Genomic DNA, 54606 nt, shown 5'->3' with positions numbered 1-54606 from the left:
GACGGCGTATCCTCCTGGCTGATCGATAGGGGTTCATAAAACTTGTCCATCACCATAGCAGAGGGGTCTTGAATGTGTAAAGAAAAGATGTTGTATAGTTTGCATGTCCCTTTTGAAATTAAAGTTCTGACGAGGATGGCCGATGTAAGGTACAAGAGCGCGACACGGCAGAAACCCATGACAGGAGGCGGATCATGAAATACGGTGAAATCAAATGGAAAGTGGAAAAGGTCATTTTTCAGATCGATGGCGGCGTGATCACGAGAAAGTCCGAAGTGGACGAAGGCCGGACCCTCATCAGGAAAGCCTGCTCCGAGCCGGATTTGCTCCTCGAACACGCAAGCCCCTCAGCCTGCCCCTGCTGATCCCATGACCTCAACAGGGCCCTCCCCGACGGATGGCCCTGTTTGTCTCATGGTTCCCCGCACCCATTGTGGGCGATTCCAACGCATCCTCCGGTTCTTCTCAAAGAATAGGTATTGCTGTCGAAATGAAAACCCAGGCAGGTATACCGTTACCGTTTTCATCGGCAAGGCTTCGGTTTGTCGCCCTTCATGAAAATCCCCTGTTGTGACAACGGCGGTATCCTTGTATAGAAAGGGTCGGATCATGCGATGATTATCACCCCCTTTGAGGAGAAAAACACCGTGATGCACGGCGACCCCACGGACAACCCCCGGCAGGCGCTGGCCTGGAATTTCATCGAACACACCGGACACCATGTGTTTCTGACCGGCAAGGCCGGTACCGGGAAAACCACGTTTCTCAAGACGTTGAAAAAAAAATCATCCAAACGGATGATCGTGACGGCCCCCACCGGTGTGGCGGCCATCAACGCCGGCGGGGTGACCCTTCACTCTTTTTTTCAGATCCCCCTGGGCCCCCGGGTACCGGGCATGACCTCCTCGTCGGCACGGGAAAGCCTTTTCCGCATCAACCGGATGAAAAAACAGATCATCCGCTGCCTCGATCTTCTGGTCATCGATGAAATCAGCATGGTCCGGGCCGATGTGCTCGACGCCGTGGACGAAGCCCTCCGATACCATCGAAACAACCCGGCCCCCTTCGGCGGGGTTCAGCTTCTGATGATCGGCGATCTGTACCAGCTGCCTCCGGTGGTCCGTCCCGAAGACTGGGAAATCCTTCGGCCCCATTACGGGACCCTGTTTTTTTTCGGCAGCCTGGCGCTTCAGAACGCACAGCTGTTCACCATCGAGCTTGAAAAAATTTACCGGCAGAGCGATGAGGCTTTTATCAGGCTGCTCAACCGGGTCCGTGACAACCGGCTTGGTCCCTCCGATGCGGCGACGCTGAACCGGCGCGTCATCACGGGTTTTTCTCCGTCGGACGATCAGGGATTCATCACCCTCACCACCCACAACCGGAACGCCGAAGCCATCAACCAGGCGCGACTTGAGGCCCTGGACGGAGATCTCCGGGTACTCGATGCGGACATTCTGGGCGAATTCCCCCCGGCGAATTTTCCCACCATGGATCTTTTGCCGCTGAAAATCGGCGCCCAGGTGATGTTTCTCCGCAACGATCCCTCCCCGGACCGGCTTTATTTCAACGGAAAAATCGGCCGGGTCGCCGCCATCTCGGACCAGAGTGTCCGGGTTCGCTGTGAGGACATCGACGACGTGGAACTCGAGCGGGTTTCCTGGGAAAATATTCGTTACACACCCAACGAGGAAACCGGTGAAATCGAGGAAACGATCATCGGCAGCTTCACCCAGTTCCCGTTAAAACTGGCCTGGGCCATCACTATCCACAAAAGCCAGGGTCTGACCTTTGACAAGGCCGTCATCGATGCCGCGGCCGCCTTCACCCACGGACAGGTCTACGTCGCCCTCAGCCGATGCCGGACCTTCGAGGGCATGGTGTTCAGTTCACGGGTGCCCGAGCGGGGCATTGACACCGACGGGGCCGTGTCGACGTTCATGAATCGGGTCCGGAGCGATCCCCCCACCGAACAGCAGCTCCGGGACGCCCGTCGGGCCTATGAACAGAGTCTCCTGCTGGCCTGTTTCGACTTCACCCCCCTGTCCAGACATCTCCACACCCTGCTCCGGGCCGCCACAAACCGGAAGGACCGGGTTCTGATTTCAGGCATTCCCGATCCCGCGGCCCTGGCTGAACGGGCCTTCGGCGAGCTTGTCCGTGTGGGTGAGCGGTTTGGCCGGCAGCTGGCCGCCCGTTTTTCCACAGGCGATCTGCCCGGATCCGATGACTACATCCGAGAGCGGGTGGCCAAGGCCCGGGTCTGGTTTACGGAAACCATCGACACGATATTCCGTGACCTGATGCGGGGCGTCACGGTGGAAACGGATAACCAGGATCTCCGACGCACCCTGGGCCGGACGCTGGATCTGTTGAAAACCGAGGTGGCCCTCAAACGGGCGGGCATCCAGTCCTGCGAACCCGAATTTTCCCCGGCCCGCTACCTGAGGAGTCTTTCCCGGGCCGCCCTGACCTCCGAAACGCCGCGCTCCACGCCGCCCCCCGCCCAACCCCTTGAATCGGATATCGCCCATCCCGCCCTCTACCGGGCACTCAAGGACTGGCGTGAACGCAAGGCCGCCGAGATGAAGGTCCAGCCCCACCAGATCATCCCCTTAAGGGTCCTGATCCAGATCGCCATCGCACTGCCCGACACCCGTAAGGCCCTGTCGGCCCTCCGCGGCATGGGTAAAAAAACCTTGGGCCTTTATGCCCGGGATCTGCTCGATGAGGTGATTCGATACCGCAGGACCCAGGGCGTGGGTCCGGCAAGGGCCAGCGCGGCCCCAACGGCCGATGGGGATACCCGACAGCTCAGCCTCGCGATGTTTCAACAGGGCCAACCCGTCGAAGCCGTTGCCCGGGAACGGGGATTGACGGAAAACACCATCCTGGGCCATCTCAGCCATTTCATCGAACAGGGGCTTCTTTCCATCGATGCACTGATGCCTGAAGAAAAGCGATCCGCCATCGCCGCCGAACTGGCCCGGTCCGACGCCTCCCCCGGATCGCTCAAAACCGTCAGAGAACGGCTGGGGGACTCTGTTTCCTACGGTGAGATCCGTCTGGTCATGGCCCATCGAAATCGACTTGCCGGCGTGAATTCTACCACTTCAGGCTGATGATGGGCACACACATCAGGACGGTGGAGCCGGCGCCGATCCCCCCATGTTTTTCCCCATCCGCGCCGAGAACGGCCGTGATGATAAATCCCGCCGTGGCAGCCACTCCGGAGACGATATGAACATTATAGGCAGACCATCCCTCTTCGAGGTCAAAATAATCACTGTACTCCAAAAACCCCGACACACAGGTTGCGGTAGCCGCCGTGGCGGCGGCATAACCCAGCGGCTCATGGACATCCTCGTTTGAACTTGACACGGCGGCGGCCAGGGCCAGGGCCAGGGTGCCGTAACCCAGAACCATGTGAGCGGAACCCATATCCGGCTTCCGACGGCCGGACGTGTTCGCCGGAGCCGCGGCCGGGACCATGGACGCATCGAACTCAACGTCCGGCAAAACCCATTTTGAAAATAATCGCTCGGACGACAAATCCAAGCCCATCTCTCCGGCCTGGGCCGAAAACGAGGTTGCCCCGATCATGCAGGCCGTCATCAAAACCGAAATCGACGACAAAACGGCGGATCTTTTCATTTTATTCTCCTTACCATTGCGGTGACGGGATACACCTATCGAGCCCGATCAAAACCTTCATCGGAGTTCGTTCCGGCGTTTATTCTCTTGGGTGGTGAATAAGGGTCAATCATAGAATGGCATCATAAAGCCGATGGATGATTTTTACCATCGAATGATGAGAATCCGCAATGTTTTTCACGGGCTTTGTCTTGAAAATTCCCTTGTTTTATTTTATAGATAGGCCTGATTGAAATCGAGGTTGACCAAGAACATAAACCCCTCGCCGGGAGCCTTTGGATGGAAGAGCACAACCCTGAAGTTTTTGAAAAATACTTCAACGCCCTCATGGAAATCAGCCGGGCCATCACCTCGGATCGATATCTGGAAGACATCCTCAAGCTGATCGTAATGGTCACGGCCAAGGTCACCGAAGCTGAAGTCTGCTCTCTGTGGCTGATCGAGGAAACGAAAAACGGAAAGATTCTGCGCCTGAAAACCACCCAGGCCATCGAGCACGAGTACGTCAAGGATCGCAGCCTGAGCATGGATGAGGGGGTCGTGGGCTTTGTGGCCACCCACACCAAACCGCTGATCGTAAAAAACGTGCTGGAAGAACCCCGGTTCAAGGAAAAGGACATGGCCCGAAAGCTGGGCCTGGTGTCCATGGTCAGCGTGCCCATGCAGGTCCAGGACGACAATGTCATCGGCGTGATCAACTGCTTCACCACCCGGCCCCACGACTTCACCGAAGCCGAAATCAACCTGATCACCGCCGTGGCCAACCAGGCGGCGGTGGCGATCTTCAACACCAAGCTGATGTTTGACGCCCAGGTGATCCGTGAAGAACTGGAAACCCGAAAGCTCGTCGAAAAGGCCAAGGAGATCCTGATGACCCGAAAGAACATCACCGGAGAGGATGCCTTCAAATGGATGCGCAGGCGCAGCATGGACTCCCGGAAGTCCATGCGCAGCATCGCCGAGGCCCTGATTCTGTCCGAAGAGCTCAACGATCTGTCGTGAGCCCCGCACGCTCACTTTCCTGTTGAGTTTCACGGTCAATGTGGGTATCATCCCCGGACTTCATCACGATGATTGGATCAACAGGACAACCCATGACCATTGACGCGGACAGGCATCCCATTAAAACAGTCAAACTGCGGGGCAGCCGAGACGGATTCACGCTGCTGCTGGATTCGGATCAGCCCTACGACATCATCGAAAATCAGACGGAAGCGTTGTTTGTCAATCTCCGCCGTCTTGCCCGCGGGGCCAGTGTTGCCGTGGACGGGGGCACATCCGATACGCCTCAGGATCTGATCGAACGGCTTGGCTCGTTTTTGAAAGACCGTTTCGGCGTCCGGGACGTGTTCAGAAAAATCATAATCGAAAAACAGGCCGGGCCCGATGCCATGACGGAAAACGGGGTCGCGCCGGACGAGGAAGATATGGGAGACGTGAAAGTGATGGCCGGGCGCGTTCGATCCGGCCAGCGGGTGGACGCCGCCCACCACCTGATCATTCTGGGTGACGTCAACCCCGGCGGCGAGGTCACCGCCGGCGGAGACATCCTGATACTCGGCAGCCTTTGCGGCACGGCCATTGCCGGTCAGAGTACCGGGGAAAAGGCCATTATCCTGGCCCTGGATTTCCGCCCCACCCAGGTTCAGATCGCCGCACGGGTGGCCGCCGGCATGGCCGCATCCCCCGGAAAGAAAATCGAATACGCCTACGTGGAAAACGGCGCCATCGTGGTGGACAATTACCTGACGGCAAATCCTTTCGGAAAACTGCCGGTTCTGGAAGAACGATAACAAAGGGCCTGTTTCCTCGGCCCGACATCAAACGAGGTGCAATGTGGACGGAAAAGTCATAGTGATAACATCGGGAAAAGGCGGTGTGGGAAAAACCACGGCCACGGCGTCCATCGGAGCGGCCCTGGCCCGGGAAGGAAAGAAGGTTGCGGTGGTGGACATGGATATCGGCCTCCGGAACCTGGATGTGGTCATGGGCCTTGAAAACCGGGTGGTCTTCAACATCGTGGACGTGGTCCGCGGCAAATGCCGCGTCGGCCAGGCCGCCATCAAGGACCGTCGGATCGACAACCTGTTCCTGATTCCGGCCTCCCAGAGCGACAACAAAAACTCCCTGACCCCCGACCAGATGAAAGAGGTCTGCAAGGAACTGAAAAAAGAATTTGATTTTGTTCTGATGGACTGCCCGGCCGGGATCGAGCAGGGGTTCGAAAACGCCGTGGCGGGTGCCGACCAGGCCGTGGTCATCTGCACCCCCGAGGTGTCGTCGATTCGTGATGCGGACCGCATCATCGGCCTTCTGTACGCCAAAAACATCACCCCCAAACTGATTGTCAACCGCATCATCCCGGCCATGGTGGAAAAGGGCGACATGCTCAGCCACGAGGATGTGGTGGATGTGCTGTCGGTGGATCTGATCGGCCTGGTGGAAATGGACGACCAGGTCATCGTGTCCACCAACACCGGAGCCCCCCTGGTCATGAACAAGGAGTCCAAAGCCGGGACGGCCTTTTCACGCATCGCCAAACGGTTGAACGGTCAGCCCGACCTGCCCATCGAAATCCCGCGCACGCCCGGAGGCCTGTTCAAAAAATTCGGTCGCAGAATCGGTTTAAGCAGATAAGGGGGAGAGGATGTTCAACGATTTGATACAGAAATTACGCGGCACGAAAACGACCAGCAGCCAGGCGGCCAAAAAACGGCTGAAATTCGCCATCGTCTATGACAACCTGGAGGTCTCCGACGAGGTGCTGGATTCCCTGAAACACGACATCATCGAGGTGATTTCACGCTATTTCGAAATCGACACCAGGGGCATCAGCCTGGACATCGACCGGTCGGACGAGTCCTCGTCCCTGGTGCTCAACACCCCGATTCTCTCGGCCATCCGTCGATAAAAATAACGGGCACGCGTTGTTTCATCGTTCACATGAACAGCGCGTGCCCGTTTTGGTTTACTGCAGAAAGGGATTGAAGCGTTTCTCACTGCCGATGAGGGTGGCCGGACCGTGGCCGGTGTAGACCTTCATCGTATCCCCTAAGGGAAACAGCTTGGTCCTGATGCTGGTGATCAGGGTGTTGAAATCCCCGCCGGGGAGATCCGTCCGTCCAATGGACCCCTGGAACAGGGTATCGCCGGCAATGACGAAGTCCTCGGCCGCAAGGGCGATGCCTCCCGGTGAATGGCCGGGGGTATGGAGAACCTTAAGGCTCTGCTCGCCGAAGGTGATCACGTCGCCGTCGTTGAGCAGCCGGTCGGCCGGAGGCGAATTGTCCATGCGCATGCCGAAGGACATGGCCATTTCCCTGAGATGACCGAGCATGGGGGCGTCTTTGGCGTGAATGAGAATCTGGGCGCCGGTCGCTTCTTTCAGGCGACGGTTGGCCCCCACATGGTCGAAGTGACCATGGGTGTTGATGATATATTCCAGCGTCAGCTTGTCCCGGGTCAGGGCCGAAAGAATCCGGCCCCCCTCGTCTCCGGGATCGACCACCGCCGCCTTCCGGGTTTTTTCACAGCCGAGAATGATGCAGTTTGCGCCGATGGGGCCGACGACCAGTACGTTGACGATCACAGGAACCTCCCTTATGGTGCCTTGGTGGATTGTTGTTTGTCGATGTCGATGGAAATGGCGTCGAGCACCCCGTTGATAAAGGACCCGGAGTCCGCCGTGCCGTATTTTTTTCCGATATCGATGGCCTCGTTGATGGTGACCTTGGCCGGAATGTCCGGGCAGAACATCAGCTCGTACACGGCGATGCGGATCACGTTCCGATCCACCCCGGACATGCGGGACAGTTTCCAGTTGCTGGAAAAGGCCTCGATCTTCCGGTCAATGGCCGGAAGGTGGGCCAAGGTGCCCCGAACCAGGCTCTCAAAAAAGGGCTTGATGTCTTCCGACGGCTCGAAATTGATGCAGAACAGCTTATACGCCTGATCCTGCTCATTTTTGCCCATGTCGATATAATAAAGAGCCTGCATGGCAAGTTCCCGGGAACTGCGCCGATATCCCATATGATCTGAACTCCCCTATACCATCGGCATCAGGTTGGCCATTTCGATGGCGGCGACGGCCGCATCCCAGCCCTTGTTTCCGGCCTTGGTGCCGGCACGCTCGATAGCCTGCTCGATGGTGTCGGTGGTGACGACCCCATAGATCACGGGGATCGACGACTCCATGCTGACCATGGCCACCCCTTTGGTCACCTCGGCGCACACGTAGTCAAAATGCGGCGTGGCTCCCCGGATCACGGCGCCCAGACAGATCACGGCGTCGTAACGCCCCGTGGCCACGGCTTTTTTGGCCAGAAGGGGGATTTCAAAGGCCCCGGGGACCTTGATGATGTCGATGGCGCCGTCATCGGCACCGCTGCGGACCAGGGCATCCACGGCCCCGCCGGTCAGGCGCTCCGTGATGAAGTCGTTGAAACGGCTGACCACGATGGCGAATTTCTTTCCCTGGGCGTTCAGGGTGGATTCAATGATATTGGGCATACTATCGTCCTTATTGTTACGGGATTAAATCAGATCAGGCGCATCACTGTTTTTTTTCTACTTTCAGAATATGGCCCATTTTCAGTTTCTTGCATTCCAGATATCCGATGTTGTGCTTGTTGGTCGGTACCTCGATGGGGCACTGCTCGACCACGGACAGACCGTAGCCTTCCAGCCCGATCATCTTCTTGGGGTTGTTGGTCATCAGCCGCATTTTCCGTACGCCGAGGTCCACCAGCATCTGGGCGCCCACACCGTAGTCCCGCATGTCGGCGTCGAATCCCAGTTTTTCGTTGGCCTCCACGGTATCGTATCCCTGGCGCTGAAGTTCGTAGGCCTTGAGCTTGTTGACCAGGCCGATCCCCCGGCCTTCCTGGCGCAGATACAACAACACGCCGGCCCCTTCCTTGTCGATCATTTCAAGGGCCTTGTGCAGCTGATCCCGACAGTCGCATTTCATGGACCCGAAGATGTCCCCGGTCATGCACTCGGAATGGACCCGGACCAGAACGGGTTTTTCCGGATCGATCTCTCCCTTGACCAGGGCGATGTGGGTCAGGTTGTCCAGGTCGTTTTCATAGGCGATGATCCGTACCTCGCCGCCGAACTTGGTGGGGATCATGGTTTCGGCGGCCACCCGGACAAAGGATTCCTTTTTCATCCGGTATTCGACCAGGTCGGCCACGGTGCAGATGCCGATGCCGTGTTCTTCACTGAATTTTTCAAGAGACGGCATCCGGGCCATGGTGCCGTCGTCGTCCATGATTTCACAGATCACCGCCGCAGGCTTGAGACCGGCCAGCTTGGCCAGATCCGTGGAGCCTTCGGTCTGGCCCACGCGGACCATCACCCCGCCCTTGCGGGCCCGAAGGGGGAAAATATGACCGGGCCGGGCCAGATCCGAGGGTTTGGCTCCGTCGGCAATGGCGGTAAGGATGGTGGTGGCCCGATCGGCCGCCGAAATCCCGGTGGTCACCCCTTTTTTGGCTTCAATGGACACGGTGAAGCCGGTTCCGAACTGGGAGGTGTTGTCGGACACCATCAGGGGAAGGTCCAGGGCGTCGCACATCTCGCCGGACATGGGCAGGCAGATCAGGCCCCGCCCGTATTTGGCCATGAAATTAACGGCTTCGGGCGTGACGGCTTCGGCGGCCATGGTCAGATCGCCTTCGTTTTCCCTGTCTTCATCATCCACGAGGATGACCATGCGTCCCTCTTTGATGTCTTTGATCGCCTGTTCGATGCTAATGATTGGCATGACGTGCAAACTCCTATAGATACGTAACGGGCCGGCCCATGGCCGGCTGACGGACAGGTTTTTCCTTCTCCTTGGGCGGATCAGAGAAAGCCTGCTTTCAATAAAAACGCCTTATCAAGGCCTGACGCCGTCCCCTGCGGGGCGGCGGAACCGGACGCCTGCCCGGTCACAAACTTTTCCACATATTTGCCGATCAGATCGGTTTCGACGTTCACCCGGTCCCCGGGCTGTTTGAATCCGATGCTGGTAATCTTGGCCGTGTGCGGAATGATCGACAGTTCGACGGCATCCGCAGTGAGTTTATTAATAGTAAGACTGATTCCGTCGATGGCAACCGATCCCTTGACGATCATGTACCGCAAAAGCTCAGGGCTAAGGCCGACGGTCACGATGACGGCGTTGCTCAGCACCTGTTTGGACCGGATCACCCCGACCCCGTCGATATGGCCGGACACCAGGTGGCCGTCCAACCGGTCCGAGAGCCGCAGGGCCCTCTCCAGATTGACCCGGTCGCCGATGCGGGCCTCGCCGAAGGTGGTTTTCGACAGGGTTTCCGGTGCCACATCCACCTCGAAACGACGGTCGCTCAGACTCACCGCCGTCAGGCAGGCCCCGTTGACGGCGATGCTGTCCCCGATTTTCACGGCCGTCAGATCAAACGCGGCTTCGATGGTGAACCGGGAGCCCAGACCGGCGGGACGAATGGCCCGCAGGGTTCCGAATCCTTCGATGATGCCTGTAAACATGCTTGCCTTGCTCCCCTTCTATTGGCTTTCGGACCGGGCCGCATCGGCCTCGATCACCAGATCCTCGCCCCGCCTGTGGACGGTCATGTGGGTGAGGGCGATGGCGTCCTTCATCCATTCCGGTCCCGGCCCCCGGCAGACCGGGGCCCCGTCGTCGCCGCCGAGCAGTTTCGGGGCGTAAAAGGCGATGACCCGGTTCACGATTCCGGACCGCAGGGCCGAGGACAAGACCCGGCTGCCCCCTTCGATGAGCACGCTGGACAAACCCATGGCCCCCAGCCTGACCATCAGGGCGTTCAGGTCAATTTGTCCGTCTGCGAGCGGCGATTCGAGCACCGTGACACCCCGGGCCGTCAGGCGTTCTTTCTTCGCCTGAAGCGCTCCGGCCGCCCTGTCTATCGGACCGCAAACGACGATGGTATCAGAATCGGAGTCAAGGTGCAAGATCCCGGCCGTCTCGGGAATACTCAGCCGACTGTCCAAGACGATGCGGCGGGGATCCCGGCCCCGCATGCCCTCGATGCGGGTGGTCAGGCTGGGGTCATCGGCCAGGATCGTGCCGAGTCCCACCAGGATCCCGTCCACCAGGTGACGGATCTCATGGACGTAGGCCCGGGATTCGGGGCCGGACACCCATTTGGAATCCCCCGTGCGGGTGGCGATGCGGCCGTCCAGGGTGGCGGCGTACTTGACGATCACGAAGGGCCGCCGGGTGGTCACATGATGAATGAAAATTTCGTTCTGTTTGCGGGCTTTGTCTTCGCAGATCCCGCTGCGAACCGTGACGCCCGCGGCCCTCAAAACATCGGCGCCCCCGGATGCGACGGGGTTGGGATCGGCCAGGGCCATGACCACCTCGGCCATACCGGCTGCGAGAATCTTTTGCGTGCAGGGGGGGGTTTTCCCGGTGTGGTTGCAGGGTTCGAGGGTCACGTAGAGGGTGGCGCCCCGGGCCTTTTCACCGGCCTCGTCGATGGCGTAAACCTCCGCATGGGGTCCGCCGTAGGCCCTGTGATACCCCCGGCCCACCACCTCGCCGCCCCGGACCACCACGGCGCCGACCATGGGGTTGGGTGAGGTGTAGCCCCGTCCTTTTTCAGCCAGGGCAAGGGCCATTTCCATGTAATGTTCGTCGTTCATCCGATTTTCTTTTCGCCGCCGTCCGGGTTACTTGGTGGTCAGAAGGCTTTTGAGTTCCTGCACGAAATCGTTGACATCCTTGAACTCCCGGTACACCGAGGCAAAACGCACATAGGCGATATCGTTCAGGTTGTGCAGCTTTTTCATCACCCGCTCGCCGATGACCTGGGACGAAATCTCCTTTTCACCGGTTTCCCTCAGATCCCTTTCCAGATCGTCGAGAAAATCCTCGATGACATTCACGCTGATGTCGAGCTTTTCACAGGCCCGAAAGATGCCCGCCTTGACCTTCTCCCGGTTGAAATCCTCCCGCCGTCCGTCTTTCTTGACGATCATGACGGAGATTTTTTCCACGTGCTCGTAGGTGGTGAACCGCTGGCCGCAGACCAGGCATTCCCGGCGCCTGCGGATCACATGGCCGTCCTTGCTGAGCCTGGAATCGATCACCTTGTTGTCAAGTTCCGAACAAAATGGACATTTCATGACGCTCCCCCCTCACCGCCGTCGACCTTGATCACCGCCAGACCGGCCTCGGTCATCATCTCACCGGACAGGGCATCGGCATATCCCGATTTGTAGTAAATGGTTTCAATGCCTGCGTTGATCAGCATCTTGGCGCAGATAGAGCAGGGAAGATTGGTGCAGAACAGCGTGGATCCCTTGATCGACACCCCGTAGTATGCGGCCTGGATGATGGCGTTCTGCTCGGCGTGGATGCCCCGGCAGAGTTCGTGCCGTTCTCCGGAGGGGACATTCAGCTGCTCGCGCAGGCATCCGGTTTCGGCGCAGTGGCGCACCCCCGAGGGAGCGCCGTTGTAGCCGGTGGACAGAATCCGTTTATCCTTGACCAGAATCGCGCCCACAGCCCGCCTCAGACAGGTGGACCGCCGGGCCACAAGCTCGGCGATATCCATGAAATACGTGACAAAGGACGGGCGATCGGCGTTCCGGTGCATGGTTTATCCTTTCATGTCGGTGAACAGGGGAAAGGCCCGGCAGAGATCCCGGACTTTTTCCCGGATGGCGGCGAGGGTCTGGTCATTGTCCCTGAATTTGATGGTGTCGTGGATCAGGTCGGCCACCAGATGCATTTCCGCCTCACCCATGCCGCGGGTGGTCAGAACCGGCGTGCCCACGCGAACCCCGCTGGTGACAACCGGGCCCCGTTTGTCGTAAGGGATCACGTTCTTGTTGGCCGTGATGCCGGCCCGGTCAAGCACGAGTTCGGCTTCTTTGCCGGTGATGCGCCGGTTGGACAGGTCAATGAGCATCAGGTGGTTGTCCGTGCCGCCGGACACCAGTTCGAAGCCCCGGTCCTTGAGGGCCTGGGCCAGGGTTTTGGCGTTTTTCACGATACCTTCCTGGTAGGTCTTGAATTCGGGGGTCGACGCTTCCTTGAGGGCAATGGCCTTGGCGGCGATCACGTGCATCAGGGGCCCGCCCTGGATGCCGGGAAAAATCTGTTTGTTGATCACCGGCGTCAGATCCTTGCCGGAGACGATCAGCCCGCCCCGGGGCCCTCTCAATGTCTTGTGGGTGGTGGTGGTCACGATATCGGCATAGGGCACCGGATTGGGATGAACCCCGCCGGCGATCAGCCCGGCAATGTGGGCCATGTCCACCATCAGGTAGGCGCCCACCGACGTGGCAATGTCCGAAAAAGTTTTGAAGTCCAGGAAACGCGGATAGGAACTGGCCCCCACCACGATCATTTTCGGCCTGTGCTCCTCGGCCAGGGCCCGGACGTTGTCGAAATCGATCATGCCCGTATCCCGGCTGACGCCGTAGTGTTTGAAATTGTACAGCTTGCCCGAGAAGCTGGCCGGGCTGCCGTGGGTCAGATGGCCGCCGTGGGTCAGGTCCATGCCGAGCACGGTTTCCCCGGGATTGACCAGCCCGAACAGGGCCGCCATGTTGGCCTGGGAACCGGAATGGGCCTGGACGTTGGCGTAGATCGAACCAAAGACCTCATTGGCCCGCGTGATGGCGATGGATTCCACATCGTCGACAAAGTGACAGCCCCCGTAGTATCGCTTCCCCGGATACCCTTCGGCGTATTTGTTGGAAAGAACGGAACCCATGGCCGTCATGACCGCCGCGCTGATCACGTTTTCGGAGGCAATCAGCTCCAGGTTGTTCTGCTGCCGGTCAATTTCGTTTTCAATGGCCGCTGCGATGTCGGGATCAACTTTTCTGATATAATTCAAATTCACCATTTCACCATGTTCTTTTCGTTAGATTGTCCGGATCAACCCGAAAGGAAGAGCAAAAACGGTCACAGACGGTTTTTGGCCATTCCTTCGGGGATGATCGCCCACGGCGTCGACCCGGCGGATTCCCGTCGACGCCTCCATGTCGCCTGAATCACAGGATTTCGAACATCCGGATCCGCTCCAGGTGACGCCCTCCGTCGAAGGGCGTCTCCAGCCAGGTCTGAACCAGATCCAGGGCCAGGGCCTCTCCGATCACCCGGGCGCCCATGACCAGAATGTTGGCATCGTTGTGCTGCCGGCTCATCCGGGCGGAAAAGGATTCGCTGCACAGGGCCGCACGCACGTTGGGGTAGCGGTTGGCCACCATGGACATGCCCAGGCCCGTCCCGCAGATCAGGATGCCGCGTTCGTTTTTGCCCGCAGACACGGCCGAGGCCACCGCCTTGCCGAAATCGGTGTAGTTGACCGATTCGGGGCCATGGGTTCCCACATCGGTCACCTCAAGACCCCGGCCCTCGAGGTACGCGACCACCTTGTTTTTCAGGAGGTAGGCCGCATGGTCACATCCGATGATTACGGGACTGCTCAGTGACAGTGCCTTGTCCGTCATGACGAAACTCCCATCGCGCAGACAGAGCCTGTCTGCCGCAAAAATAACACAGGGCGGGAAGATCCCACCCTGAAAATCAAATCATGTGTCTTCGATGAAACAGGGTTGAATCAGACCCGGGTTTCGAGAAAATCCAGCACGTTCTTGACGGTCTGAAGTTTTTCGGCCTGGTCATCCTCGATTTCGATGTCGAACATGTCCTCCATGGACATGATCAGCTCCACGATATCCAGGGAATTGGCCCCCAGATCCTTGACAAAGTGTGCGTCGGGCACGACGTCTTCGATGCCGACCTTCAGTTTCTGGGCGATGATTTTCTTGACTTTGTCTTCAATCGACATGGTATGTCTCCTTCATTTATATATACATGCCGCCGCTGACATGGATCACCTGGCCGGTCATGTAAGCCGCCCGATCCGAGGCCAGAAATGCGACCACCCCGGCAACGTCGTCGGCTGTACCGGCCCGTCCCAGGGGAATCTGTGAGAGAATGCTGCTGCGTGCCGCCTCGTCTATGGCTCCGGTCATATCGGTGTCGATGAACCCCGGCGCCACGGCATTGACCGTGATGTGTCGCGGGGCCAGTTCCCGGGCCAGGGACTTGGTCAGTCCGATCAGTCCGGCCTTGGCGGCCGTGTAATTGGCCTGGCCCGCATTACCGGTGACCCCCACCAGGGAGGTGATGTTGATGATCCGGCCGGAATGCTGCCCTATCATGGTGCGGGCGGCCGTCTTGGCGCAGAGAAAGGCGCCTTTCAGGTTCACGTCCATCACCTGGTCCCAGTCCGCTTCCTTCATGCGTGCGATCAGGCCGTCCCGGGTGACCCCGGCGTTGTTGACCAGAACATCGATCCGTCCGTTTTCATCGACCACGGCTTTGAAAAACGCCTTGACCTGTTCTTCGGAACGGACATCGACCCTGACGCTTCGGACCTCACCGCCTTTGAGGCGAACGGCATCCTCCGTTTCCGCGGCGGCAGCCGAGGCGGATGCGTAGTTGAACCAGACGACGGTACCGGGTTCGGCGAATGCCAGGCATATCGCCCTGCCGATTCCGCGGGACCCTCCGGTGACGACCACCGTGCGTTTGACCTGATCCGGCATCGTGTTTCCTGTGACCTTGGTCATGAAAAGAACAGCGTGCGTCTCTTATGCGGGGCGGCGCTGCGGCCCACCGGCATCGAGAGCGCCCGGACTAATCTTCGTCCACGGACAGGACGTCGCGGCCCTTGTATTTCCCGCATGCCTTGCAGGCGTGGTGCATGAGTTTGGGTTCGCCGCATTCGGAGCAGGTGGACACGTTCGGTGCGGTGGTTTTCTGATGGGTACGTCTCTTTCGGCCCACGGATTTGGAGGTCCGTCTCTTTGGTACTGCCATGAAAAATCTCCTAACTATTTTAAATGTCTAATAATTTGAATAATTTCAAATAGTCGCGTTAACCGTCCTTATTTATTTTATTTCCTTGTGATTGTCAAGAATATTCACCGGGTTGGATTTTGACCTCTTGTGATTCACCAAGCGATATGCTATGTGAGACCCACAATCGCCGGGAATACCGGCGGGTTGCTTGGATAAAAACCCGGGTGACGCTTTCCCCTTTGTGTACAGAGCGGGAGCCCCCCGTTTCACTGTTTTTGACACCAAAAAGGGACAAGCCCATGGATCAGATCATCACACGATTTCCGCCGAGCCCCACGGGGTATCTCCATGTGGGAGGAGCGCGGACGGCCCTTTTCAACTGGCTGTATGCCCGAAACACCGGGGGAAAATTCATTCTGCGCATCGAAGATACCGATGCGGTCCGCTCGACCCGGGAATCGGTGGAGGCCATTTTCGATGCCCTGACATGGCTGGAAATCGACTGGGACGAGGGCCCCTTTTTTCAGACCCGCCGCTACGACCTGTACCGGGAATACATCCAAAAACTGGTGGATTCCGGTCATGCCTATTACTGCACCTGCACGCCCGAAGAAATCGATGCCATGCGGGAAAAAGCCATGGCCGTGGGCGCCAAGCCGCGCTACGACGGACGGTGCCGGGAGCGCGGGCTGCCCTGTTCTGAAAACGCCGTGGTCCGGATCAAGGCGCCCCTTGCCGGCACCACCGTCATCGAGGATGTGGTCAAGGGCCCCATCGTGTTCCAGAATTCCGAACTCGATGATTTTATCATCCAGCGCAGCGACGGCTCGCCGACCTACAACCTGGCCGTGGCCGTGGACGATATCACCATGGGCGTCAATCTTGTGCTCCGGGGCGACGATCATGTGAACAACACCCCCAAGCAGATGATGATTTACAAGGCCCTGGGCGTTCCCCTGCCGGTTTACGGCCATGTGCCCATGGTTCTGGGCAGCGACAAGACCCGCCTCAGCAAGCGCCACGGCGCCATGTCCGTCTCCGAATTCCGCGAGATGGGGATACTCCCCGATGCCATGATCAACTACCTGGTCCGCCTGGGCTGGTCCTACGGTGACCAGGAATTTTTCACCCGCAAGGAACTGATCGAAAAATTCACCCTGAAAAATATCGGCCGCTCGGCGGGCGTGTTCGACCAGACCAAGCTGCTGGCCCTCAACGCCGAGCATATCAAGGCGGCGGATCCGGCCGAACTGGCCCGGCTTCTGATGCCCTTTCTCGCCCGCATCGGCTGTGAACCCACGGACATGGGCCAGGTGGAAAAGGCCGTGAAAACCCTTGTCACCCGCAGCAAGACCCTGGTGGAAATGGCCGAAGGGGCCCGATTCTATTTCACGGACATCGACGCTTACGACGACAAGGCCGTTGAGAAATGTTTCAAGGAACCGGCCGCCGACATCCTTCGCCGGATCATCGCCGCCCTCGAGCCCCTTGCCGCCTTTGACGAAAAAAATCTGGAAGACGCGTTCAAGGCCGTGATGGAGGAGATGAATCTGGGGTTCGGCAAGATTGCCAATCCGGTCCGTGTGGCCCTGTCCGGCAAAAACGTCAGCCCGGGTATGTTCGAAATGATGGATGTTCTGGGCAGGGATCTGTGTCTTGACCGACTGAACAAGGCCCTATCCTTCGTGGATGCCCTGGCCTGACAGCCCTGTTCCGATGCGTCTGCCGGGGCTTGTTTGGGTCGCCCCCGGCAGACGCATCACCCTCGTTTCTCAGGCCCGACGACGCTTGAAAGCCATTGCTCCCATATTCTTCAAAATACGGAAAACGGTGAGATAGACGTTTTCACGGGGCCTGGGGTCACGGCCCTCGCCCAGATACCGCATCTGATTTTCGTACCACGTGATTTCCAGCATGGTCACCCGGTCCAAAAAGGCAAGGCCCGTGGTCAGGGGACGGACCGTGCTTTCCCAGGGCTCTCCGGCCAGCACCTTTTCGCTCAGCTCGGGATCGACCACCAGCGGCCGTCCGATGCCCACCATGGCGATGTTGGCATGGGTCATCGCGTCCGCCATGGTCGACGCGTTCCGGAACCCGCCGGTCAGAGCGATGGGGGTGTCGACCGCCGCCACGGCCTTTTCCGCAAAATCGATGAAAAAGGGTCGGGCGTCCTTGGCGCTTTTGGCTCCGCCCATCATCGCCGGGGCCTCGTAGGTCCCCCCGGAAATCTCGATCAGATCCACCCCTTCGGCGGACAGGGCCCGGATCACGACCAGAGCGTCGTCCTCCGAAAAGCCCCGGTTTCTGAAATCCGACGAGTTCAATTTGACGGATACGGGAAAATCCGCTCCCACCTCGATGCGCACGGCCCGGATGATTTCCAGGAGAAAGCGCATGCGGTTTTCGATGGATCCGCCCCAGTCGTCGGTCCGCCGGTTGAACCGGGGGGACAGGAACTGGCTGACCAGATAACCGTGTGCCCCGTGGATCTGGACCCCGGTAAACCCGGCCTGCCGGGAAAGGCCCGCCGCCCTTGCGAACCGGGCGATGATGTCCCGAATATCCCCATCACTCAATTCCCGCGGCGGGTTGAACACATGCCTCAGGTCCGAGGTGTAGGGAATGGCCGAGGGGGCCACGGGTTCGGGAGAGAGGAAGGCGGGAGACTGTCGTCCCGGATGATTCAATTGAACCCAGGCATGCGTGCCGCCGATCGTTGCACTTTCCGCCCAGCGACGGAGCCCATCCAGATGCCGGTCGTCTTCGAGTACCACGTTTCTCGGTTCGCCCAGGGCCCGCCGGTCCACCATCACGTTGCCGGTCAAAAGAAGCCCTGTTCCGCCCCGGGCCCATCGTTCGTAGAGGCGAAACAGCGCGGGCGTGGGCCCGTGGCCCTTGTCGCCCATGATTTCACTCATGGCCGATTTCATGATGCGGTTTTTGATGACGGCCCCGCAGGGCAGGGTCAGAGGCTGGTTGAGAATGGCTGTATCGGCGTTCATGTCCATGGCGGTTCCCCCACATGTGATTACCTGCGCGCGCCCGTCGTCTCGACATTTGACGCGACCCAGGGTTAAAAGATTGATTTTTTTAAAAAGGCGACCCTTTTTTTTGTCGGATGTCTATGCTAATACATCCCAGGCGATCGGCGCAAGCCCCTTTTATCCGGCCTCAATCCGATTTTTTTTTGCCCATGGCCAGAACGCCGTTCATCATCATGCATCCTGTTGATTGAACAAATACACATTCCAGCCGCAGCGAAACGTCGCACAGGCTGAAACGCATAGAGGAAAACCGATGAACTCACTCCGTCAATGGTGGTCCGGCCTGGACCGGCGTGCTCTGACCATCGTCGCGGCCACGGGCTTCACCGCCCTGACCATTTGTTTCGTTGCCCTTCTTTTCCTTTATCCCTACAGCCGGCTGGATCGCCCGGCCGACTTCATCGATCTGGCCGGATCATGGACCATGTCGGCGGACGACCGGCCCGAATACAAAGACCCGGATTTTGATGATTCGTCCTGGGAAACCGTGACCCTTCCCGGCTCCTTCATCGAACGGCAAATCGCCCTCACCGGTCGCCATGAAGGCGTATGCTGGTTCCGCAAACGGATTCGAATCCATGACTCCCTCACCTTCATGGATCTGGGTCTGATTCTCGGACGCATCGCCAATGCCGACCAGACGTTTTTCAACGGCGAGCGCATCGGAGAGACGGGCCTGTTTCCCCCCGATGAATTTTCCATGTGGAACCATCCGCGGAGCTACCGCATCCCAGAGAGGATCATCCGACCGTCCTCGGACAATCTGCTGGCGATAAGGGTCAGCTATGACAACATCGGAGACATTCGGGGCAAGCTGTTCATCACCGATCCGGCCGGCTGGAACAGCTACCGGGCGAGCGACACCTACACCCAGGTCATCATGGGGTATGTGACCATCGCCATGGGCGCGGCCCTGCTTCTGATTTTCCTGTTTTTCTTTGTCCGCCGTCCCGAATACGGGGAATACCTGTTTTATTGCCTTCAACTGATTTTCGGGCTTCCGGTGGTGCTGGAAGTCTGCAACCTCTGGCCGGTCTATCCGTCCAACGATTTCCGTTTCCTTCTGCTGGGGTTCGCCTGGGTGGCCCTCAACGTGGCCCATCCGATCTTTCTCCACCGGATCTACGGTTTCAAACGCGTCACGGTTGAACGGGCGCTCTGGGCCTACCTGGCTCTGATCCTGTTTATCGGCGTGGTGCTGACCACGCCGGATAAAATCCGGTTTCACGGCCTGCTGCTGATCGTCTCCGCCCTTTGCGTGGGCTTCTACAACTTTTCCTGCCACATCACCGCCCTGATCCGCAAAAGTCCCTATGCCCGTCTGTTCAGTTTTTTCGGCGTCACGGTGGTGCTTTGCGCCATCCATGACGGGTTCGCGTATCTTGAAAAATTCTGCGGCCTCTCCGTTTCGTTTCTTGGATACACCCCCGAAACCATGGTGTTTCACGTCGGCGCCATCTTCCTCTACACCGGGACGGCCCTGGTTCTGGTCACCCGGTTCATCACCGTGTCCGACGAGGTGGAAAGCCTCAACGAAAGCCTTGAAAATTTCATCATCGAAAACTCCCTGCTCAGTGAGAAACTCGAAAAAACCCTGAGCAAGCGGCCCGCCGTTTCCATTACCGGCCTGGCCGAGGAAAAGCTCAAGACCGTGATTCAGTTCATCAACGACAATTACCTGGACGAAATTTCCCGGGAGGATCTGGCCAACACCGTGGGCGTTCACCCGGACAGCCTGGGCAAACAGTTCAAGAAATACACGGGTCGTAAACTGGGGGATTACATCTACGAGCTTCGGATCAACGAGGCGGCCCGCCGTCTCCGGGAAGAGGACACCAACATCATCGACATCGCCTTTGACGTCGGATTTGAAAGCGTCCGCACCTTCAACCGGATCTTTCCCAAATTCATGAACACCACGCCGAACAATTACCGGAAGATTCACCAGGAAAAACGGGGGGGGCGGAACGACGCGGACGATGGCGACCGGAGCGTCTGATCCTTCCAAAAAAAATCCGGGTTGCCGTCCTGAGGTAATTGGGGGGAATCTTGTGCCACAAATTGGGGGAATGGCATAGATTAACTCAGAAGGCAACCCGGAAATCGAATGGCGTGACTGATTCCCGAAGGATGCTCGAATCCTATCCGAAAACCGAAACGCCTGTCTGGCCACCTGCCGAAAAATCTTGACCTGACTTTAAATGACAAAAAAAGGCGCGCCCTTTGATCTTTTTCTGACTTTGACACAGACGAAACCGAACCCAAAAACGACCCCGCTCCAAGCGGGCGGGTCTTGGCTCGTTTTTTTCCCTTAGGCGTTTTTTGCACGTCAAGGGTCGGGGTGCCACCCTGAGCTGCGCAATAAAAAAAGGCCCGCGGACATCCGTGGGCCTTTTTGTTTTTCATGGTAGGCACGACCAGACTTGAACTGGTGACTTCTACCGTGTCGGGGTAGCGCTCTACCAACTGAGCTACGCGCCTGTGAAAATGTTTCGAACAAATAGCAAACAGGACCGGGCCTGTCAAGCAAAATGACTAGGGGGTCATGATATTCCCGGCCGTTGAAACCATGTCCAGACGGAGATGATCCCGGCGAACCTCGGAGATGCTCAGACCAAAGGTATCGAAGGTTTCGGCCATCAGGGCCTTGGCCAGCGTCTTGCCGTTGCCGACATAGTCCACGACGATGGTGGCGGTGTCTTTCTGTCTTTCCCGCTGCTTGACCCGTTTGACACCGGTCAGGGAGGCGATTTTCCGGCTGAGGCCGGGATAGTTCATCAGAAAATCGGCCCCGCCGATCACCACCTCGATCATGGTCGGTTTGTTTTCCTCTTCTTTCATGGCCGTGGTGACGGCGGCGGCCAGATCGTCGGCGGCCAGTCGGGCGGCTTCGGCGATCGCCTCGCGTCCCCCCTGGCCCTCATCGTCATGTACCGTCACGGCCTTCTGAAGGACCGATCCGATGCGCTCGCCGGTATCGCTCCGATAGACGGTCAGAGTCACAAGTCCGGTAAATGTCCGGGCGTCGCCCATGGTGTTGGCCGCCTGTTCAGCCAGAGCCGTTCCCGTGACAAACACGTCCGCCCCGGCCGAGCGGGCCAGGGCCAGGGCCTGTTCCCTGGACAGCACATCGCCCGGACGTTCCGTTGAAACAGCCGGCACGGAGATCTTCCGATGGGCCAGGACCTCAAACCCTTTTTTTGCGAGATGTTGGGTAAGGGTGGTATCGGAAACCGTTTTCACATGGGACATGCCGCCGCCCCACCAGTACTGGGGCGTCAGATCATCAAAATTATTTTCGGAAACCATCAGAAGCAGCTTGTAACGGTTTTCCGGATCAACCACAATACCGGCCTGAACCAGACCCGATCTGATTCTGGCCGTGGACACCGTGGCATCGAGCATCACCTTGTACGTGCTGTTCAGGCGGGCTTCAGCAAGAACCCGGTAGCCCTGGATAAAGCGGTCGGTGTTGTCGTGAACCAGTGCACTGACCGCAGAAAAATTGGACACCAGGAGCTTTCCGGGCATTTCAGACAAAAGGGCCGTTTCGACGGCCGCAATCAGCGCGGCGGCAACGGCCTGGTCTTTGGCCCCGGAGGTGTTTTCATCGACGATGGGCGCCGTGCCGACCACGCGGACGCTCTGGGTCGAGGCGGCCGGTGCGGCCCAAACCGTTTGAGTGATACCGGCAACAAGAACCGCCAGGGCGGCCGGAATCAAAGCGGAAAGCATGCGTGCGGAAATAGTCAAGGACCGGTCCTCCTTTCTGAAATCAGGCGTTGCGGACAAGGGCGTAATCCGCAAGAAGTTCAAGGATCATACGCGGCCGGGACGGCTCAAACCGTTCAAGGGCGGCTTTGGCCCGACGAACATGGTCTCCGGCCAGGCGGCGGGTATACGACAGCCCGCCGTAATGATCGAGCAAACGGATAAAACGCTGAAAGGTTTCGACATCGAGATCAGATGTCCCCATGAGACCCTCCATCCAGAGACGATCGGCCCGGTCGGCTCGGGTCAGGGCGTAAATGATGGGCAGGGTCAGCTTGCCCTCACGCAGGTCGGCACCGACGTTCTTGCCAAGGGTGGCCGTGTCGGCCGTGTAATCCAACAGGTCGTCGGCCATCTGAAAGGCAAGGCCCAGACTCTGCCCATAGTCGGTCAGGGCCGCTTCCCGATCCGGATCGGCCCCGGAAAGGAGGGCGCCGGTCAGGCAGGCACCACGGATCATCACGGCGGTTTTCCGGTCGATGACGTCCATGTATTCGGCTTCGGACAAATCCAGACGCCCTTTATTGGCCAGCTGCTGAATCTCGCCCTGGGACATGTCCTCGGTAATCTTGGCGATGACGGCGATGACCCGGGGCAGACCGGTCCGGGCCGCCAGGGACAGGGACCGGGCCAAAAGAAAATCACCGGTCAGAACGGCCTCGGCAGGACCGAACACCGTGTGGGCCGACGGCTTCCCGCGGCGAACGGCCGCCACATCCACCACATCATCGTGGATCAGGGTGGCGGCATGCAGGTACTCGAAAAGGACGGAAATCGAGACGGCTTCAGCGGAAAAATCGCCGCAGATCCGTGCGGAAAGCAGCATCAGCAAGGGACGCAGCCGTTTGCCGCCGGCAAAAAGAATGTGACCGGCAATGGACTCGACCAGGGGATAATGGGGCGAAAGATGGGCGACCAGGGCCTCTTCGATCAGGCGAAGGTCATCCGCAACCAGGGCCTTGATCCGATCTTTGAGATCAGTCGACATGGCATTCTCCGGACAAATCGTATTCATGGGCGTCGGTGATGGTCACCCAGACCATATCCCCGATGCGCAGGTCATCCGCATAGACAAAGGTCATCCCGTCCACCTCCGGGGCCTGGAACTCTGTCCGGCCGAGATAAAGCCCCGGCTCGGGCGCCTCTTCGATCAGCACCCGGCAGACTCGCCCCAGATGGTCCTGATTAACGGAAAGGGAGACACGGGCCTGGGCCTCCATGATCCGGTCCGCCCGCTTCCTAGCGGTTTTCTCCGTTACCTTGGCATCAAGGCCGTGGGACGGCAGGTCCTCGGCATCCGAATAGGTAAACACCCCCAGATGGTCGAACCGGACCTCGTTGATAAACGACAGCAGGGCGTTGAAATCCTGAACGCGTTCGCCGGGAAACCCGGTGATCAGGGTGGTGCGCAGCGCGGCCTGGGGGCACAGACGCCGGATCCGCGCGAACAGGTCCAGAAGATCCCGGCGGGAGTACCCCCGCCCCATGGCCTTGAGGATCGGATCTGCGGCATGCTGAACGGGAACGTCGAAATAGGGACAGACCTTGTCCAGACGGGCCACCGCCCGGATGACATCGTCATCGAGGGTGTCGGGATACGCGTAAAGCAGCCGTATACGGAAATCGCCGGGAAGGGCGTTCAGCCCCTCGAGGACGGCGGCAAGGCTCACCCGGGGATCGAGATCCCGGCCGTAGTCGGTGGTGCTCTCCGCCACCAGGTTGATTTCCCGGATTCCGCGGCCGATCAAATCCCGGGCCTCGCAAAGAATATCCTCACGGGACCGGCTCCGGTAGCGTCCACGGAGTCGGGGAATGATGCAGTAGGTGCAGTGACGGCTGCATCCCTCGGCGATCTTGAGGTAGGCCGTATGCGTCGAGCTCGGCACCCGGGCCAGGGCGGACTTGTCCGGAGACAGGGCATTGGGATCGGGAAGAACGCAGGTCTCGTCGGGAAAATCCGCAAGACGCCTGATGTATTCGGTGATCTCAGGCACCGCACCGGTCCCCAGGAAAAGATCCACTTCCGGAAGGGCCAAAACGATATCCCGGCCGTAACGCTGGGGAAGGCAACCGGTGACCACCAGGCGCTCACACTGACCGGTCTTCTTGTACTCGGCCAGAGCAAGAATGGTATCGATGGACTCGTCGGCGGCCGAGGCAATGAAGCTGCACGTGTTGACCACGATCAGCCGGGCGGCCGCAGGATCATCGACCAGAACCCACTGTTCGTTGACCAGACGGCCGAGCATGTGCTCACTGTCCACCAGATTCCGGGCGCAGCCCAGGCTTTCGAGATAAACCGTCTTCATCGATGCGTCTACTTCCCGGTGAATTTGGGCTTGCGCTTTTCAGCAAAGGCCGTAACCGCCTCCATCAGATCGTGGGAGGGAATGATATTGGAACTCATGGCCGCCACGTACTTGAGGCCGTCGTCGACGGATTTTCCCACGCCATAGTTGAGCACGTCTTTGGAGGCCTGCACGGCCAGGGGGGAATTGTCTGCAATCTCCATGGCCATGGCTTCGGCGGCGGCCAGCAGGCTGTTCTGGTCCTCATAGACCTCGTTGACCAGAAGGATGTTCTTCGCCCGCTCGGCGTCGATATTTTTCGCGGTATAGGCCAGCTCCCTGGCGATGCCCTGGCCCACAATCAGGGGAATCCGCTGGAGAACACCCACGTCGGCCACGAACCCCACGGCGGCCTCCCGCAGGGAAAACACCGCATCTTTGGAGCACAGACGGATATCACAGGCGGTGATCATGTCCAGACCCGCACCGATGCAGTAACCGTGAACCGCCGCGATGACCGGTTTGCGGCAGCGTTCGATGCAGGTCATGGTTTCCTGGAGGGGATAGATTTTCCGGATCAGCTGCCATTTCACGCCGCCCTTCTGTTCGCTGTCGAGCAGTTCCGGCAGTTCTCCGATCATGCCCATCAGATCGATGCCCGCGCTGAAGCTGGGACCTTTTCCGGCCACGATCACGGCGCGGATGTCCGGATCGTTGCTCAGATCGTCGAATATACCCGGGAGTTCGTACCAGGCCGGTGGATTCATCGCGTTTTTCTTTTCAGGACGATTTAGCCAGACCCAGGCCAGGGGCGCTTTTTTCTCTACCATATAAAATGTATGATCACTCATCGTGTTTCCCCATATGACGTTGATATGAATTAAAATAGACGCCCACTATAATACAGCGCGCGCCATAAGGCAATCGGTTAAGTTTCGGCCCCGGCGTGATAATTGTCTTGCCTGATCGGCCCCGCCGGGGATAGGATGCGCTTTTTTCACTGAAGGAGAACGATCTGTGACGGATGTCCGTGCGTTGATTGACAAACCCCTGGCCATCGGCGGGAAAACCATCAAAAACCGGCTGGCCCTGGCCCCCATGGCCACGGTGGGCAATGTGGCGTTCCGGGAGAGGGTGGCCCGGTTCGGCGGCTGCGGGCTGATGTTCATGGAAATGTGCAACGCGACCCTGGTTCCCCACGAAAACCGCCGCACCTCCATCACCTTCCGCTGGCGAAACGAGGAGCTGGACACCCTGGTCTGCCAGCTGTTCGGATCGGATCCCGAGGTCATGGCCCGGGCCGCCCGCCGTATCGAAGCCGAAGGGTTCTTCGGCGTGGATGTGAACTTCGGCTGCTCGGTGTCGGTGATCTGCAAAAAAAACTGCGGCGCCGCCCTGCTCAAGGATCCCGACCGGGCCGTGGCCATTGTGTCGGCCATCCGCAAGGCCGTGTCCATTCCCGTGTTCGCCAAATTCCGTACCGGCTGGAGCCCGGACCCCGACCCTTCGGTTCGCCTGGCCAGGCGCCTCGAAGATGCCGGAGCCGACGCCCTAACCTTCCATCCCCGGGTGGCTCCGGACCGACGGGGCCGCGCCCCCCGATGGGATCACATCAGGCGGGTCAAGGAGGCCGTCGCCATCCCCGTTTTCGGCAACGGCAATGTGTTTGACTCAGCCGACTGCCGGCGGATGATCGAGGAAACGGGCTGTGACGGGGTGGCCTTAGGCCGCATCGCCCTGGTCAAGCCCTGGATATTCGCCACCCTCACCCGGGGATTCGTTCCGGAGAAAGACGCCTATCCCCGGTATCTGCTGGACTTTCTGGACGGCCTTGAGCACCATTTCGACGACCGCACCGCCCTCAAGATGTTCAAGAAGAACGCCATCTATTTCGCCGCCAACCATACCTTCGGTCATGCCATCTGGTCCCGGCTGATCAGGGCCGACGACACCGCTCAACTGAGAAAAAACATCCGGGCCGTCTATGCCGACTTTCCCGCCCTGTCCCCCCGGCCCAATCTCAACCTGATGGTCTGATCGACGTGACCCTGCGCCGAGACCCGGTCGGGACAGTGTTTATTTCCGGCCCTCCGTCTCGCGCATCTTGCTCTGGTAGTAGGCGTAATCGCCTTCGTAGACGATCATGTCGCCGTGGTCGATGGCGAAAACCCGGGTGACTAAGGAGCGGAGGAAGTGGCGGTCGTGGCTGACGATGACCACGGTGCCGGGAAAGCGGATCAGGGCGTCGAGCAGAACCTCACGGGCCAGGATGTCCAGATGGTTGGTGGGTTCGTCGAGAATCAGAAGGTTGATGGGCCGGGCCAGGAGGGTGGCCAGAACCACCCGGCTTTTTTCGCCGCCGGACAGCATGCCGATGCGCTTGTCCACCGTGTCGCCGGAGAAAAGAAAGGCGGCGCAGAGGTTCCGCACCACGCCGATGTTCGCCATGGGGATGGCGTCCTGAACGGTTTCGAACACGGTTTTGGCCGGATCGAGGATGTCCATGGCGTGCTGGCTGAAATACCCTGCGGTCACATTGGCTCCGATGGTGACGGTGCCGACCGTGGGTTCGGTTTCACCGGCCAGGACCTTGAGGAAGGTCGATTTCCCCGCCCCGTTCACGCCCACCACGGCAACTTTCTCACCCCGTCGGATCATGCCCGACACCCCGCCGAACACGGAGGTATTGCCGCCGTCGGGACGGGGCCAGGTCTTGCCCATCGCGTTCATGGCAATGACGTCGTCGCCGGACCGGGGCGGCTCGGCAAACTGGAAGACCATGCGTTTCTGCTCGGGCGGGATCTCGATGCGTTCGATCTTTTCGATCTTCTTGATCCGGGACTGGACCTGGGCCGCGTGGGAGGCCCGGGCCGCGAACCGTGCGATGAATTCCTCTTCCTTGGCCAGCATTTCCTGCTGGCGACGGTGGCTGGCCAGAAGCTGTTCGCGGCGGATTTCCCGCTCTTTCAGGTAGAAATCGTAATTGCCGCCATAGACGGTCACGGTGCGGTTGGCCACCTCCACGGTCCGGGTGGCCAGACGGTTCATGAAATCATGATCGTGGCAGGTCATCAGCACGGCTCCCTTGAATTCGCCGGCCAGCCAGTTTTCCAGCCAGACGATGGATTCCACATCCAGATGGTTGGTGGGCTCGTCGAGCAGCAGCACATCGGGCATCACCGTCAAAATCCGGGCCAGGGCGATACGCATTTTCCAGCCGCCGCTGAAGGACTCCACGGGCCGCTGATGGTCCGCAGGCCCGATGCCCAGACCGGTGAGCATGGCCTGGGCCCGGCTTTCCAGATCATAGCCGCCCCGATGCTCGAATTCCTCCACGGCGTTGCCGTACCGTTCGAGAAGATCGGCCATGGCGTCGTCGTCCATGGGTTCGGCCATGGCCGCCTCCATGGCCTGAATGGCCTCACCCAGGCGGACCACCTCTCCGGCCGCCGCCATCACCTCGCCTAAGGCACTTCGCCCCGACATCTCCCCCACATCCTGGGAAAAATACCCGATGCGGGTCTGTTTGGCACAAATGATCTCCCCCGCGTCAGGATGCTCCTCGCCCACGATCAGGCGGAACAGGGTGGTCTTCCCCGCCCCGTTGGGACCGACCAGCCCCGTGCAAGTGCCGGGAAGGATCTGGAAGCTCGCGTTGGTGAACAAAACCTGGGATCCGTGCTGCTTGCTGATGCCGTTCAGATGAATCATTGTCTTTTCCGCTTCGTTGTCTCTCATGAAAAAGGGCAGCCCTATCACAGACCCCGGTATCCGGGCAAGCGGATTCTTGTTTAGGCCATCGGTTTTCAGAAAACAACAGGAAACCGCCAAACACTGTTTCCATGTATCATGAACCGCCTATATTCATTCTCTTTATGACGCTTGAGTTGAATCATATTGAGTAATTAAAATATAGCATATCGGTTATTCTTTAAAAAAGAATAAACCATTTGATAAATATCACAATCTATTATATAAACGTAAAATGTATTTTCTGAGATATATGCCTCATTGACAGAGCACGCATCCTGCCGTCATCACTTCGTGTCAGACTAATTTCAGCATATCCGTTTTTTTATCTATCTGACCGGCGGGCTGACTGGCGGGTGTTTCAACCGACGGGGTCGATATTCATGGGCAAATGTCGTCAGGCAAACCATTAAAACACACAGAGGGCTATGAAACCGAAAATAATCGTTGAAAACCTTTTCAAAATATTTGGGAAAAATCCTTCACGGGCCATTTCCATGCTCGAAAAAGGTGAATCCAAAGATTTTATTCTTGAAAAAACCGGTCTCGGGGTCGGCGTGAACAATGCCGGCTTCGAGGTAAATGAAGGCGAAATCGTTGTGGTCATGGGCCTTTCGGGAAGCGGCAAATCAACGCTTGTAAGATGCCTGAACCGTCTGATCAATCCCACCCGGGGAAAAATCATTGTGGACGGCATCGACGTTGCGAGCCTGGGCGCGGAACAGCTTCGCCAGGTCAGGCAGAACAAATTCGGCATGGTCTTTCAGAATTTCGCATTGTTCCCCCACCGGACCGTGTTAGAGAACACCGAATACGGCCTTGAAATAAAAGGGGTGGACAAAAAGACCCGTCAGGAAAAATCCATGGAAGTCCTGGAGCAGGTGGGGCTGAAAGGCTGGGAAGCATCCTATCCGAGCCAGTTGAGCGGAGGGATGCAACAGCGTGTTGGCCTTGCCCGTGCGCTTGCCCTCGATCCGGACATCCTTCTGATGGATGAGGCGTTCAGCGCTCTGGATCCCCTGATCCGGAAAGATATGCAGGATGAACTGATCGAACTTCAGTCCAGATTGAACAAGACCATCATATTCATCAGCCACGATCTCGATGAAGCGTTGAAACTCGGGGATCGCATCATCCTGATGAAAGACGGCGCCATCGTCCAGATCGGAACGCCGGATGAAATCCTGTCCAACCCGGCCACACGCTATGTCCAAAAATTTGTGGAGGATGTGGACATGACCAAGGTCCTGACCGCCGAGTCGGTCAAACGAAAAACAACCGATGTCGGGACGCTGGGCCAGGATGGTCCGAAATCTCTGCTCCGAAAAATGGATAAAGCCGGAATTTCGTATATTTTCGTTATCACCAAAAACCACTCGTTTGTGGGGATGGTAACCGATGAAGATGCGTCAGAGGCGGCCAAACGTGGGGACACCTCCATCGAATCGATCATCCGACGGGACATCAAAACCGTTTCACCGACAACACCGGCTTCAGAGCTTGTCGATATCATGAAAGACATCCCCCACCCCCTTGCCGTTGTAACGGATGAAGGCAAATTCACCGGCGTCATCATCCGCGGCACGCTCCTTTCAGCGCTTTCACACGGAGGAAACTGATGCAGTTTGATATACCGAAACTTCCTGTGGGACAATCCATAGAAGTCATCATTGATTTTTTAGTCGAGCATTTTTCCGTACTGACGAATGTCATCTCGCATATTACGGAAGCAGGCATCAACCTTTTGATCAAGGTCATGCTTCTCCCGCCACCGTGGTTGTTCATCATCCTGATCACCGGGACCACCTTTGCCATCTCAAGAAAAAAAGGACTGTCCCTGTTCACCCTGATCGGTTTTTTACTCATTCTAAACATGGGCTTATGGAACGCAACGATAAGCACACTGGCTCTGGTCTGTGTGGCAACCCTCATCACCATCGCCATCGGCTTCCCCTTAGGTATCCTTGCGGCACTGAACGATACGGCCAATAAAATCACGATGCCGATTCTGGACTTCATGCAGACCATGCCGGCCTTTGTCTATCTGATCCCGGCCATCCCCTTTTTCGGTCTCGGAAAGGTGGCTGCCATTTTTTCCACCATGATCTTTGCCATGCCACCATCCATAAGACTTACGGCCTTAGGCATCCGTCAGGTTCCCCGGGATCTTATCGAAGCAGCCGATTCTTTTGGTTCCAACAAATGGCAGAAGCTGGTCAAACTCCAGATCCCCATTGCCACGCCCACGATTATGGCCGGAATCAACCAGACGATCATGCTGGCCCTGTCCATGGTCGTCATCGCCGCCATGATCGGTGCCAAGGGTCTGGGCGGTGAAGTCTGGAAAGCCATCCAGCGGCTTCAGCCCGGCAAAGGATTTGAAGCGGGCCTGAGCATTGTCATCGTCGCCATTGTTCTGGATCGTCTGATGCAATCCCTCGGTCACACCAGGAAATAATATGCTTTTACATATCTTTAAGACCTAATAAAAAAGGAAAACGCCATGACACGATCAAACCATCTCATCGTCGCCATCATCCTGACAATGACACTGATGCTCGCCGGCAACGCTTTTGCCGAAAAGAAACCCACCGTTCGAATCGCCTATGTTGAATGGTCCTGCGCCACGGCAAGCTCAAACGTCGCCAAGATCATCATTGAAGAAAAACTGGGCTATCCCTGTGAGCTGTTGTCCGTCTCTGCGGCAGCCATGTACCAAGCCCTGTCCATCGGCGATGTGGATGCCATCACCACCGCATGGCTGCCGGTCACCCACAAGGATTATATGAACAAAATCAAAGCCAAGGTGGAAGACCTTGGACCAAATCTCAACGGTGCGAAACTCGGGCTTGTGGTGCCCAACTATGTGACCATTGATTCCATTGAGCAGCTCAATGCCAATGCAAAAAAATTCAGTAACAAAATCATCGGCATCGATCCTGGAGCAGGCATCATGGGAATGGCTGAGCAAGCCATGCCGGCCTATCATCTGAAGGACATGGAACTGCTTGAAGGTTCCGGAGCGATGATGACGGCCATGCTCGGTAACGCCATTAAAAAGAACGAGTGGATTGTCGTCACAGGATGGGCTCCCCACTGGAAGTTCGGTCGCTGGAACCTGAAAATCCTCAACGATCCGAAGGGTATTTTCGGTGCCGAAGAAACCATCAATACCATCGTCCGAAAAGGCCTTAAAAAGGACATGCCGGATGTGTACGCATTCCTGGATGCGTTTGCCTGGACCACGGCTGAAATTGGCCAGATCATGGTATGGAACCAGGATGGTATGGAACCCGAGGCCTCAGCAAAAAAATGGGTCGAGGAAAATCCCGAAATGGTTTCGACGTGGCTTAAATAAACGACCCCGCCGCAAGCGGGCGGGGTATTGGGACAAGAGCAACCGCATGTCGCATTCGTTCACGTGCATGTTCACGCGCACGAGCACGGGAGACCGAAACCGGCTCGACCGGCTCGTCCCACGCCGGTTGCACCCTCTGACAGCGACGGTAAACGTGTCGTCGTCCGCCATCGTGAACGTACGCGTGCTCGTGACCGTAAACGTGACCGTGAACGGCATGAATCTGTCCCGCAGGAAGAGGCCCATGTATTTTATCGATCATACATGCGATTGGATAGGTATTGGGGCTCCTTACCCGTGAGTGACTATACGGCTCAGGCATTCCAGGCGGCAGGAATCTACGAAGCCCTTGTTTCAACACAGCCCCGATCATCGCTGTTTTGTGGCAGGGGTGATCGGATTGATGACCAGAACCCTGTCTGCCGTCTCCAGGCTGTACAGACTCGCCGGCACAAGCAGCACCCAGAGAAGAACCATCAGCTTTTTCATGCCACAGCCCCCGAAGATTTACAGAGTCCCCACAGAATCGAGACCCTGGCTGAAATTGTGAATGGTCGTGTGAGTGTATCGTCTGTCGGCCTCCATTCAAGCCATGGATGTGTGCTAATGCCCGCCAGATTTCCTTCTTCAACGCGACCTGCTTAACGCACTTTCCCAAAAATCACCGTGATTGTCCTCGACCTTTTCAAGGCTGTTGGCATTGTTCCCATCGAAATCGAAATCAATTTCGATTGATTGGATGGGTGGCATGGGATACACACGATGAATCAATGTCAACGATGGGGTGTTGGGAGGTGAATGGGACGAAACACAGTCATAGGGCTTGGGATTCTGATCGTGGTTCTGGCAGGTTCGCAGGCCGGGGCCATGGAGCGGTTTTTTTACACGCCACAGCCTTACGGGTCGGAGGCGCTGTACACGCCCCTGTCCCTTTTTTTCGCCTACACCTTCGATACGGTGCAGCTCAGTGAAAACTTCGACACCCATGACATGAATGAGCGCTGGGACACGGTGATCGACCACCTGAGCGATCCTTTTTCCGCCATCGACGAAGAAGGGGGAACCCGGGCCTTCGTCAACCGCCAGCTCTTTCCCATGGGCGGAGAGCGGACCCGGGACCGTTACGCCATGGTGCCCAATTACGCACTGCATCTGTTTGGCGGCGGCCTGGTGTTCCGCAAGGATGCCGAATACCTCAAGGCCCACGGCTATCCGGCGCCGAAGCTCTGGGCGGCGGCCCTGGCCATGACCGGCGAACTCCTTCAGGAGGCGGTGGAGAAGAAAAGCACCACCGCCGACGACGAGGTGGCCGACGTGCTGATCTTCAGGCCCATCGGCATCCTTCTGTTCAGCAGCGACACCGTGGCCGGATTCATTCAAAGGCGCCTGTCTCCGGCCGTCTGGCCCCACCTTCTGACGGTCGACATCGATGAGAAAACCTGCCTGAACGCCGGGATCAACTACGTGATCCGGCCGGCCTGGTTCGGAACGGACGCCCCCCGGCTGTTTGTCTACATGGGCATGAACAACCTGATCGGCCTGTCCCACCGGATCGATGGGTGCACGGCCCTGTCCTGGGGAGCGGGCCTTTCCACCACCCGGGTGGACCTGTCCCGGGATATCCCGGCCGAGTTCCGGCTGAGCGGCGGCCTGTTTTATGACCGAAACAACAGCCTGCTCTGGTCCGCCATTGTCAACGGCACGGAAAACCTGCGTTTCAGGCTGAACATCTATCCGTTGACCAAGGCCCCCTTCTGGAAATACATGGGCCTCTTTGCGGGTCTCACCGACGACCGAAAGCCGGCCCTGGGCCTGACCTTCATGCTGCCCCTGGGACTGGGCGGGGTGATCCGTTAACGGTTATTTACGGTCAAGCAGGTCGTCGAACAGGGAAAGGTTGTCGAAGGAGGGGGAAAGACGGCCCGCCTCGATGTCGCGGATCACCGAAACCACCCGGTCGTTCACGGGCGTCGGGACACCATACCGCCGGCCATAGGCGCAGACGACACCGTTGATCGCATCGATTTCACAGGGCTTGCCCTTTTCCAGATCCTGAAGCATGCTGGCCTTGAGCCGCCGGTGTTTGCGGACGGCAAACGGGAGGATGGCGAACACGAAGAGCCGTTTAACGGTCGACTGATAGTCCAGAAGCGCGGCAATGTTCTTGCCCTGGATGGGCGCCGGGATGATGCCCGCCCCCTTTGCCGTATCGAAGCACTCCTTGATGATCCGCTGGGCGCACAGTCGGGACCTTCTGTTCCGGGCGACCCCGCCGTAGGTGGTCCCCAGGACGGCGGACATGCCGCTGAACGAGCAGTTGACCAAAAGCTTGGACCACCTGGCGCCGATGAAGTTGTCCTCGATCTCGACCGGGCCCATCAGCTCAAGCACCCGCTTGATGTCGGCCAGTCTGTCCGTCCGTTTGGGGTTCATCGCCCCCAGGCCGAAGGTCAGACTTTCCGGGGCCGAGGTCAGCTCGCAGACGCCGCCGCCGATCAGGGTGGCGCCCCAGGAGGTGGCGCATCCGAAGGTTCTGTCCTCGCCGATGATGTCGGCCACGGACCGTTCAGGCAGACCGTTTTGAAAGGTGCAGATCACGCCGTCGTCTTTCAGGTGCTGTTTCAGGCCCGCCACCACCGCCGGATTGTCCATCTGCTTGGTCATCAAAAAGATCAGGTCATAGCGCCCGGTCATTTCATCGGGCAGAAGGGCCGAAACCGGCACGGTCATGCGGACCGTGCCGACAATCCGGGCGCCTTGGGTTTTCAACCCGTCCACATGCGCCCTGTTGCGGTTGATCAGATCCACGTCCATCCCGCCGCGGGCGAGAAAGGCCCCTAAAACCGTTCCCAAAGATCCTGCACCGTAAATGGCGATCTTCATCGGTCCTCCCGTGTTCCCAATGCGATGACTGCCGCGTCGACGGCACTCCGGTGCTGTTTGAAGAGGGCCATGTCCCCGGCGGCTTCGGCGATAATCAGCGTGTCGCCGTCGACAAACAGGGTGATCAGATAGGTGAAATCCCGATCGCCCATCGGGGCGGCCAGTTCAAGCTGATAACCGGGCAGGGTTTTGGTCGTCAGATCCGCATCGGCGATAACACGGTACCCCGAATCGGTCATGTGTTTCCGAAGGGCCGTTTTCCAGAACGTCAATTCGGCAAAGGGCGTGTTGTCTTCGGTTCTCACCCGGTACATCACCCCGTCGGGACTGACGGCCCGAAAGGGAAACGAGCCCTCGTAGGCGGCAAAACCTGACGGGGCCGCCAACGGCAGGCTCCGGCATCCGGCAAGTGCCAAAACAAGGGCGGTGAACAGCAGAAGCAGGACGGGGCGTTTATTTTTCATCGGTGAACTCCTCGATCAGGGTGGCCAGGGAAAGGGTGTTCAGCCAGGGAAAGGAGGATCGGCCGGAAAAGGCCGGAACCGATCGGTCCGTGAACCGGAAACTCACCGTCACCCGGGCGAAGGCCAGCTCGTGCTCCATGAAGGCGATGGATCCTTTGAGGCGTTCGATGTCGCCGACCACCTCCATCACGGCCCGCTCGACCCCGACGATGGTTTTCCGTTTCGACGCCTTCAGTACGGCCAGGTACCTGTTCAGGATATCCTGTTTGGCCGCAAGACTCGTGCGGGCCTGATCCAGGGCCTCGTCATACCCCCGGGTCTCCAGCCGTCGCTCGACAAGGATCCCCAGGGTGTTGCAGTAAGAGACAAAGGCCGGACTGAGGGCCGAGGGAATCCTCACCGTCACCGCCTGGTCCGACAGTTCGGTAAAATACCCCCCAAGGGCCTCGGCCTTTCCGATCAGATCGGCGGCGGCCCGGTCGGGGTCACTGACCGAAAGGGTCAGGGCGGTTGATTCAAACAGGGCCGGAGCCCCCTGGGACGGGACGGGAACAAGGGCGAGGGTGAAAAGAAGCAGCACCCCGGCCCGAAACCCTGATGGCCGGCGCGGGTTGGATGTCTGTCGATGCCGAGTCATAATCATGTCCTTTGATCGTTTTATTTCACGCCCGTGACGAGGGTGTCCAGAATGGCCGCCCCATGGCGCGTTTCAAGATCTTCGTCGGGATAGTAGATTTCGATCACCTGGAGGGTTTTGTCCGCGGCCCGTAGTCCCACGACGTAGACATAGGACGGCTCGGAAAGGCTTTCCATGCGCAGCAGGGTAAAGTCCCCCGCCGTTTTCTCCGTCATGGAGGCAAAGCCTTTTTCCAGCCGGTTCGCCACGGCCCTCACCCAGAACGCCGTGTCCCCCGAGGGCCGGTTGTCCCGCCGGTGGGCGCTTAGCACCACCCCCTCGGCGCTTTCCGTGATCCAGGCCGGCCCGCCCAGGGCCACCATGCCCGCCGGGGTTTCAAAGGAAAGGGTCCGACCGCTTTCCAGGCAGGCCCGTGAAAAGGGAGACAGGGAGTGGATCCACCTGAATTCGAAAACATCCTCCGTGTCTCCGGAAGAAAGCCCCATGTCGATCCCGGTCACATCCAGGCTGATCCGGGAAAAATCGGCCAGGGTCGTAAGGGTTTTCAGGCGGCGTTCCATGGCTTCGATCCGTTCGTTCAGACGGGCGATCTCATTGAGAAGGGAAAGCTTTTCCTCTTCGTCCGCGGCCTGATTCAAGAGTTCGAGATACCGGTTTCGTGCGGCCTTGGCAATGGAAAGCTGCAGCGTCATATCGGTGTAGGCGTCGGTCACGTCCCGGGCTGAAACATGCCGGGCCTGTACCTCACCCAGGGCAAGGATGGCGTTGAACACCGTCTGAAACGACCGAACCGGCACACGGAACACGGCGTTGCCCTCACTGATCCGCTCCACATACCCCCCGGATGCGACCACCCGTTCCCGGGCCTGATCGATGAGTGCGTCGGGCCGGGGGGACCGCATGCGGGCATAGCCGTTGTAATGAACCTTCCGCGCTGCGGCCTTCGACGGTTCAAGCGATAGGTTCGTGTCCGACGGGGCCGGGATCGGTTCCGGCTCGGCAACGCTCTGCGCTTCGTCGTATCGGGCGTATTTACTGCGTTCGAGAAAGGCCGAGGGGCTCGGTGCCGTCTGCTTTGAACCGCAGGCCGTGATGAGGCCCGTCAGGATCATAAGAATCACCCAAGGGGCGGCGTGACGAAAAAAGACAAGGGGCTTGTTGGTCTGCATGAATACGTGTCTCCGGTCAAACGGTGGTCGGTGTGGGTTCGGTTCCGTGATGGCCCCGTCCCCCCAGATCGTGTCAGGACAGTCCCAGAATCCGGGCCGCGTTGCCGCCGATGATGGCGGCCTTTTGATCGGCTGTGACGCCGGAGGCGTCGATGTCCCGGATGTACCGGGAGGGCTTCAGCAGGGGATAGTCACTGCCCATCAGGATTTTGTCGAGGCCCGCCAGATCGACGGCCGCCCGGTAGATGTCCAGGTCGTAGAGAAAGGGCGAGGCCGCCGTGTCGTAATACACGTTTTTCAGCACCTCTTTGGCCTCGCGCTTGAGCCGGTTGAAAAAAAAGATTCCCCCGCCCCAGTGGGCCAGGACGATCAGGTTATCCGGAAAGGCCGCGGCCAGGTTGTAGATCTGGGAGAGGGTGATGGGGGTTTTTCCCGGATACATGTGTCCCACGGGTTCGTTGGTGTGAATTAAGACCGGCAGCCCTTTTTCCCGACACAGCGCCATGACCGGCACCATTTTTTCAAGGGCCGCCGCATCGATGCCGGATTCGTAAAAGGCCAGCTCCCCGATGCCGGACAGACCGGCGGCCAGACAGCGTTCGGTCTCCTTTCCCGCCTCGGGGCTGTTCAGGTCAAAGCAGCCCATGCCGATCAGCCGGTCCGGGTACCGGGCCACGGCCTCGGCGATGCAGTCGTTGTTCCGCTTGAAGGTGTCGGGATTGACCCAGGGAAAACCGAACACCACGGACCGGTCAACCCCGTCCTCGTCCATCACGCGAATCAGGTCGTCGGCGTCGACAATCCTAGCCTTGGGTGAGTCGTACAGAAGCTTGAAGGCCGGTTCACCCTGGAAAAACATGTCCCGACGCTCGATAACCTCTTTCTGAAAAATATGGGTGTGAAAATCGATGATCATCCTGACCTCTCTGGGGTAAACGTAAACAGACCGGCTGTGCGGGAGACCCCGACGATCCCCCCGTATCGGATTCGATGACGTGTTTATGGATTCATCACTGAAAACCTAATCCCCTTCATGATGATAAGTCAATATGAAACAGGGATTTTTTGTGATACGAATCAGTCGGAAACGGTCGGAAGGAAGATAATACCATGGGTGATGACGTGACCGGCAAAACGGATAGGATCGAGCGGCATGTGGTGCTGGTGGCACCGGAGGTGCACTGGAACACGGGCAACATCGGGCGTACCTGCCTGGGGACTGGGGCCTTTCTGCACCTGATCCGGCCTCTGGGCTTTTCCCTGGACGACCGTCAGGTCAAACGGGCGGGCCTGGATTACTGGGACCGGGTCCGGCTGTCGGTCTGGGACCACATGGACGCCTTCATAGAGGCCCTTGCTCCCCGGGATGATGAACTCGCCCTGTTTGCCAAAGGCGGTTCCCGATCCTTCCGGGACATGCCCCGCCCCAGGCGGATGTTCCTGGTGTTCGGGTCGGAAACCCGGGGACTCCCGGACACGGTGATCGAACGCTTCCCCGGCCGGACCTACCACATCCCCATCACCGGGGAGATCCGCTGCCTGAATCTGTCCACCGCGGTGGGCATCGCGCTGTATGAAAGCCTCCGGGGAGGGGATCTTGCCCATCACTGGATCACGGCCCCCTAAAAAAGCTGGGCGGCCCGAAGGCCGCCTGAGAAGAGAAACTGAGGTAAGCTTTTTTCATGACTCGAACGTTCTTTTCCGGGTATTATGAACATAATACCCGAGGAGGGGGGGATGGACGTTATATAAGAAATCAGACGGGGTCCTGTCTATAGGGACACCGTCTCATTTGTATGGGAAAAACCCCCAACCCCCGACGCGGATACCGCGTTGACCCCCGGAACCTGTGCGGGAGGACCATGAACGACCACCTGATGCGTGTCACCATTCTGGGTTCGGGCACCGGCGTGCCGTCCCTCCGGCGAAGCGCCTGTTCACTGCTCGTCGAGGCGGGCGCCGCCACCCTTTTGTTCGATGTGGGGGCCGGAACCATTCGCCGGCTCCTGGAAAACCGGACCCGGCTCGAGGACATCACCCACCTGTGTCTCAGCCATTTTCATCCGGACCACAGCGGCGAACTGGCCTCGTTTCTGTTTGCCCTCAGAAACCCCGCCCTTCACCGGGACGGCCATCATCTGACCCTGATCGGCGGTCCGGGATTCACCGACTTTTTCAAGGCCCTCAAACAGGTGTTCGGCCGTTGGATCGATTTGGGTCCCCAGCGCATGAGCCTGGTGGAACTGGGGGGCGCGGGTCCGGACCGGATCACGGCCTTCGACCTCGTCATTCGAACCGCTCCGGTCCGTCACAACGCCGAAAGCCTGGCCTTCCGCGTGGAACGCAAGGGCCGCGTGACGGTATATTCCGGCGACACCGATCACTGCGAAAGCCTGATCGACCTGGCCCGGAATGCCGACCTCTTTGTCTGCGAGTCCGCCTGTCCGGATCATCTGAAGACGGACGGTCACCTGACGCCCTCCCTGGCCGGCGACATCGCCCGGCGGGCCGGGGTCAAAGTCCTTGTCCTCACTCATTTTTATCCCGAATGCGACAAAACAGATATTGCAAAAGCATGCCGCAAAACATATGATGGAAAGCTGTTTGCGGCCGAGGACCTGATGCGGTTCGACGTCGGATGACACGCAACGCAGACACGAAGTGAAGCTTTAGCGCTAAATCGGACGTTTTTCGACGCCGGCAAGGGTGAGCATGAACCATTACCCCATATTCCTGACGATCCGGAACCGGCCCTGCCTGATCATCGGAGGCGGGGCGGTGGGAACCCGCAAGGCGACGACCCTGATCCGCTGCGGCGCCCGGGTGACCGTACTCAGTCCGGACACCACGGAGGAGCTTGCGGAACTGGTCCGTGCAGGACAGGTAACGCTGATCAGCCGGCCCTACACGTCGGACGACCTTGACGGAATCCTGCTGGTGTTCTGCGCCACCAATGACCGGGACCTGAACCGGCGCATCGCCGCCGACGCCGAAATAAAAGGGGTGCTGTGCAACGTGGCCGATATTCCCGATGCCTCGTCGTTTATCGTCCCCTCGGTGGTCAGCCGGGGGGATTTGACCCTTGCCGTGTCCACCGGCGGCGCCAGTCCGGCCTTTGCCAAAAAGCTGCGCCGGGATCTGGAACGGCAGTTCGGAGAGGAATACGCCGTGTTTCTTGCTCTGATGGGCCGGATTCGGAAAAAACTGCTGACGGACCGCCACGACCCCCGGGGGCACAAGGTTCTGTTTGAGCGACTGATCGACGGGGGGCTTCTGGACAACCTGAAAACCGGTGATGCGGACGCCGTCCGGAGCCTGTTGGGCCGTGTGCTGGGCCCCGGATTCGACGGCCTTGTCGATCACGAGGATACATTATGACCCTGGACGTGTTGAGCGGTCTGACCGCGGCCTTGTATGTGACAAGCTCGATATTTTACGTCATCTATCTGTTTCTCCAGAAAGATCCCCTCCAGAAAGTCGGCCTGGGTTTTCTGGCCGCAGGCCTCGGGGCGCACACCCTCCTGTTTCTCATCGATGTTCTGGGGCACGGCTACCTTCCGGTCTACAACCTGCGGCTGACCCTGTCGTTGGCCTCCTGGTCCAGTGCCGCGGCCTATCTGTGGCTCCGGTTTCGTTACCGTATCAAGGTCATGGGCGTCTATGCGGCGCCGCTGGTGGCCTTTGTCTTTATCGTATCGCTCAAATTCCCCGAAATCACGGAGCATGCGGCGGACGTGTTCAAAAGCGCCTGGCTGGTGATCCACGTGATCACCGTGTTCGTCGGCGAGGGCTGCCTGGCCATGGCCTGCGGAGCCGGTATCCTTTACCTGATCCAGGAAAGGGCCATCAAATCCAAGAAACGGGGCTTTTTTTATTCGCGACTGCCCTCCCTGGAGCTTCTGGACGCCGTGGGCTACGCCTGTGTGGTGGTGGGCTTTTCCGTGTTCACCCTGGGGCTGATCGTAGGACTGATCTATGCCAAACTGGTCTGGCACCGGTTTGCAGGATGGGACCCCAAGGAAATCTGGTCGGGCATTTCCTGGCTGATTTACGCGGCGCTGGTTCACGAACGGATCGCGGTGGGATGGCGCGGCCGCCGTGCCGCCGTTCTGGCCGTCGTCGCCTTTGCCGTCCTGATGTTCAGCTTTTTGGGGGTCAACATTCTGATGGACGGTCACCACGGCGTCTTCACCCAGTTTCGTCCGCCCCGGCCGTGACCATAAGGTAATCAACGTAAACGCTATGCTCGATATCGTTCTGACAGGTTTGAATCACATCACCGCCCCCGTTGAAATCCGGGAGCAGCTGGCCTTTTCCGCCGAGGAAAGCGCTGCGGCCATCGAGGCCCTCAAGATGAAGCCGGGCATCCGCGAGGTCCTGCTTTTTTCAACCTGCAACCGCGTGGAAGTGATCATGACCGCCGAAAACACGGAAGCGGCGGCAACGACGGCCAAACAGCACATCGCCGACGTCAAGGGCGTCCCCTTGGAAACCTTTGAAAAGAATTTGTATGTCCACCACGGACGTGAAGCGGTCCGCCACATCTTCCGGGTGGCCGCCAGCCTGGATTCCATGGTCGTCGGCGAGCCCCAGATTCTCGGTCAGATCAAGGAGGCCTTCCGACTCACCGTCAGGAAAAAAGCCTCGGGCGTGATTCTGAACCGCCTGTTCCACCGGGCCTTCAATGTGGCCAAACGGGTCCGCACCGAAACCGGCATCGGGGACAGCGCCGTGTCCATCAGTTACGCCGCCATCGAACTGGCCCGGAAAATCTTCGGGGACCTGGACGGCCGGAAGGTGCTTCTGGTGGGCGCCGGAGAAATGGCCGAACTGGCCGTGGAACACCTGATCCGTCACCGGGCCGGCGATATCTTCGTGGCCAACCGCACCTTCGAGCGGGGCCTGGAACTGGCCCGGCGCTTTTCCGGGACGGCCCTGCGCTTCGAGGAAATCCCCTCGGCCTTAGAAACGGTGGACATCATCATCAGCTCCACCGGATCACCCACCACGGTCATCACCCGGGACCAGGTCAAAAACGTGGTCCGCAGCCGCAGAAGTCGCTCCCTGTTCCTGATCGACATTGCCGTTCCCCGGGACATCGACCCGGCCATCAACACCCTCGACAACTGTTATGTGTACGACATCGACGACCTCAAAGGCGTCATCGACGGGAACCTCGAAGCCAGAAACCGGGAGGCCCTCAAGGCCGACCGCATCGTCGACGAAGCGGTGATCCGGTTCGGGCAGTGGATGGAGGGGCTTCACGTGGTGCCCACCATCGTCGATCTCCGCGCAAAACTCGGCGCCATGGCCGACATGGAACTGGACAAGACCCTTTCCACCTCGCTCAAGCATTTGGATGACAAAGACAAACAGGCCCTGGCCCGGATGACCGAGGCCCTGATCAACAAAATTCTGCATGACCCCATTCAGTTTCTGAAAAACAGCGGATCCCACCGGGATGAATCGGTGTACCTCAGTCTGGTCCGAACCCTGTTCCATCTGGACAACACCGACTGACACGACCCTTTTTCCGCATCTCAATCAAAGGAGGACAATGTGAACCAAACGGCGTTTCTGTTTCCCGGCCAGGGCTCCCAGATTGTGGGCATGGGCCTTGATCTGTATCAGGAATACGCGGATGTCCGTGAGATTTTCGACATGGCCGAAGACATTTGCAAGACCCGGCTGACCCGGCTCTGCTTCAACGGTCCCATGGAGGACCTGACCCGGACCGCCGTGCTCCAGCCCGCCCTGACGGCTATCAACCTGTCTCTGCTCCGGGTGATCACCCGGGAAGGCATCGCGCCGTCCTGGACGGCCGGCCACAGCCTCGGGGAATTTGCCGCCCTGACCTGTGCGGGCGTGATCACTCCGGAATCGGCCCTTACCCTGGTTCACCGCCGCGGCACCCTGATGCATCGCGAATCGCTGCGCTTTGAGGGAGCCATGAGCGCGGTCATGGGACTTTCCATCGAGGCGGTGGACGAGATCGTCCGTCAGATCGACGCACACCTGACCTTCCCACGGGCGCTGACCGTCGCCAACCACAACAGTGAGACCCAGATCGTGATCAGCGGCGACCCCGCATCCGTCGCAGAGGCCGGAGCCGAAATCAAGGCCCGGCGCGGCCGGGCCATCCCCCTGAAGGTCAGCGGCGCCTGGCACAGCCCCCTGATCCGGGGGGCCGAAGAGGAATTCGGATCCCTGCTCCAGGCCGTGGCGGTTTCGGCCCCCGAACGGGGCATGCTGTTCAACGTGACGGCCGATGAATGCCGGGACCCCGACGGCATCCGGCAGATCATGCGCGACCAGCTGTGCCGCCCGGTTCGCTGGTATGATTCCATGCAAAGCCTCATCGAGCGTGGCGTCACGACCTTTGTGGAAGTCGGCCCCGGCAATGTTCTTTCAGGCCTGATGAAAAAGATCCTGCCCGACAATTTTCAGGGTCAACTATATACGGTCGGCGACATGAAAAGTCTTGAACTTTTTTTCAAAGATGTTATTTAATGCCATTTCATTTGTCGGACCTCTTTGAAAACCATGCTGTAAAAGCAATGGCCCATCGCGGCAAGGATGGACGCTATCGGAATCGCCCGTCACAACAGGTTTCGCCTCAGCACACGCAGCACAGTCAATCATATGACGGGGATTCACCATGCCCGGCGTTCGCCGGGAGCAGACGATGACGCCGCCTGTTTCGCCCAACCGGGAGACATCGAGTAACGACTTGTTTTTATTGATACACTTCTCAAAAAAGGTTCGGCTGCATCATTATTATTATTGCTTTACAACCATGACAAACTGTGTTTACACTGTACGGCACAGCACGTTGTGTTGTAAAAAACTTACTCGTGAGGGGTTTGAGTATGGATCAGGAAACACTTGATTATTTTAAAGAGTTTTTGACCGGTCGACTGAGCGATCTTCTCGAACAGGCGGACAATACCGTAACCGGTATGACTTCCCAGAAAGAGAATTTTCCGGATCCGACCGACCGTGCTTCCCATGAGGCAAACAGAAACTTCATGCTTCGCATCCGGGACCGGGAGCACAAACTGATCAACAAAATCAAAGCCGCTCTGGACCGGATTGAAAACGGATCCTTCGGTATCTGTGAAACCTGCGAGGAAGAAATATCGGTGGAGCGTCTGAAAGCCAGGCCCGTGACCACCCAGTGCATCGAATGCAAAACCAAAGAAGAAGCCATGGAAAAAGCGCTGGGAATCTAGCATGTGACCGTAGATCTTCACATACACTCCACAGCCTCCGACGGCTCCCTGACACCCCGGGCCATTCTTGACCAGGCCCGGGCACTGGGGCTGAAAGCCGTTTCGATCACCGATCACGACACCATCGACGGCATCCGGGCCGCTCTGACGCCTGCGGAGCCGAAGGATTTGCATGTCTTACCCGGCGTCGAAATCAGCGCCCATCCTCCGGAGCCCTTTGCCGATCCGGGCAGTTTTCATCTTCTCGGTTACGGCTTCCGGCTCGACGACCCCGATCTGAACGCGACACTCGAAACACTCCGAACGGCCCGTCACGAACGCAACCCCAAAATACTCTCCCGGCTGGCCGACCTCGGAATGGATCTGTCCCCGGACGAGGTATATAACGACGCCGCTGACGGGGCCGTCGGCCGCCCCCACATCGCCCGGGCCATGATGCGAAAGGGCTATGCGGCCGATATCGACGAGGCCTTTGACCGTTATCTGTCCGAAGGCAGGCCCGCCTTTGTGGACAAGGCCCGGATCGCTTGCGCCGAGGCCCTGTGCGCGATCACCCGGGCCGGCGGGATCGCCGTCCTTGCCCATCCGGTCAGCCTGGGCATGGACCTTGCGACCCTCGAGGGTCTGTTGCGGACCATGATCCCCTTAGGTCTCGAGGGGCTGGAGGCGTATTACCCCGACCATACCCCGGCGTTGACCCGCGCGTACATTGCCCTTTCCAGGGAACTGGGCTTGATCGCCACGGGCGGCTCGGATTTTCACGGCGCATTTAAACCCGAGATCCGGATGGGATCGGGGAAAGGCTCACTGCGGGTGCCTTTTCACGCCTATCTGGAGATCATGAATCGACTGGACGCCCGCAGCGGGCATCCTCAGGTGTGACGGCATGGAAGACGTGGACTCAGACAACCGGGATTTTGAAACGACCATCAACTACCGCTTCAGGGACCCGTCGATCCTTGAGCAGGCCCTGCGGCACAGCTCCTACGTCAACGAACAGTCGGACCCCGACCTCAAGGACAACGAGCGGCTTGAATTTTTGGGTGACGCGGTACTGAATCTGGTCATCGGACACCTTCTGATGCGCCGTTACCCCGAACTGCATGAGGGGGACCTGTCCCGCATGCGCTCCAATCTGGTCAACGAGACCCAACTGGCCGAACTGGCCCGTGACATCAAACTGGGGCCTGAAATCAAACTGGGCAAGGGGGAGGACCTGACCAACGGCCGGGAAAAAAATTCGATTCTTTCCGATGTGTTCGAGGCCCTGATCGCAGCCGTGTTCCTGGACAGCGGTTTCGACCGGGCCTATCGGTTCATCGAAGACACCTTCGTTGACCTGATCGATTCGTCGGACACCCCGTCGATCAACCATGACGCCAAAAGCCGCCTTCAGGAATTTTCCCAGGTTCACCTCAAAGCCATGCCCCGCTACAAGGTGATCCATGAAAGCGGACCGGACCACGACAAAACCTTTCAGGTCCTTCTGACCATCAACGATCTGTCCACCTGCGGAACGGGGAAAAGCAAAAAGGCGGCGGAGCAGGACGCCGCGGCCAACGCCCTTTCCGTTCTCCAGACCGATTCCGATCTCCCCTTGAGCTGACGCACCCCGTGAACGAACCATGACCGCCCCCAGGCCCTTCATCATCCCGGTGTTCATTCCCCACAAGGGGTGCCCCCACCAATGCGTGTTCTGCAACCAGACGGTGATCACCGGTGCGGACGGCAACACCGATCCCCGCCGTATCCGGGCCTTCATCGACCGGTATCTGGGCTACCGAAGCGACCGACGCGGACAGGTCCAGATTTCCTTTTACGGCGGGACCTTCCTCGGACTGTCGCCGGACCTTATCCGGCTTCTGACCGATCTGGCCCAAGACTATGTGGACCGCGGGCTGGTCCACAGCCTTCGGTGTTCAACCCGGCCGGACACCGTCACCGAAGAAACGCTGGACCGTCTGGCAGACGTTCCGCTGAACACCGTGGAGCTGGGTGTTCAGTCCATGGATGACGGGGTGCTTGCCCGGTCACGACGGGGCCATACGGCCGAAGACACCGAAAGGGCCGTGGCCTTGCTCCGGAGCCGAAACAAGGAAATCGGCCTTCAGCTGATGGTGGGCCTGCCCGGCGACGATCGGACCGCCTGCCTGGCCGGAGCCCGGCGCATGGCGGATCTGGCACCGGATTTTGTCCGCATCTACCCCACCCTGGTGCTTCGGCACAGCCCTCTTGCGACGCTCTACCGCAGCGGGGACTACCGTCCCCTGTCCCTTGATGAAAGCGTGTCCCTCGTCAAAGAGCTGTATCTGTTGTTTCGATCCCGCGGTATTCCGGTGATCCGCATGGGACTCCAGGCCACCGAAGGCCTGGACCGGGATGAGGACCGCCTGGCCGGGCCCTATCATCCGGCCTTCGGTCACCTGGTGGCCTCGGCGGTCTTCCTGGATCTGGCCCGGGCCCTGCTCGGCACCCGGACGTCCCCGGCCAACCGGGCCCCGGTTTTTTTTGTCCACCCGAAAAACATTTCCAAACTCAGGGGTTTAAAAAACCAAAATCTTCATGTATTAAAGGCGGAGTTCAATCTGACAGACCTCACCGTCCTGGGCGATGAGAGCCTTGATGACGATTCCCTCAACACTGATCAACGAACCATGACCATGGCCGAACTCGGCCGTGCACCAGGGGAGGCATCCGAATGGATATTGTAAAAACCGTCGCGGACATGCAGGCCCGGTCCCGAAGGATCCGCAACGAAGGCAAAACCATCGCCTTCGTCCCCACCATGGGTTTTCTGCACCAGGGCCACATGTCGCTGCTCGATGCCGGACGCAACCGGGCCAACGACCTGGTGCTCAGCATTTTCGTGAACCCCACCCAGTTCGCCCCGGGCGAAGATCTGGACGCGTATCCGAAAAGCGTTGCGCGGGATCTGGCCATGGCGGAAGAACGGGGGGTCGACGCCGTCTTTCTTCCCACGCCCGAACAGATGTATCCCGAACACTATCAAACCTATGTGACCCTGGACACCCTGCCCCATTTCCTGTGCGGCCTGTCCCGGCCCACGCATTTCCGCGGCGTGGCCACGGTGGTCACCAAGCTGTTCAACATCGTCATGCCCCATACGGCGATTTTCGGGGAAAAGGACTTCCAGCAGCTGGCCGTGATCCGTAGGATGGTCCTGGACCTTAACATGGACATCGAGATCGTGGGGGCTCCCATCGTGCGGGAGGAGGACGGCCTGGCCATGAGCTCCCGCAACTCTTACCTGACCGCCGGACAGAGGCGCTCGGCCCTGTGTTTGTATAAGGCTTTGCAAAATGCGAAAAAACTTGTTATGGACGGTGAGCGTGAGTCGGCGACAATTACCCGTTCTTCAACGGAAATCATCGTCTCCCATCCGGAAACCGCCATCGACTACCTCACGATCTGTGACCCGGCGACCCTTGAGTCCGTGTCCCGGATCGAGGGACCGGCCCTGTTTGCCATGGCCGTCAAGGTGGGAAACACCCGACTGATCGATAACATGATCCTGGAACCCTGATGATTCGAAACTGTCTTATCATTTATTCATAACCCCCATTTTTTGTTCGACAAGGAGTTGACCATGGCTTCAAATTACTTTTTCACGTCCGAGTCCGTCACGGAAGGGCACCCCGACAAGGTGGCCGACGCCATTTCCGATTCAATTCTCGATGCCATCATGGCCCAGGACAAGGCCTGCCGCGTGGCCTGCGAGACCCTGGTCACGACCGGGCTGGCCTTTATCGCCGGGGAGATCACCACCTCGTGCTACGTGGAAATGCCCCAGATCGTCCGCCAGACCATCAAGGACATTGGTTACGATTCATCGGATATGGGATTCGACTGGCAGACCTGTTCGGTGATCACCAGCATCGACCACCAGTCCCAGGATATCGCCCAGGGCGTCAACGTGGGCGAGGGCCTGTACATGGACCAGGGCGCCGGCGACCAGGGACTGATGTTCGGTTACGCCATCAACGAAACACCGGAGCTGATGCCCATGACGGCCATTTTCTCCCACAAGCTGACCAAACGCCTGTCCGATGTCCGCAAGGACAAGACCCTCTCCTTCCTTCGCCCCGACGGCAAGGCCCAGGTGACCATCGAATACGAAAACAAAAAGGCCAAACGGGTGGACACGGTGGTCGTTTCCAGCCAGCACACCCCGGAGGTCTCCTATCAGACCCTCAAGGAAGGGATCATCGAGGAAGTGGTCCGAAAGGCCCTTCCCGCCGCCATGCTCGATGAAAAAACCAAGTTCCTGATCAACCCCACCGGACGGTTTGTCGTGGGGGGGCCCATGGGGGATTGCGGCCTGACCGGCCGGAAGATCATCGTGGACACCTACGGCGGGCACGGAAGCCACGGAGGCGGGTGTTTTTCAGGCAAGGATCCGTCCAAGGTGGACCGCAGCGCCTCCTACATGGGACGCTATGTGGCCAAGAACATCGTGGCCGCCGGTCTGGCTTACGAGTGTGAAGTTCAGGTGGCCTATGCCATCGGCTATCCGGAACCGGTGTCCATCCTGGTGGACACCTTCGGCACCCACACCATTCCCGAAGAGAGAATCGAAGCCATCGTCCGGGAAGTGTTCGACCTGAGACCGGCGGCCATCATCCAGACCCTGGATCTTTTGCGACCCATCTACAGGGCCACCTCGGCCTACGGTCATTTCGGACGCAGCGACGGCGTGGGTTTCACCTGGGAAAACACCGACAAAGTCGATATCCTCCGCTCCAAGGCCGGTCTATAGAAAAAAACCGTGTACCATCGTTTGTGATCAATACGGCCGGACCCGGACAACACCCGGGCTCCGGCCTATTTTGTTGTGGGAGACACCACGTCGACGACCACGGCCACCCGGCCCCGGCCGAGAAACCCCAGAAGGGCCGGACTGCTGTGAAGCTTGGAGGCGTCGGCCCGGCTGATGATCACATCCGCAGGACAGGTTCCCTGAACCTTGAGACCGGTGACGATCACCGGCCGTGATCCGGTTCTCTCGATCAAAAGGGGATCATCGAGGCTTCGGGTGTAATACACCGTGCCGCTTTGAACCGCATGTTCACGGCTGACATAGGCCGGTCCGTAAATCTCCTGGCCGCCCTCGTCGATCACCCTCGGTGACAGAACCGGCCTGACCGTCAGGCCCCGGGTGTCCACAACCAGGCCGGTGTAGGACTCCTCCGCGGCAATCGGGTTTTCCGGAGACGACGGGTTGCGGACCGGCGTCACGGTTTTCAAAGGCTGGATCTGCTGGATCTCACCGGGCAGAAGCAGCTGGGCAAATCCGCCGTCAAAGGGCATCTCGATCATCATTTCCACGGAACCGTCGGTCAGATAGTCTTTCTGAACGGTCCGGGCCTGACCGATCATCACCGTCAATTGATCCAGGCTGTCCCGGGACGATGCGAGAACGGCACCGGCCGACTGCCGGGAATCCAGGGGAAGGGCTTCGATGAGGGACATCAGGCGGGTTTCGGCCCGGTGCCGGGCCATGTCCACCAGCCGGTGCTGACGGTTCAACACCGATGCACCGGTCACCTCGCCGGGTCCGGCGGTTCCCCGGGCCCGGACAAGGCGGCGGGACCAGTCGATCTCAGCCTGATCACGCACCTCGATCAGGCTGAATCCCTGATCCGTCGCGCCTGCCGGACCCGCCATCAGGCTAAAAACCAGAATGGCCGCACACACACACACTCGTTTCATCCCATCCCCGCTTGACGAATAATTTGAAAAGTTCTTTATTATACCATGCCTGCCCGGAATGAAAAGCCTTTGAACCGGACCGCCTGAGGGTATCTTGCTCAGCGGTAGCCGATCTGCATCAGTGAAACACCCGTGTAGTAGTGGGTGAGAATCGCCTCACAGCCGTACCCGGCCTGGGCCATGCGATGGGCTCCCCATTGACTCATGCCGACCCCGTGACCGTACCCCGACCCCGTGAATGTAACCGCTCCCTTGTCAATAACCGTGTCAAACCGCGTGCTTTTCAGCAAGGTGGGCCCCAGGGTCAACCGAAACAGGTTTCCGGGCAGAACCTTTTGTCCCCCGTCCCAGACCAGGGTAAACGAAAGAATCCGCCCGGACGCAGACCGTTTCCCCGGTCGGATCGTCCGGATCAGACCCAAACCGGGCACCACGGATCGAAAGAGGCTCGTCATCTCGGCAAGCGTCAGCCGATACTCCCAGGCATAGTCGGGAAGAAGGCTGCTGAATTCATCGGATACGCCTTTCAGATAAGGGATGTCCACCCCCCAGACATGGAGGGCGCTTTCGGTCGTCCCCCCGCTGTTGGCATGAAAATAGGCGATGATCAGTTTTCCCTGAAAGGTCAACACCCGCCCCCGGGTGCGGTCCACGGCCTGACGGGTCTGGTCTTTTTCGGCTTCCAGGCCCCCGTAAACCTGGGACGCCGTGGTGGCTTCCAGATCGTAATCGCTGCCGGCCAGGCGTTGCTTGTCCCGGATATAAAGGGCATAGGTCCGTGAGGCCACGGCCTGGGCCATCAGGGCTTCCGGATGCCAGAGAAAGGACATTTCCCGGGGGACCACGCCGTACAGATAGTCTTCGACATGAAGATCATTGACGACCATCAGCCCCGAAGACCGGACCAGCACCTGAATCCGGCCGCGGTATCGCCGGCCGTCCACGGCAAGCGTGCCGTCTTCGGCGGTGATCCGGCAGGCGGTCACGCCGATGGACCGGCCGTTGAGCACCAAACGGTCCCCGTGACGGGTCATCACACAGTCTCCCCGGCCCTCTTCGATCACCTTACCGCTGCGGCTGTCGCTTGCCGTCCATGTCGACGGGGCGGTCACGATCACCCGGCCGATGTTCCGGATCAGCAGCACCCGCAGGGTCGGAGACAGGACGCCGAGAACCGGAAGGGCCGGAGCGGTGACCGGCCGATCCGACGGCCGTTCGGCCGAACGATCGGCCCAGGCCTGGGCCGAGGGTCGCCGCATGGCGTCGGGGTAACGCCGGACATAGGTTTGAAAGGCAGTCCGGGCCTCGTCGTAGCGTTCCATCCGGTAGAGCAGGCGGCCTGTGTCGAACAGGGCGTCCGGAGCCCATCGGCCGTCGGGCCAGGTCGTGACAATCTCATTCAGACAGGCCAGACCCCGCTCGGCCTGATCAAGACCGTCGGCGTACACCAATCCGGCAAAATACAAAGCCCCTGCCCGGATGTCGGGATCGGTTGCGGTGTCGACCAACGCCTGATAACAAACTGCGGCCTCGGAATACCGGCCCGAAGCCGAAAGTGCCCGGGCCTGGGCAAACGGATCCGTATCGGCCGGCACCACCGCATCTGCGGCATGGATCATCAGCGCCGTCAGGACGGATGCAAAAAGGGCCGCGGGGCCGATTCGTCGAAAAAAATGTCTCATCACCAGTCGCCTCAGGGTCAAACAGACCCGCTGTTTCCCAAAACCTGAGGGTTTAGGTATCATCGAATCAAAAAAAACACACCTGATTTTTTCCAGCGAAACCCGGGGAAATAGTTTTTGATTTGTTCAGTCATTTCAAGTACACTGACCCAAAAGAGGTAGAAAATGGGTATTCAAACACCGCCACCATCATGTCTGACGTCTTTCATCCTATGAAACTGATTGCGGGATACATCGGCCGAAAAACACTGGCGTTCATCAATCATCTGCTGGATATCTTCGCCTTTACCTACCGGCTGTCGGCCATTTTCATTACCCGTCCTGCGGAAGGACGGGCCCTGATCCGGAAGGCGGTCATCGAACAGATCTATTTCACCGCGGTCCAGGCTTTGCCCATGATCATCCCCCTGGCCCTGATGGTGGGCGTGATGCTGATCGTCCAGTTCACCAAGCTGTCGGGTGACGTGGACCTGGGCAAGGTCACGGTGGTGCTGGTCATCCGTGAAATGGGGCCCATCATCACGGCCCTTCTCGTCATTCTCCGGTCGGCCACGGCCGTGACCATCGAAATCAGCGCCATGTCCGTCTTCAATGAAATCGACGCCCTTGAGATGTGCGGCATCGACCCCATGCACATCGTGTCGTTCTCACGGTTCGTGGGGATCACCACGGCGGTGCTCTGCCTGTTTGTCGTGTTTGACATCGTGGCCATTTTCGGCGGTTACGCCGTCGTCTGGGCGGCCACGGACGTTCCTCTGGGGTCCTTTCTGACCCTGGTGGGCAAAGCCGTCACCGCCACCGACATGGTGGTCGGACTGCTCAAGGCCCTGACCTTCGGCGTGTTCATCACCGTGATCAGCCTCTACCACGGATTCAACACCCCGAAAATCGTCACCATGATCCCGGTGTGTGCCTCGAAAACCGCCGTAGAAAGCTTTTTCTGGATCATGGTGATCAACATTGTCATCTCAGCGGTGTTTTACCTTTAGGATGGTTATGGCCCTGATCGAACTCGAACATATCACCCTTTTGCCGGAGAAAAACGGCCGGGGTATCCATGACTTCTCCCTGTGCATCAATGCCGGAGACACCCTGTCCATCCGGACCGATTCGGCCAACGACGCCCATCTTCTGATCAAAGGACTGGCCACCTTGAGCTACCCCTCCGCCGGGACTTACCGGTTCCGGGGTCTGACCCTTGATTTTTCCGATTACCGGAACCTTCTGGGCACCAAGCGTTGCCTGGGCTATCTGTCGTCGAGCAGCACCCTGATCAGCAACCGATCGATCCGGGACAACCTCTGCATGGGCCGGGTGTATTTCGACAACGATCTGTCCATGGCCCTGGACGATGCGACCCTCGCCCTCTGCCGGGATTTCGGTATCGAGACCCTGCTTGAAAGGCGGCCCGTGGACCTGGGACCGGCCGACAACAAACGGGCCATGACGGTCCGTGAGATTGCAAAAAAACCCCGAATGATGCTGGTGGAGCTGCCGGAAACCTATTCGGGAAACCGATACAAACACACCCTGATCCGTTCGCTTCGACGGGACATAAGGGCCGGCATGGCCATGGTGTATCTGTCGTATGACGACGATTTTATCAATGCCTTTCCGGGAATAACCCTGGACATCAGAGGGGGAACGGTCACGACGTCCGCATCTCCCGCTCACAACGGATAAATTATGGTCCTTTCTTTCAAAACAATGGAAAAAGTGGTGGGATCCTTCGTGATCACGATTTTTGTCCTTCTTCTCGTCATGGTCGTGCTGGTGGGACGCGGGAAGGACTGGTTCCGGAAAAACATCATGTATACCACCAGCTTCGGTGAAGCCTACGATCTGGAGAGAAACTCACCGGTCAAACTGTTCAACGCGGACATCGGCAAGGTCAAGAACGTGGAACTGATCGGAGACCGGGTCGAGGTGACCCTGGCCATCTACGAGGAATTCTCAGAGCGCATCCGCACCGATTCCCTGGCCACGGTCGAAGGCATCAGCTACATCGGCAAGAAATACATCTCCATCAAGCCGGGCAGTGCCGACGCCCCGCTGATCGAGGAAGATGGACGGATTCCCTCCATGGAAAACAAATCCATCTCGGAACTCCTCCAGGAGTTTGAAATCGAAAAAACCGCCAAAATGGTGATCAAGGCCGTGCAGGACCTGGCCGATATCACCGCCCTGATCAAGGATCCGGAAGGCCCCCTGTTCACGGCCCTTGCCAGCATCAACCAGACGCTTTTCGCGGTGGAATCGAGGATCGGGGCCATCATGGACAACGCGGCCCTGGCCACGTCCAAGGTTCCGGGCACCGTTGACCAGGCCCGGGCCGACCTGGAAAAGGTGCATGAAATCGGTGAGGTTCTCCTGACCCACATCGCCGAAATACGGAAAATCATCGACAACATCGAAATGGGCAGCCGTCAGGTTCCGCCGGTGACCCGGTCGCTGAAAAGCGGCATCAACGAAATCCGCTCGGCGGTGGAAAACATCGACGAGGTGGTTCAGGCCCTCCGGAAAAACGTGCTGATCCGGTCCCACATCCCCCCCGATCCCGAGGCAGAGGCCCTGGACGCGGGCCTACGATAGGACCGTCGCTTCGATAAAATCCGCAAGCCCTCCGATGTCGTCCGGGTCGAACACCGGCAGCCCGCTGTCGGCCCTGTCCCCGCTGACCCGGGCCATCAGGTTCTCAAGTCCGGAAAGAAAGGGCCCGCCCCGGTCCGCCCGGTGTACCTCGATCTTGGGATAGGAGGCCCGCTTGTACCCCTCGATGATCACCAGATCCATGTCCGACAGAAACCCGATCAGCCGGTCCGGGTCCGCATCGTTGGGACAGGGCCGCATCAGGGCCATGCCCCGGGGCGAAGCCAGCATCACGGCATCGGCCCCCGAGCGCTGATAGGTCTGGCTGTCCGACCCCTCCCGATCCAGATCAAAGCCGTGGTGGGCATGCTTGATCACCCCCACCCGCACGTTCCGTTTTTTCAACTCCCCGATCAGCCGGGCGATCAGCGTGGTCTTTCCCGAATTCGACGATCCCACAAACGATAGAACTCTCGGCATCGATCCTCCTTATCATTCAACACTGGGGTGTTGTAGGGC

At 58.8% G+C, this 54606-nt stretch carries 56 protein-coding genes and 1 tRNA gene; 27 read left to right on the top strand and 30 right to left on the bottom strand.

The genetic code is table 11. The features are described 5' to 3' along the window. Window positions 1-338: hypothetical protein (locus tag ACYQ11_RS17145; RefSeq protein WP_459925039.1), on the bottom strand; the 338-nt coding region annotated here is incomplete at its 3' end. Window positions 339-614: 276 nt separating this feature from the next. Between ACYQ11_RS17145 and ACYQ11_RS17140 the strand changes: the two genes are divergently transcribed. Next, window positions 615-3122, top strand: coding sequence for a helix-turn-helix domain-containing protein (locus tag ACYQ11_RS17140; protein ID WP_459925038.1), 2508 nt, complete (start codon window positions 615-617; stop codon window positions 3120-3122). On the opposite strand, the gene ACYQ11_RS17135 is transcribed toward ACYQ11_RS17140, so the two are convergent. Further along, on the bottom strand, window positions 3106-3654 hold the full coding sequence (locus tag ACYQ11_RS17135; RefSeq protein WP_459925037.1) for a hypothetical protein: 549 nt from the start codon (window positions 3652-3654) through the stop codon (window positions 3106-3108). The genes ACYQ11_RS17140 and ACYQ11_RS17135 overlap by 17 nt on opposite strands. Window positions 3655-3933: 279 nt before the next feature. Here ACYQ11_RS17135 and ACYQ11_RS17130 point away from each other — a divergent pair, with 279 nt between their 5' ends. The 4 genes from ACYQ11_RS17130 (at window position 3934) to minE (ending at window position 6565) form a co-directional block, all read left to right on the top strand. Then, complete coding sequence (locus tag ACYQ11_RS17130) at window positions 3934-4656, top strand: GAF domain-containing protein (RefSeq protein WP_459925036.1); 723 nt, start codon at window positions 3934-3936, stop codon at window positions 4654-4656. Window positions 4657-4748: 92 nt separating this feature from the next. Beyond that, a complete protein-coding gene (locus ACYQ11_RS17125; RefSeq protein ID WP_459925035.1) occupies window positions 4749-5447 on the top strand; it encodes a septum site-determining protein MinC in 699 nt (232 codons plus the stop codon). Between the two features lie 43 nt (window positions 5448-5490). Continuing rightward, window positions 5491-6291: a septum site-determining protein MinD gene (gene minD, locus ACYQ11_RS17120; protein ID WP_459925034.1), complete on the top strand. Its 801-nt coding sequence runs from the start codon at window positions 5491-5493 to the stop codon at window positions 6289-6291. Between the two features lie 10 nt (window positions 6292-6301). Continuing rightward, the gene (minE, locus tag ACYQ11_RS17115) at window positions 6302-6565 is read left to right on the top strand and encodes a cell division topological specificity factor MinE (protein WP_459925033.1); all 264 of its coding nucleotides are present in this window, start codon (window positions 6302-6304) and stop codon (window positions 6563-6565) included. Window positions 6566-6622: 57 nt separating this feature from the next. Here the strand turns inward: minE and ACYQ11_RS17110 are convergent, their stop codons facing one another. From ACYQ11_RS17110 to rpmF, 13 genes are all read right to left on the bottom strand, one after another. Next, window positions 6623-7243 (bottom strand): MBL fold metallo-hydrolase, encoded by a 621-nt coding sequence (locus ACYQ11_RS17110; RefSeq protein ID WP_459925032.1) that lies wholly within the window; start codon window positions 7241-7243, stop codon window positions 6623-6625. A gap of 11 nt (window positions 7244-7254) precedes the next feature. Beyond that, window positions 7255-7683, bottom strand: coding sequence for a transcription antitermination factor NusB (gene nusB, locus ACYQ11_RS17105; RefSeq protein ID WP_459925031.1), 429 nt, complete (start codon window positions 7681-7683; stop codon window positions 7255-7257). A 15-nt stretch (window positions 7684-7698) separates the two neighbouring features. Beyond that, on the bottom strand, window positions 7699-8163 hold the full coding sequence (gene ribH, locus ACYQ11_RS17100) for a 6,7-dimethyl-8-ribityllumazine synthase (RefSeq protein WP_459925030.1): 465 nt from the start codon (window positions 8161-8163) through the stop codon (window positions 7699-7701). Window positions 8164-8206: 43 nt separating this feature from the next. After that, window positions 8207-9421, bottom strand: coding sequence for a bifunctional 3,4-dihydroxy-2-butanone-4-phosphate synthase/GTP cyclohydrolase II (locus tag ACYQ11_RS17095; protein ID WP_459925029.1), 1215 nt, complete (start codon window positions 9419-9421; stop codon window positions 8207-8209). An 80-nt stretch (window positions 9422-9501) separates the two neighbouring features. After that, entirely contained in the window at window positions 9502-10167 is a 666-nt protein-coding gene (locus ACYQ11_RS17090; RefSeq protein WP_459925028.1) for a riboflavin synthase, read from the bottom strand. A gap of 18 nt (window positions 10168-10185) precedes the next feature. After that, window positions 10186-11307 (bottom strand): bifunctional diaminohydroxyphosphoribosylaminopyrimidine deaminase/5-amino-6-(5-phosphoribosylamino)uracil reductase RibD, encoded by a 1122-nt coding sequence (ribD, locus tag ACYQ11_RS17085; protein WP_459925027.1) that lies wholly within the window; start codon window positions 11305-11307, stop codon window positions 10186-10188. 27 nt (window positions 11308-11334) lie between these two features. Then, window positions 11335-11790 (bottom strand): transcriptional regulator NrdR, encoded by a 456-nt coding sequence (gene nrdR, locus ACYQ11_RS17080; RefSeq protein WP_459925026.1) that lies wholly within the window; start codon window positions 11788-11790, stop codon window positions 11335-11337. Then, complete coding sequence (locus ACYQ11_RS17075; protein WP_459925025.1) at window positions 11787-12263, bottom strand: deoxycytidylate deaminase; 477 nt, start codon at window positions 12261-12263, stop codon at window positions 11787-11789. Before ACYQ11_RS17075 ends, nrdR begins: the two co-directional genes overlap by 4 nt. 3 nt (window positions 12264-12266) lie before the next feature. Further along, entirely contained in the window at window positions 12267-13520 is a 1254-nt protein-coding gene (locus ACYQ11_RS17070) for a serine hydroxymethyltransferase (RefSeq protein ID WP_459925040.1), read from the bottom strand. Window positions 13521-13671: 151 nt separating this feature from the next. Then, window positions 13672-14130 carry a ribose 5-phosphate isomerase B gene (gene rpiB / locus ACYQ11_RS17065; protein ID WP_459925024.1) on the bottom strand — a complete coding sequence of 153 codons (459 nt, stop codon included), beginning with the start codon at window positions 14128-14130 and terminating at the stop codon, window positions 13672-13674. 110 nt (window positions 14131-14240) lie between these two features. Next, complete coding sequence (gene acpP, locus ACYQ11_RS17060; protein ID WP_459925023.1) at window positions 14241-14471, bottom strand: acyl carrier protein; 231 nt, start codon at window positions 14469-14471, stop codon at window positions 14241-14243. 16 nt (window positions 14472-14487) lie between these two features. Then, window positions 14488-15234 (bottom strand): 3-oxoacyl-[acyl-carrier-protein] reductase, encoded by a 747-nt coding sequence (gene fabG / locus ACYQ11_RS17055; protein WP_459925022.1) that lies wholly within the window; start codon window positions 15232-15234, stop codon window positions 14488-14490. Between the two features lie 91 nt (window positions 15235-15325). Then, entirely contained in the window at window positions 15326-15508 is a 183-nt protein-coding gene (gene rpmF / locus ACYQ11_RS17050; RefSeq protein WP_459925021.1) for a 50S ribosomal protein L32, read from the bottom strand. 281 nt (window positions 15509-15789) lie between these two features. Here rpmF and gltX point away from each other — a divergent pair, with 281 nt between their 5' ends. Continuing rightward, window positions 15790-17193 (top strand): glutamate--tRNA ligase, encoded by a 1404-nt coding sequence (gene gltX / locus ACYQ11_RS17045; RefSeq protein ID WP_459925020.1) that lies wholly within the window; start codon window positions 15790-15792, stop codon window positions 17191-17193. Window positions 17194-17262: 69 nt separating this feature from the next. Here gltX and ACYQ11_RS17040 read toward each other — a convergent pair whose 3' ends face one another. Next, the gene (locus ACYQ11_RS17040) at window positions 17263-18492 is read right to left on the bottom strand and encodes an NADH:flavin oxidoreductase/NADH oxidase family protein (RefSeq protein WP_459925019.1); all 1230 of its coding nucleotides are present in this window, start codon (window positions 18490-18492) and stop codon (window positions 17263-17265) included. A gap of 295 nt (window positions 18493-18787) precedes the next feature. On the opposite strand from ACYQ11_RS17040, the gene ACYQ11_RS17035 reads away from it, so the two are divergent. Next, window positions 18788-20533: a helix-turn-helix transcriptional regulator gene (locus ACYQ11_RS17035; protein WP_459925018.1), complete on the top strand. Its 1746-nt coding sequence runs from the start codon at window positions 18788-18790 to the stop codon at window positions 20531-20533. 406 nt (window positions 20534-20939) lie between these two features. Here the strand turns inward: ACYQ11_RS17035 and ACYQ11_RS17030 are convergent. The 5 genes from ACYQ11_RS17030 to ACYQ11_RS17010 form a co-directional block, all read right to left on the bottom strand. After that, window positions 20940-21015: transfer RNA gene (locus ACYQ11_RS17030), tRNA-Val, on the bottom strand. A 54-nt stretch (window positions 21016-21069) separates the two neighbouring features. Beyond that, window positions 21070-22287, bottom strand: coding sequence for a hypothetical protein (locus ACYQ11_RS17025; protein ID WP_459925017.1), 1218 nt, complete (start codon window positions 22285-22287; stop codon window positions 21070-21072). Window positions 22288-22309: 22 nt separating this feature from the next. Continuing rightward, window positions 22310-23293, bottom strand: coding sequence for a polyprenyl synthetase family protein (locus ACYQ11_RS17020; RefSeq protein WP_459925016.1), 984 nt, complete (start codon window positions 23291-23293; stop codon window positions 22310-22312). Further along, window positions 23283-24614 carry a 30S ribosomal protein S12 methylthiotransferase RimO gene (rimO, locus tag ACYQ11_RS17015; RefSeq protein ID WP_459925015.1) on the bottom strand — a complete coding sequence of 444 codons (1332 nt, stop codon included), beginning with the start codon at window positions 24612-24614 and terminating at the stop codon, window positions 23283-23285. Before rimO ends, ACYQ11_RS17020 begins: the two co-directional genes overlap by 11 nt. An 8-nt stretch (window positions 24615-24622) precedes the next feature. Beyond that, the gene (locus ACYQ11_RS17010) at window positions 24623-25444 is read right to left on the bottom strand and encodes a crotonase/enoyl-CoA hydratase family protein (RefSeq protein ID WP_459925014.1); all 822 of its coding nucleotides are present in this window, start codon (window positions 25442-25444) and stop codon (window positions 24623-24625) included. A gap of 166 nt (window positions 25445-25610) precedes the next feature. Here ACYQ11_RS17010 and ACYQ11_RS17005 point away from each other — a divergent pair, with 166 nt between their 5' ends. Then, a complete protein-coding gene (locus tag ACYQ11_RS17005) occupies window positions 25611-26630 on the top strand; it encodes a tRNA dihydrouridine synthase (RefSeq protein ID WP_459925013.1) in 1020 nt (339 codons plus the stop codon). A gap of 39 nt (window positions 26631-26669) precedes the next feature. Here the strand turns inward: ACYQ11_RS17005 and ACYQ11_RS17000 are convergent, their stop codons facing one another. Then, window positions 26670-28304 carry an ABC-F family ATP-binding cassette domain-containing protein gene (locus ACYQ11_RS17000; RefSeq protein WP_459925012.1) on the bottom strand — a complete coding sequence of 545 codons (1635 nt, stop codon included), beginning with the start codon at window positions 28302-28304 and terminating at the stop codon, window positions 26670-26672. Between the two features lie 536 nt (window positions 28305-28840). On the opposite strand from ACYQ11_RS17000, the gene ACYQ11_RS16995 reads away from it, so the two are divergent. The 4 genes from ACYQ11_RS16995 (at window position 28841) to ACYQ11_RS16980 (ending at window position 33558) form a co-directional block, all read left to right on the top strand. Beyond that, the gene (locus ACYQ11_RS16995; RefSeq protein ID WP_459925011.1) at window positions 28841-29962 is read left to right on the top strand and encodes a quaternary amine ABC transporter ATP-binding protein; all 1122 of its coding nucleotides are present in this window, start codon (window positions 28841-28843) and stop codon (window positions 29960-29962) included. Beyond that, on the top strand, window positions 29962-30801 hold the full coding sequence (locus tag ACYQ11_RS16990) for an ABC transporter permease (protein ID WP_459925010.1): 840 nt from the start codon (window positions 29962-29964) through the stop codon (window positions 30799-30801). The genes ACYQ11_RS16995 and ACYQ11_RS16990 overlap by 1 nt, the downstream gene beginning before the upstream one ends. 45 nt (window positions 30802-30846) lie before the next feature. Beyond that, window positions 30847-31701: a glycine betaine ABC transporter substrate-binding protein gene (locus tag ACYQ11_RS16985; protein ID WP_459925009.1), complete on the top strand. Its 855-nt coding sequence runs from the start codon at window positions 30847-30849 to the stop codon at window positions 31699-31701. A gap of 798 nt (window positions 31702-32499) precedes the next feature. Then, a complete protein-coding gene (locus ACYQ11_RS16980; protein WP_459925008.1) occupies window positions 32500-33558 on the top strand; it encodes a hypothetical protein in 1059 nt (352 codons plus the stop codon). 3 nt (window positions 33559-33561) lie between these two features. On the opposite strand, the gene ACYQ11_RS16975 is transcribed toward ACYQ11_RS16980, so the two are convergent. The 5 genes from ACYQ11_RS16975 to ACYQ11_RS16955 all read right to left on the bottom strand — a co-directional run bounded on the left by ACYQ11_RS16975 (window position 33562) and on the right by ACYQ11_RS16955 (window position 37770). Further along, window positions 33562-34584, bottom strand: coding sequence for a ketopantoate reductase family protein (locus tag ACYQ11_RS16975; protein WP_459925007.1), 1023 nt, complete (start codon window positions 34582-34584; stop codon window positions 33562-33564). Beyond that, window positions 34581-35048, bottom strand: a complete 468-nt coding sequence (locus ACYQ11_RS16970) for a hypothetical protein (RefSeq protein ID WP_459925006.1) — start codon at window positions 35046-35048, stop codon at window positions 34581-34583. The genes ACYQ11_RS16975 and ACYQ11_RS16970 overlap by 4 nt, the downstream gene beginning before the upstream one ends. Beyond that, on the bottom strand, window positions 35038-35685 hold the full coding sequence (locus ACYQ11_RS16965) for a DUF4349 domain-containing protein (RefSeq protein WP_459925005.1): 648 nt from the start codon (window positions 35683-35685) through the stop codon (window positions 35038-35040). Before ACYQ11_RS16965 ends, ACYQ11_RS16970 begins: the two co-directional genes overlap by 11 nt. A gap of 20 nt (window positions 35686-35705) precedes the next feature. Further along, window positions 35706-36854 (bottom strand): DUF4349 domain-containing protein, encoded by a 1149-nt coding sequence (locus ACYQ11_RS16960; protein ID WP_459925004.1) that lies wholly within the window; start codon window positions 36852-36854, stop codon window positions 35706-35708. A 73-nt stretch (window positions 36855-36927) separates the two neighbouring features. Beyond that, a complete protein-coding gene (locus ACYQ11_RS16955; protein ID WP_459925003.1) occupies window positions 36928-37770 on the bottom strand; it encodes an amidohydrolase family protein in 843 nt (280 codons plus the stop codon). Between the two features lie 194 nt (window positions 37771-37964). Between ACYQ11_RS16955 and ACYQ11_RS16950 the strand changes: the two genes are divergently transcribed. From ACYQ11_RS16950 to metK, 12 genes are all read left to right on the top strand, one after another. Next, on the top strand, window positions 37965-38480 hold the full coding sequence (locus ACYQ11_RS16950; protein ID WP_459925002.1) for a tRNA (cytidine(34)-2'-O)-methyltransferase: 516 nt from the start codon (window positions 37965-37967) through the stop codon (window positions 38478-38480). Between the two features lie 236 nt (window positions 38481-38716). Further along, on the top strand, window positions 38717-39496 hold the full coding sequence (locus ACYQ11_RS16945) for an MBL fold metallo-hydrolase (RefSeq protein WP_459925001.1): 780 nt from the start codon (window positions 38717-38719) through the stop codon (window positions 39494-39496). A 70-nt stretch (window positions 39497-39566) separates the two neighbouring features. Further along, window positions 39567-40232, top strand: a complete 666-nt coding sequence (locus ACYQ11_RS16940) for a precorrin-2 dehydrogenase/sirohydrochlorin ferrochelatase family protein (RefSeq protein WP_459925000.1) — start codon at window positions 39567-39569, stop codon at window positions 40230-40232. Beyond that, window positions 40229-41071 carry a cytochrome C assembly family protein gene (locus ACYQ11_RS16935; protein WP_459924999.1) on the top strand — a complete coding sequence of 281 codons (843 nt, stop codon included), beginning with the start codon at window positions 40229-40231 and terminating at the stop codon, window positions 41069-41071. The genes ACYQ11_RS16940 and ACYQ11_RS16935 overlap by 4 nt, the downstream gene beginning before the upstream one ends. 25 nt (window positions 41072-41096) lie before the next feature. After that, a complete protein-coding gene (hemA, locus tag ACYQ11_RS16930) occupies window positions 41097-42374 on the top strand; it encodes a glutamyl-tRNA reductase (RefSeq protein WP_459924998.1) in 1278 nt (425 codons plus the stop codon). Window positions 42375-42413: 39 nt separating this feature from the next. After that, complete coding sequence (gene fabD, locus ACYQ11_RS16925) at window positions 42414-43364, top strand: ACP S-malonyltransferase (protein ID WP_459924997.1); 951 nt, start codon at window positions 42414-42416, stop codon at window positions 43362-43364. 359 nt (window positions 43365-43723) lie between these two features. Continuing rightward, window positions 43724-44086, top strand: a complete 363-nt coding sequence (gene dksA, locus ACYQ11_RS16920) for an RNA polymerase-binding protein DksA (protein ID WP_459924996.1) — start codon at window positions 43724-43726, stop codon at window positions 44084-44086. Between the two features lie 3 nt (window positions 44087-44089). Beyond that, window positions 44090-44968 carry a PHP domain-containing protein gene (locus ACYQ11_RS16915; protein ID WP_459924995.1) on the top strand — a complete coding sequence of 293 codons (879 nt, stop codon included), beginning with the start codon at window positions 44090-44092 and terminating at the stop codon, window positions 44966-44968. A 4-nt stretch (window positions 44969-44972) separates the two neighbouring features. Further along, a complete protein-coding gene (rnc, locus tag ACYQ11_RS16910; RefSeq protein ID WP_459924994.1) occupies window positions 44973-45692 on the top strand; it encodes a ribonuclease III in 720 nt (239 codons plus the stop codon). Between the two features lie 19 nt (window positions 45693-45711). Continuing rightward, on the top strand, window positions 45712-46797 hold the full coding sequence (locus ACYQ11_RS16905) for an elongator complex protein 3 (protein WP_459924993.1): 1086 nt from the start codon (window positions 45712-45714) through the stop codon (window positions 46795-46797). Then, complete coding sequence (gene panC / locus ACYQ11_RS16900; RefSeq protein ID WP_459924992.1) at window positions 46785-47630, top strand: pantoate--beta-alanine ligase; 846 nt, start codon at window positions 46785-46787, stop codon at window positions 47628-47630. Before ACYQ11_RS16905 ends, panC begins: the two co-directional genes overlap by 13 nt. A gap of 63 nt (window positions 47631-47693) precedes the next feature. After that, window positions 47694-48863, top strand: coding sequence for a methionine adenosyltransferase (gene metK / locus ACYQ11_RS16895; protein ID WP_459924991.1), 1170 nt, complete (start codon window positions 47694-47696; stop codon window positions 48861-48863). Between the two features lie 65 nt (window positions 48864-48928). Here the strand turns inward: metK and ACYQ11_RS16890 are convergent, their stop codons facing one another. Continuing rightward, on the bottom strand, window positions 48929-49816 hold the full coding sequence (locus ACYQ11_RS16890) for a hypothetical protein (protein ID WP_459924990.1): 888 nt from the start codon (window positions 49814-49816) through the stop codon (window positions 48929-48931). 98 nt (window positions 49817-49914) lie between these two features. Then, window positions 49915-51498 (bottom strand): SpoIID/LytB domain-containing protein, encoded by a 1584-nt coding sequence (locus tag ACYQ11_RS16885; RefSeq protein WP_459924989.1) that lies wholly within the window; start codon window positions 51496-51498, stop codon window positions 49915-49917. A gap of 212 nt (window positions 51499-51710) precedes the next feature. On the opposite strand from ACYQ11_RS16885, the gene ACYQ11_RS16880 reads away from it, so the two are divergent. From ACYQ11_RS16880 to ACYQ11_RS16870, 3 genes are read left to right on the top strand one after another with little or no spacing between them, the layout of a single operon-like run. Continuing rightward, a complete protein-coding gene (locus tag ACYQ11_RS16880; protein ID WP_459924988.1) occupies window positions 51711-52487 on the top strand; it encodes an MlaE family ABC transporter permease in 777 nt (258 codons plus the stop codon). Window positions 52488-52494: 7 nt separating this feature from the next. Then, entirely contained in the window at window positions 52495-53181 is a 687-nt protein-coding gene (locus ACYQ11_RS16875) for a P-loop NTPase family protein (RefSeq protein WP_459924987.1), read from the top strand. Between the two features lie 3 nt (window positions 53182-53184). Next, entirely contained in the window at window positions 53185-54090 is a 906-nt protein-coding gene (locus ACYQ11_RS16870) for an MlaD family protein (protein ID WP_459924986.1), read from the top strand. Here the strand turns inward: ACYQ11_RS16870 and mobB are convergent. Continuing rightward, window positions 54082-54567 (bottom strand): molybdopterin-guanine dinucleotide biosynthesis protein B, encoded by a 486-nt coding sequence (gene mobB / locus ACYQ11_RS16865; RefSeq protein WP_459924985.1) that lies wholly within the window; start codon window positions 54565-54567, stop codon window positions 54082-54084. The genes ACYQ11_RS16870 and mobB overlap by 9 nt on opposite strands. Between the last annotated feature and the right edge of the window lie 39 nt (window positions 54568-54606).

It is taken from the genome of Desulfatiferula olefinivorans, assembly GCF_054657895.1.
The sequence above is the reverse complement of the archived record's forward strand: the minus strand, read 5'-3'. Positions and strand labels throughout refer to the sequence as shown.

Bases quoted from the DNA above. Each gene is read 5' to 3' on its own strand.
- minE (WP_459925033.1), top strand. From the start codon at position 6,302: ATGTTCAACGATTTGATACAGAAATTACGCGGCACGAAAACGACCAGC.
- hemA (WP_459924998.1), top strand. From the start codon at position 41,097: ATGCTCGATATCGTTCTGACAGGTTTGAATCACATCACCGCCCCCGTT.
- ACYQ11_RS16870 (WP_459924986.1), top strand. From the start codon at position 53,185: ATGGTCCTTTCTTTCAAAACAATGGAAAAAGTGGTGGGATCCTTCGTG.
- ACYQ11_RS17095 (WP_459925029.1), bottom strand. From the start codon at position 9,421: ATGCCAATCATTAGCATCGAACAGGCGATCAAAGACATCAAAGAGGGA.
- ACYQ11_RS17125 (WP_459925035.1), top strand. From the start codon at position 4,749: ATGACCATTGACGCGGACAGGCATCCCATTAAAACAGTCAAACTGCGG.
- ACYQ11_RS16965 (WP_459925005.1), bottom strand. From the start codon at position 35,685: ATGACTCGGCATCGACAGACATCCAACCCGCGCCGGCCATCAGGGTTT.
- ACYQ11_RS16885 (WP_459924989.1), bottom strand. From the start codon at position 51,498: ATGAGACATTTTTTTCGACGAATCGGCCCCGCGGCCCTTTTTGCATCC.
- ACYQ11_RS16880 (WP_459924988.1), top strand. From the start codon at position 51,711: ATGAAACTGATTGCGGGATACATCGGCCGAAAAACACTGGCGTTCATC.
- ACYQ11_RS16945 (WP_459925001.1), top strand. From the start codon at position 38,717: ATGAACGACCACCTGATGCGTGTCACCATTCTGGGTTCGGGCACCGGC.
- ACYQ11_RS16995 (WP_459925011.1), top strand. From the start codon at position 28,841: ATGCTCGAAAAAGGTGAATCCAAAGATTTTATTCTTGAAAAAACCGGT.
- ACYQ11_RS16960 (WP_459925004.1), bottom strand. From the start codon at position 36,854: ATGCAGACCAACAAGCCCCTTGTCTTTTTTCGTCACGCCGCCCCTTGG.
- acpP (WP_459925023.1), bottom strand. From the start codon at position 14,471: ATGTCGATTGAAGACAAAGTCAAGAAAATCATCGCCCAGAAACTGAAG.
- ACYQ11_RS17140 (WP_459925038.1), top strand. From the start codon at position 615: ATGATTATCACCCCCTTTGAGGAGAAAAACACCGTGATGCACGGCGAC.
- ACYQ11_RS16975 (WP_459925007.1), bottom strand. From the start codon at position 34,584: ATGAAGATCGCCATTTACGGTGCAGGATCTTTGGGAACGGTTTTAGGG.
- ribD (WP_459925027.1), bottom strand. From the start codon at position 11,307: ATGAACGACGAACATTACATGGAAATGGCCCTTGCCCTGGCTGAAAAA.
- dksA (WP_459924996.1), top strand. From the start codon at position 43,724: ATGGATCAGGAAACACTTGATTATTTTAAAGAGTTTTTGACCGGTCGA.
- ACYQ11_RS17040 (WP_459925019.1), bottom strand. From the start codon at position 18,492: ATGAACGCCGATACAGCCATTCTCAACCAGCCTCTGACCCTGCCCTGC.
- ACYQ11_RS17090 (WP_459925028.1), bottom strand. From the start codon at position 10,167: ATGTTTACAGGCATCATCGAAGGATTCGGAACCCTGCGGGCCATTCGT.
- ACYQ11_RS17020 (WP_459925016.1), bottom strand. From the start codon at position 23,293: ATGTCGACTGATCTCAAAGATCGGATCAAGGCCCTGGTTGCGGATGAC.
- ACYQ11_RS17135 (WP_459925037.1), bottom strand. From the start codon at position 3,654: ATGAAAAGATCCGCCGTTTTGTCGTCGATTTCGGTTTTGATGACGGCC.
- rpiB (WP_459925024.1), bottom strand. From the start codon at position 14,130: ATGACGGACAAGGCACTGTCACTGAGCAGTCCCGTAATCATCGGATGT.
- ACYQ11_RS16970 (WP_459925006.1), bottom strand. From the start codon at position 35,048: ATGAAAAATAAACGCCCCGTCCTGCTTCTGCTGTTCACCGCCCTTGTT.
- nusB (WP_459925031.1), bottom strand. From the start codon at position 7,683: ATGGGATATCGGCGCAGTTCCCGGGAACTTGCCATGCAGGCTCTTTAT.
- ACYQ11_RS17035 (WP_459925018.1), top strand. From the start codon at position 18,788: ATGAACTCACTCCGTCAATGGTGGTCCGGCCTGGACCGGCGTGCTCTG.
- ACYQ11_RS17000 (WP_459925012.1), bottom strand. From the start codon at position 28,304: ATGATTCATCTGAACGGCATCAGCAAGCAGCACGGATCCCAGGTTTTG.
- ACYQ11_RS16940 (WP_459925000.1), top strand. From the start codon at position 39,567: ATGAACCATTACCCCATATTCCTGACGATCCGGAACCGGCCCTGCCTG.
- ribH (WP_459925030.1), bottom strand. From the start codon at position 8,163: ATGCCCAATATCATTGAATCCACCCTGAACGCCCAGGGAAAGAAATTC.
- rnc (WP_459924994.1), top strand. From the start codon at position 44,973: ATGGAAGACGTGGACTCAGACAACCGGGATTTTGAAACGACCATCAAC.
- ACYQ11_RS16985 (WP_459925009.1), top strand. From the start codon at position 30,847: ATGACACGATCAAACCATCTCATCGTCGCCATCATCCTGACAATGACA.
- ACYQ11_RS16905 (WP_459924993.1), top strand. From the start codon at position 45,712: ATGACCGCCCCCAGGCCCTTCATCATCCCGGTGTTCATTCCCCACAAG.
- metK (WP_459924991.1), top strand. From the start codon at position 47,694: ATGGCTTCAAATTACTTTTTCACGTCCGAGTCCGTCACGGAAGGGCAC.
- ACYQ11_RS16875 (WP_459924987.1), top strand. From the start codon at position 52,495: ATGGCCCTGATCGAACTCGAACATATCACCCTTTTGCCGGAGAAAAAC.
- ACYQ11_RS16990 (WP_459925010.1), top strand. From the start codon at position 29,962: ATGCAGTTTGATATACCGAAACTTCCTGTGGGACAATCCATAGAAGTC.
- ACYQ11_RS17010 (WP_459925014.1), bottom strand. From the start codon at position 25,444: ATGAGTGATCATACATTTTATATGGTAGAGAAAAAAGCGCCCCTGGCC.
- ACYQ11_RS16935 (WP_459924999.1), top strand. From the start codon at position 40,229: ATGACCCTGGACGTGTTGAGCGGTCTGACCGCGGCCTTGTATGTGACA.
- ACYQ11_RS16890 (WP_459924990.1), bottom strand. From the start codon at position 49,816: ATGAAACGAGTGTGTGTGTGTGCGGCCATTCTGGTTTTTAGCCTGATG.
- ACYQ11_RS16980 (WP_459925008.1), top strand. From the start codon at position 32,500: ATGGGACGAAACACAGTCATAGGGCTTGGGATTCTGATCGTGGTTCTG.
- rimO (WP_459925015.1), bottom strand. From the start codon at position 24,614: ATGAAGACGGTTTATCTCGAAAGCCTGGGCTGCGCCCGGAATCTGGTG.
- nrdR (WP_459925026.1), bottom strand. From the start codon at position 11,790: ATGAAATGTCCATTTTGTTCGGAACTTGACAACAAGGTGATCGATTCC.
- rpmF (WP_459925021.1), bottom strand. From the start codon at position 15,508: ATGGCAGTACCAAAGAGACGGACCTCCAAATCCGTGGGCCGAAAGAGA.
- gltX (WP_459925020.1), top strand. From the start codon at position 15,790: ATGGATCAGATCATCACACGATTTCCGCCGAGCCCCACGGGGTATCTC.
- mobB (WP_459924985.1), bottom strand. From the start codon at position 54,567: ATGCCGAGAGTTCTATCGTTTGTGGGATCGTCGAATTCGGGAAAGACC.
- panC (WP_459924992.1), top strand. From the start codon at position 46,785: ATGGATATTGTAAAAACCGTCGCGGACATGCAGGCCCGGTCCCGAAGG.
- fabG (WP_459925022.1), bottom strand. From the start codon at position 15,234: ATGCCGGATCAGGTCAAACGCACGGTGGTCGTCACCGGAGGGTCCCGC.
- ACYQ11_RS16950 (WP_459925002.1), top strand. From the start codon at position 37,965: ATGGGTGATGACGTGACCGGCAAAACGGATAGGATCGAGCGGCATGTG.
- ACYQ11_RS16955 (WP_459925003.1), bottom strand. From the start codon at position 37,770: ATGATCATCGATTTTCACACCCATATTTTTCAGAAAGAGGTTATCGAG.
- ACYQ11_RS17075 (WP_459925025.1), bottom strand. From the start codon at position 12,263: ATGCACCGGAACGCCGATCGCCCGTCCTTTGTCACGTATTTCATGGAT.
- ACYQ11_RS17130 (WP_459925036.1), top strand. From the start codon at position 3,934: ATGGAAGAGCACAACCCTGAAGTTTTTGAAAAATACTTCAACGCCCTC.